We start from the raw sequence: 40,578 nt of genomic DNA, 5'->3' as shown, positions 1-40,578 counted from the left end.
CGCTCCACCTACTGTTTAGATTTTAAACATAAATTCGATTTTTGCCCGCTTTTAGGGGGCTTGGGTTTGTGCGCCCTTTTTCGGAATGGTACTTAGACTACAATGTTTCAACCTTATCCACTTTCTCAGATTGAGGAGGCCTATCAGCTGTTTGAGAATCGGCAGGACGGAGTCATCAAGGTTGCCATTGAGATGGCGTGAGCATTGCGGTTCCACCAAGGCGGGCGCATCCAGCGCCCGCCTCGATTTTGCTCTTGACATATATAGAGCGCCTATATATAATCTGGTATATAGATAACCTATATAGGAGGGGCTTATGGAACTGGACAAGAGCTTGGTCAGCGGCAGTATGGGACTGCTGGTGATGAAATTGCTGGAAGAAAAGGACATGTACGGCTATCAGATGATCGAAGAGCTGAAAAAACGCTCGGATGATACCTTTCATCTAAAAGCGGGCTCACTGTATCCGCTGCTCCACGGCCTGGAGGAGAAGGGCTGTGTCTGCGCCTATGAGCAGGACGCAGCGGCGGGGAAGCCCAGACGGTACTATCACTTGACGGAGCAGGGGCACCGAACCCTGCAAGAAAAAGAGGAGTCTTGGAATCAATACGCCCGTGCGGTGAATCAGGTGCTGAAAGGGGGAGCTTGTTGTGCGGCAGGGTAAGACTATAGACGGCTATTTGGAGGCTGTGGCGGAACAGATCAAGTGGAGGCGGGCCCGGCCTGTGGTGACTCAGGAGCTGCGACAGCACCTGGAGGACCAGCGGGATGCCTTTGCCGCGGAAGGGCAGGAAAACCCGGAGCAGCTGGCGGTGGAGGAGATGGGGGACCCCGTAGCCATTGGGGCCCAGCTGGATGGACTCCACCGCCCCAGACCCCAGTGGGGGCTGCTGATGGGTACCATCTTGCTGGCCTTGCTGGGTACGGTTCTCCAGCTGTGGCTCACGGCCACATGGGAGAATCCAAATCTGGACCTCAATCCGATGAGGACGGCGGCGGTGTTTATTTTGGGGTGTGGGGCTCTTTTGCTGGGCTACTTTTTGGACGATGCCCGGCTGGCTCGCCACGGTAGAATCATCTATGCAGGTGCCCTGGTGGCTGGTGTAGTGGCGGTGGCGCTGTCCCCACGAATCCATGGGGGTGCCATCTATGCCCGATATGTCACCTTGTGCTACCCGGTGGTGTATGCGTTGTGGGTGTATACCTGCCGTAAAAAGGGCTGGTGGGGGTTGGTGTTGGCCATAGGAGGCGGTGCCCCACTGGCGTGGATTTGCATGCGAGTCCCCCACATGCTTGGCTTGCTGCTCCTGTTGGTCAGTGGGTTTGCGCTTATGCTGGCGGCGGCTTGGAATGACTGGTTTGGCGTGGGTAAGCGGAAGGGCATGTTGCTGGTATTGACCTGTGGTGTGCTCTTTGCCGCCGTGGCGTGGATGGTTTTGTTTGGGTTCGGCTACGGTGTGCAGCGGCTGCAAGTGTTCCTCCACCCGGAGCAAGACCCCATGGGGATGGGATACCAGGCTTGCACCATCCGAGACGTGTTGGGTGCGTCCCGGTGGCTGGGAGAGGGCACATGGAACAGCTCTCTGCCCTTTGAGAGGATGGTACCGGGCTGTGAGGCGGATGCCTTTCTCACCACCATCATCTATCAACTGGGATGGGGACCGTTTCTGGCAGTCGTATTGCTGTTTGTGGGGCTGATGGCGTGGATTGGATGCCGCTGCCTCAAGCACAGAAGCCAGTTGGGGAAAGCCGTGATTTTGACGGTTCTGTTCGTCCTCTGTGGTCAGGCACTGTGCAGTGTTGCGTGGAATTTTGGGTATGCTTTGTTTGCCTCGACGTTTCCACTGGTGGCGGGGAACTGGAACACGGTGGTCAACATGGGGCTGATTGGTTTGGCTTTATCCGTCCTGCGAGGGGAGAGCATCGCCTGTGACTATGACAGGGAGGAGAAGACCTGGCTGCCCCGCTATCGCCTGAACATTCATCTGGAAAAATGCTAAATGAGGAGGGGCTCTGCTTTGTGTGCAGGCCCCCTCTCTTTTGATTGCCAGCGGGAAAGAAGCGTGGTATGATAAGCCCATCCAAGGAGGAGGTGGCCCTATGCCCCTACAGATGGTACGCAATGATATTACTACCATGAAGATGGATGCCATTGTCAACGCCGCCAAGAATAGCTTGCTGGGCGGGGGCGGCGTGGACGGAGCCATCCACCGCGCTGCCGGACCGGAGCTGTTGGAGGAGTGCCGCACCCTGGGCGGCTGTCCCACAGGCCAGGCCAAGATCACCAAGGGCTACCGTCTGCCTGCCCATTATGTGATCCACACCGTGGGGCCCATCTGGCGGGGTGGAGATTACGGGGAGCGGGAACTGCTGATTTCCGCCTACCGCTCCTCTCTGGAACTGGCAGTGGAGCATGGTTGCCAGACGGTGGCCTTCCCCCTCATCTCCTCCGGGGCATACGGCTACCCCAAAGACCAGGCCCTCAAAGTGGCGGTGGACACCATTGGGGACTTTTTGCTCTGCCATGACATGACTGTTTACCTGGTGATTTTTGACCGGGCGGCCTATACCATCGGCGGCAAGCTTTTTTCCAACATCGCCGCCTACATTGACGACCACTATGTGGATGAGCATACCCAGAGCCGCCGGGATATGTCCTTGGAAGAGGTGCCCATGGAGGCCCAGCTGTGGTGTGCCTCGGCGCCCCTCAGTCTGGACGAGGCACTGGGCCAGCTGGACGAGAGCTTTTCCCAGATGCTGCTGCGGAAAATCGACGAGCGGGGCATGACCGACGCCCAGTGCTATAAAAAGGCCAACATTGACCGCAAACTGTTCTCCAAGATTCGCTCGGATGTTCACTATAAGCCCTCCAAACCCACTGCCATGGCCTTTGCCATCGCCTTGGAGCTGCCTCTGGAGGAGGCCCGGGAACTGCTGCAAAAAGCGGGTTTTGCCTTTTCCCACGCCAGCAAGTTTGACATCATCGTGGAGTATTTCATCGCCCATCAAAACTACAACATCTTTGAAATCAATGAGGCGCTGTTCGCCTTCGATCAGAGTCTATTGGGAGGTTGATACCATGCCTCGTGCCGAAGTGACACAGATGCCTTGTTCCAGACTGTTCCACCGTTGAGAATATAATTGTCGCTTTCCAGGCGACCACATAGAACGAAAATTCCCCTATCCTGTGTTTGTAAAATCACAACACAGAATAGGGGGATTTTTTATGAAAAAGAATTTGACCGAGTTGGTATTCATTCTGGACCGCAGCGGCTCCATGCAGGGGCTGGAGGGGGACACCATCGGCGGCTTCAATGCCATGCTGGAAAAGCAGAAACAGGAGCCCGGCCAGGCGTTAGTGTCCACCATTCTCTTTGATGACCGCACCCAAGTGCTCCACGACCGGGTACAGGTGGGGGAGGTCCGGCCCATGACCCGCAAGGAATACTACGTCCGGGGGTGTACTGCCCTTCTGGACGCTGTGGGCGGGGCCATCCATCATATTGGAAACATCCACAAGTATGCCCGCCCAGAGGATGTGCCGGAACACACCCTCTTTGTCATCACCACCGATGGCATGGAGAACGCCAGCCGCCGCTATTCCGCCCAGCAAGTCAAGAAGATGATTGAGCGGCAAAAGGAACGGTACAGTTGGGAGTTTCTCTTTCTGGGGGCTAACATCGACGCCGTGGAGACAGCGGGGGAGCTGGGCATTGCCCCGGACCGAGCGGTGAACTACCACTGCGACAGCCAGGGCACCCAGCTCAACTATGAGGCTATCAGCCAGGTAGTGAGCGCCGTCCGGTGCAGTGCTCCCTTAGATGCCCACTGGAAGGACGCCATTGAGACGGACTTCCATCGGCGGCAGGGTGGACATCGCTGAGGGGTTACATCTGTCCCTTCCAGACCCGGGCCAGAATGTCTTTGAGGACTAGTAGAGCGTCGGTGTGGTTGTAGCCGTAGTCCACCCGCAGCTGGGTGAGCATCTCCCGCAGGGCAGGGGCGTAGTCGTTGATGCGTACTGTTTTGTGGTAGGTGGCCAACACCGGATATTTCTTGCTCCACACTTTGTTCCAGTCAATGCGGGCCTGGGCCTCGTCGCTGACGCTGTCAATCATCTGTTGGGCCTGCTGCTCGTCAAAGTCGTACTCAATGAGCTCGTCCAAGGTCATGTGGTAGAGCATGGCCAGTCCCTTGGACTGGCGAATATCAGGCAATGTCTCATTGGTCTCCCATTTGGAGATGGTCTGGCGGCTGACCCCCAGCTTTCCCGCCACATTTTCCTGAGTCAGCCCGCTCTTTTTCCGGGCGTGGTATAAACTGCTTCCAAAACTCATGGTGTATTCCTCCTGGTTTCCCGTGTCTTGTATGTCCAGTATACCGTTCTCACGAGAAAAAAGCTACCAAGGGAACCTGGAATGTTTGCCCGTTTTCCTGACAAAAAAGGAGCATGCCTTCCGACTTGTTTGGAAGGCATGCTCTGTTGGTGTTAGCTTTTTTACGCAAAGCGCTTCTTTTTCATCAAATATAGGTAGGCCAGCAGGGACACAACACCGTCAAAGGCCATGCCAAAGCCGAACAGCAGCGCAATCCCGGTGAGGGAAGGGGTCCAGACTCCGGTGCAATAGAGGAGAAAGGCACCGCCATAATATAGCGCATTGGTGGCGATGGACTCAAATAGCATGTAATTGGTTTTGCCCAACGCATAGAAGATGGCATCAAATACATTCTGAAAGGCATATACCACATAAAAGCCCAGCAACAGCAGCACCAAGCGGAACAGGGCGTCCGTGTCAGCATAGCCCAGGACATACTGCATAAATGGCTTCCAGAGAGGGATGGAACCCAGCCATATTACACAAATCACGCCTGTGAGAGCAAAGTAGGTACGTTGGCGCACCGGACACGATGCGGGATTGGAGGAAACTTCTTGTTTGATGACCTCTGCCAGCTGTGTCACCGGAAGCAGGAGCCAGCTCCAGATAAAGCTGTTTGCCACCCAATAGAGGCCCTGTTCCTGGACTACATTCACCATGCGCACAATCATCAGCATATAGGCCAGATTTCGTACAAAGGACTCCAGGCCGGAAAGGCCTCCTACTTTGAAAAACTCGTTCAGCCAGCCAAAAGAGATAGGTTCCCTGGCAAATAGTCGAACGCCTTCTCTGGACAGCATCAAAAGGGATACCATCAGCAGCAAGGTGTTGACGAGAAGATTGGAATATCCCACTCCATTGATACTCAAGTGGAGGGAGCAGGGCAGGGGAGAGATGAGCAAGGTATCCAGAACAACGCTCAAAACCAACCGGGATAGGGTCAGAAGATAGAGATATCTGGTTCGGCCCAGGGTGATCAGTGCCACCAGGGCAAAAGAACCCAGCATGCCCAGACCATTGGCCAAGCACTCCAGACGGATGTAGGATGCGGAGGCATCTACCATGCCGGGGTCCACCGCCATCCAGTGCAGCAAGGGGCGCACCAAGACGCACAGCGCCAGAGACATGACTGTATAGATGCAGGCGGTGACAAGCAGGCCACTTCGGACTCGGTTATGAAATTCAGTGGTCTCCTTTCCTGATTGGCCCAAAAAGTAGAACAGGGGGAGCAGAACGGCCTCTTGAATAACTTCATAGGCCAGATTTACCCATCCAAGCTGTCCCGCAATGGAATAGGCCCATGGGTCAGGCATTTGACCTAAGAAATGGATGCGAACAGTGGTGTAAATGGCAGGACATAGGCCCATAACCAGCAAAGAGAGATAGAGACGGAAATCAAATGTGTGGGAAGAAAGCTGTTTTCTCATGGCGTCTCATGGGGGATCTCGATCTTCTCTACCTGAATCGTTCCGTCTTCAATCTTCACCATCATCATGGTGATCTCCTGGTGGAAGCGCCGAGGACCGCAGGAGCCGGGGTTGAGCCAGAGAACGCTGCCCTTTTCCTCCTGCACATATTTATGGGAATGGCCGAATACCACCACATCCACCCCTAAGAGGTCCGCTGGGACCTCTTTTTTGTTGTGGACCATGAAGATGGTGACGCCCTCTAACGTGACGGTGAGGTCGTGGGGGATGTCTTCTGCCCACTCCTTGTCGTTGTTCCCCCGGACGATGTAGAGGGGGGCGTACTGTTGCAGCTGCTCCACAATGGCGGGCTTGTTGATGTCGCCGCCGTGGAGGATGGCATCTGCGGTTTTCAGGTGCTCCACCACTTGGGGCCGCAGCAGGCCGTGGGTGTCGGAGAGGATGGCGAGTTTCATACCGATTCACCTCGCTGATAGGTCTCTTGAATGGCTCGATAGAATTGGCGGGCGTGCTTTAAATCCTCGGTGTCCGGGTGTCCTTTGGCGATACCGCCCACCAGCTTGAAGGGGCCGAAGGTGTCATAGCCTTTACAGGAAAACTCGCCTAGAACTGGGCAGCCTTTCTCCTGGGCAATCTCCGCCACCGCTTTTGCGCCGGTGCCTTTCGCCCCGCCGTAGGTATAGACGAAGAAGACCGGCTTGCCCTGGGGCAGATACTGACGGGCAAACTCCACCACGGCCTTTTGAAATTCAAAACCGTAGATGCCGGAGGCGAAGCCCACACAGTCATACTCCTCCAGTCGGACGAGCTGGCGAGTAGTCACGTCGATGAGGTCTACCTCGCCTTCCTCTGCCATGGCCTCCAATACCTTCAAGGTGTTTCCGTGGTGCCGGGAATAGTAGCAAATTGCAGTTTTCATCCCTGGTTCGGTGGCCACGGTTCCTTCGTTTTCAAACATGGCGATCCCTCCTCACTCTGCGTCTTCGTCCAGGGCTTCCACCAGAAAACTCACCGGACGAAAGCCATCGTTGCAGGAGAGCATGGCGGACTTTGGATTCTTCATCCAGCCGTCATAGAAATTCTCTGCCCCATGGCTCAGGGCCAGGACGAAGGGGGAGAGAGTGTCCCAGGCGCTTTGGCAAAAGCCAACTGGTTTTTCCCAGCCGTTGGCGAGGAAGACCTGTCCCACTTCCATGTCACAGGCGTGGGAGATGGGATTCTCGTACTGGGCCATCAGGTCTGGATATTGGGTGATGCGCATGACGGTGATTTTACACTTTTTCATATGATAATACCCTCACAGTGGTCGATTTCGTGTTGGATGATTTGAGCGGTCCAGCCGGTGAAGGTTTTCAGCCGTTCCTGGAACTTCTCGTTTTGCCAGCGCACTTTGATGGAGTTCCACCGCTTGGCGGGGCGGGTCCCAGTGAGGGAGAGGCAGCCTTCCACGGCGTCATATGGGCCGGACTTCTTGACGATCTCCGGGTTGAACATGACCATGTAGGTGCCCTCGTTGTCAAAGGCAATGATGCGCTTGTTGACGCCGATCATATTGGCGGCCATGCCCACGCAGCCCTCTTTGTGGTGCTCCAGGGTCTCCAGCAGGTCGGCGGCCACGGACTGGTCTTCCGTTGTGGCGGGCTCAGCTTTTTGGGCCAGAAAGGTCTCATCTTTGCAGATATCTCGTATCATAATTGGTTTGCTCCCTTCATTTATCCCAGCTCAGGACTGCGTGGAGGGTGGCCTCTGTGGCCGCTGGGAAATTCCTCTGTACTTGCTGATAAACCAGTAGCCTGGACTGGGTGGGCTCCTGGTGGTAGGCGGAGGAGATATGCTCATAGCCCCAGAGAGCCTCCGGTGTGGTGTAGACCGAGACGGGCCATCCGTAGGGCTGGCCCTTTTTGTTCAGGCGACGACGGAAATCCCGAATCAGCAGATATCCGTACATCTGAAGATCGGTGACTGTGCCCTCGAAGTTCTTCTCGCCACCTTTGCCGAATCCAGCCAGGCGTTTGAGTTCAAAGGAGAACAGCTCCTCCTGGGTGGCAAACTGGTCCATGATGCGCTTCTGGCGCAGACTGGCCAGTTCCTCGTCCCACCGGCTGTCAAAGTCGTAGCCGTCCCGCCGCCAGTTGGCGAAGTGGGGGAACCAGGCCTTAGAGATGAACCCTGCTTTCTTACCGAAAAATTTGCCGTAGGCCACACGGCCACTGCGGGCGATGAACTTCCGCCACTCCCAGGGGTCTTGCTCCGGGTCACCGCTCCACCAGTAGAGGTTGGAGGTGTGCTCTTCCACCGAGAACCCGTCGATTTCATTTTTGAATAGGGGGAGAAAACCCACCTCGTCCACCCAGTCTATGAGCTCCTGCCAGCTGCGGATGCGGTAAGGGTTGTCCCACTCCAGTCCCCGCATGATCCATTCTCCATTCTCCAAGGCCATGGCAGATACCTCCTTTTGTCCTCATTCTCACGGCCATTATAGCATACAGAAGGCGGAAATGCTATGAAACTGCGTTCCGTTCTTGGGAAAAGAGAAACATGGTGCCCTCCGGGGTTCGGAGATCACCATGTTTCGCCTTTTAGAGAAATGTAAAATACTCATTTCCTATGTCCAGCTATTCCATGCAAGCATGTTTGCCTTGTGAGCTGGGTACGGACGTGGTAGGATGGAGAAAAAGGAGGGAGAATGATGGAACTTCGGGTTCTGAGATATTTTTTGGCGGTGGCCCGGGAGGAAAACATCACCAAGGCGGCCGCGCTGCTCCACCTGACCCAGCCCACCCTCTCCCGGCAGCTGATGCAGCTGGAGGAGGAACTGGGGGTACAGCTGTTTTATCGCAGTCGCTATCATATTGTCTTGACGGATGAGGGGATGTTGTTGCGCCGACGGGCCCAGGAACTGGTGGATTTGGCGGATAAAACGGTCCGCGAATTTTCTTCCCGGGAGACGGAACTGATGGGGGAGATTGCCATCGGAGCGGGAGAGACCCGGAACATGTCTTTTTTGTCCCAGGCCATTGTCACCTTTCGGGAGCGCTACCCAAAAGTGAGCTTTCGAATTTTCAGCGCTAACGCAGATGATGTGAAGGAACGGCTGGACATGGGACTATTGGACATGGGGCTGCTGACAGAGCCGGTGGATGTGGGAAAGTATGCCTTTTGCCGCATGGAGGAGAAAGACCGTTGGGGGGTATTGGTACGGGAGGATTCCCCATTGGCAGCGCTGGAGGCAGTCACCCCGGAAGATTTGGAGGCGGTTCCTCTGCTGATCAGCGGCCGGGAAACGGTGCAGCGGGAATTGGCCAGCTGGTTTGGGGAGTGCTGGGACAGATTGCAGATTGCAGCTACCTTTAACTTGGTCATCAATGCGGCCAATATGGTACGCTGTGGAGTTGGGACGGCACTTTGCTTTGACTTGAATATGGCCTTTGATGGTCTGCGGTTTCTCCCTCTGTCACCGGAAATAGAGACAGGGACAGTACTGGTCTGGAAAAAAGATCAGGCGCTGACCCCAGCGGCGGAGGCCTTTCATCAGCACATCAAAAATGTTTAAGAAGCAGCAACTCCAATGACCATCATTGGATGCGAAAACCATTGGAAGTCTTTCCAAAAACATATTCCATTTTTTTCTCATAGGTATGGAATTCCAGTCGCTCATATCCGGCCTCTTCGTGGAAGGATATGACGTGGTTTGACCAGTGAATCCAGAGTAGTTGCGTGTTTTTTGTGCCTATGCCGTCGTCCATACGGGTGTTCATCCTACTTTCTGTGTTTTGTGGGAGTTGCAAAAAGGGCCTCACAATTCTGTGAGGCCCTCAGGGTGAAAATATGAGAGAATGGTGCATGGGAGTCGGTGTAATAACCGGCTCCCATGCACGTATAGAGGGGGACATCTCAGAATGTGCGATCTCCGGTTACGGAGATATTCTACCATTCGGGTGAAGCGGATACCATGACAGATACCGCAAATTAAAGCGGTCTATTTCCCCTGTGATAGAAAATTTGCCCGGTTAATTCTTTGACTTGTCCAGCCGCTCCTTGCACATGTGGTATTGTTGGGCGTCAATGGCGCCAGTGGCCAGCATCTGCTCTGCCCAGAGTTGGAGGGTTTCAACCGTGATAGAAATGCGCTCCAGCTCCTGTTGAATGAAGATGAAATCCGTCAGCTCGTCGTCGCTGATCATACCGTCTGCGGTGATCTCAATCAGACGGTCCTTGCGCTTATTCATGGAGTTGAGAGAGGCCAGCATCTCCAAAACGATCTGGGATAGCTCCTTGACCTTTACTTCTGGCACATATTGCTGCCCGATGGGGCATTGATTGGCACAGTAATAGTTGCAGAGGTTGGGCTGCTTGTACTGTCTGGCCATAATCAGCACTTCATCCGGATGGGGGTAACAGCGCTCGTTTTCAATCCGCTCAATGCGTTCCGGTGCAATGGACTCCAGCAATTCGCTTGCCGCTTCTCGGGTGAGGTGTAACGCTTCCCGGGTCTTGTGGTAAATATTTTTATTCTCTTTTGTGGATACTCTCGCCATGATTGTAATCCCACCTTCATGATATATCTTTGTGGCCATTATACGGTGTTTTGAAGAGAAAGACAATTCCTTTTCAGAAAGGGAGCGTGGAAAGCACGTTCAAAAGTCCAGCGGCAAAGGCTCTGTGGCCTTCCTGGGTAAAATGAACGCCGTCATAAGAAAGGGGAATATTCCAGTCTCCGGCGTTGGCAAAGGGAATACCAAGTCGCTGGGCCAGTGCGGCACAGTGTTGGGCAAAGGTGTGGGAGTGGTCAATGAGTTGCTGGTTGGGCACCCATTCCCCCAGGGCCAAGGGCGGCGGGGCGATGAGCAATATTTGTTTGGGGGAAAGCGGTATTTTATGAAGAAAACGTTCCAGTTTTGCCGCTGCCATTTCTGGGCTGAGGCCTTGGAGCAGGTCGTTGGTGCCCAACATGAGAATCAGTAGATCGGTGTCAGACGGAAGGGCAGGGAGAGACGTGGGAATCTCTCGGCCATTTTGCCCCATGTTGTACACAGTCCAACCGGTTTCCGCAGCAAGAATATCCACCCAACGGTGATCTGGATCATACCGTCCACCCAGAAAGGAGCGGGGGTCATAGCCATAGGTATTGGAGTCGCCAAAGCAGGTGACGTTCATGGTCTTCCTCCTTGTATCCATACAGGATTGATTGTCCTTTATTATATAGGTACCTGGGAAGAGCGGCAAGAGAAGATAGCTGCTTTTCTTTCCTGTTGGTGTGTGCTATATTAAAAACGAGTTGCTTTCAAGGCATAAGCTCTGTGTATAGAGAGAAAAGGGGGAATTGTTGTGCATGCACTGAGCATTCAACATGTCAACTACACGTATCAGACACAGTATCAGAAGGTAGAGGCCCTGCGGGATATCTCGGCGGACTTCGATGCCGGGAAGGTGTACGCCATCGTGGGCAAGTCAGGCAGTGGTAAAACCACCCTGCTCTCCCTGATGGCCGGGTTGGATTTGCCCACCCAGGGAGAGGTGCTCTGTCACGATGTGGCCACCAGTCAGATGCAGTTGGAGACGTACCGCCGGGAGAAGGTGGCGGTGATCTACCAAAATTTCCGGCTGTTTCCGCTGCTCACCGTGGCGGAAAACGTGATGTACCCCATGGAGCTGCGGGGGATGAGCCCCAAAGAGGCGCTGGAAAAGGCAAAAGCCTTGATTGAGCGAGTGGGACTGCCGGCCACGGTATTGGACCGCTATCCCACCATGCTGTCCGGCGGCGAGCAGCAGCGGGTGGCCATTGCCCGTGCCCTGGGGATGGAGACGAAGATCATGCTGGCCGATGAGCCCACCGGAAACCTGGATACCGCAAACGGTGAGAACATTTTCTCGATTCTGCAATCGCTCGCCCATGAAGATGGATATTGTGTCATCATTGTCACCCATGATCGCACCTTGGCCCAGAAGGCTGACGACGTCCTGGAGTTGCGGGACGGTCAGGTGGTTGGCTGAAGGAGGATGCCAGATGATTATTCGAAACGGAATCCTCAGCACGGTGCGTTCCAAAGGGAAAACAGTGCTGTTTACCCTCCTGATTTTTGTTCTGACCCTGTCGTTGGGGCTGGGATTGGGCCTGTGGAGCTACTGTTCCCTGACCTTGCAGAGCATGGAGGAGACGTACACCTCCATTGCTGTGGTGGAGTACATGGGAGACCAGTACCCGGAGGAGTATGTAGCAGACGAGGCCGCCCGAGAGGCATTGAACCAGCTGGGAGATATTGCTCAGGTTCCCGGTGTGGAGTTGTGGGAGACCACCAGCTGGGGTATGGCACTTACGGATGGATACCAGCGGCGGGGTAGTACCGTGCCCTATGAGAACCAACTGGTAGTGGCGGTGTTCAATCTGGTGGCCAAGCAAGAACAGGTGTGGGGGGTGCTGCCCTCCAATGACTTGCCGGACAACTACCTGCTTTTCCTGAATGCCAATAACAGTGCGGCCACCGTAAAGCTGGGTAGTGAGATTTGGGAGAACATTCCCTTCGTGGACCTGTCTACGGAAACGGTGGACACAGAAAACCTGCCCGATGTCTATTGTACGATGGGTACTCGAATCACCCTGGTGGACGAGACCCAAGGTGTGAACAAAGACATCTCGTTTCTCTTTGAGCAAGGAAACTATTTCAGTTATAACGCTGAGACAGAGGAACTCTCCGGCCTGTACATGGCAGATATGGGCTACATTGGGATTATTGGCGAGAACCTCTACTCCTATGAGGGAAAGAGCGGTGTAGCCATCCAGATTGATCCCGGAGACAGTGGATTTGTTCCGGAGAAGGATGGACGGTATCTGCTGCACGGTGAAATCTTTGACAGCGGAAGCTCCAACCGTGCCATGGTGGTGACGGACTTCTATGAGGGCTGTGAAGCGTCTCCGTGGGTGGCGTTTGACAGCTATGATGACCCGGTGCTCCATGAGGGAATTTTTGCTGAGTACGCGGAAAAGTATGAGTTGGGCAACAACTATATCCGTGTGGACGCCAGCGATGACATTGGGGCGTTGGAGCCCTTCCAGCAGGGAATGCTCTATCTTCTGGACGGACGATTTCCCGCTGCGGGGGAGCAAGGCGTGTGTGTGATCAGCAACGACATTGCCGAGGAGCTGGATTTGAAGGTGGGAGACAGCCTCCCGCTGTCCATGATGCAGTCCACCCCGCAGGACCCCTTCGCCTTGGAGGAGACGGGCGAGGCCCAAACGTGGACGGTAGTGGGCATTGCCAACCAGGCGGAGGCCTATGAGGGACGTGTTTGGGTGTCCCGAGGGCAAGAGTTTCCTCGGACGTCGTTCTTTGGCTATCAGCTGGGCCGTGCTGTGCTGGATAACGATCTGGCGGTAGAGGCTGTGGAACAGATGGAGGCTCTGGTCCCCGATGGGGTGCGCATCACCCTGTTTGACCAGGGGTATTCTGCTGCAGCCCAGCCCTTACAGGCCATGGAGTCCACGGCTCAGGGCGTCACCTTTGCCTCTCTGATAGGTGTGGTGGCCGTGCTGTTTCTCTTCGCGTTCCTCTTTGTGGGGCGTCAACAGCAGGCAGTGGATGTGATGACCTCTCTGGGCACCCCCAAGGGAAAAATTCGCCTGTGGCTGCTGTCCGGCGCCACCTTGGTGTGCGGCGTGGCTGTGCTGGCAGGGATGGTGATCTCTGCGACCTCGATGCAATTGTTGGTGCAGCTGGTGTTGAAAGCGGCTGCGGCCTTCTATGCCGCAGATCAGCGGTATAGCAATGGTGCCTTGGGCATCACGAAGGATGTAGAGATGGTCCACCAACTGCCCCTGTGGCCCAGCCTGGTGGCAGGTGTGGTGGTCTTTGGTGTGGCCCTGGTGCTGTGTGTGGCTTTTGTGGGACAGGCGCAGCGTAAGAACACCCTGCGCCGTGGTAAAACCCGGGTGCGGGTGCCTAAGAGCACCACCAGTGTGGCAGGGAAGGGTGCCCTGCGGTTTGCCTATCTCTCTGCTCGCCGGGGCGGTTGGCGCTCCCTGGTGGTGCCGGTGGTTTCTCTGGTGTTGTCTGCGTTCCTGGGCTTTTTGATGGCCACTGCCCAGGGATGGGCAGACCAGCGAGCCACCCTCTATGAGAATACCACCATAACAGGTCAGTTTACCTCTACCAACGGGAGACAGTACACGGGCCTGGTCTTGGCTAATCCGTGGAAGATTTGGAACTCCGGGATGCTCTCTTCCATCGAAGTCAACGTCACCTATCACTACTGGCTGGAGGGCGAGATGCCCCAATTTGCCAACAATGACTATGGGGCAGACCGCAAAGAGGCCTGGATCAAGGATCAGTCCTCCATGGTGTTCCTCAACGGACTGCAAGTTGCGCCGGAGTTTATCTACGGAGAGATACCAAGCGTCACCTGGCTGGAGGGATGGGACGAGAGCTTCTTGGCCAATCCCAGCTATCATGAAAACTGGTCTCAGACGCCATGGCCCTGTGTGGCCAGTGAGCGCTGGATGAAGGAGCAAAACTTGAGTTTGGGAGATGAGATTCCGGTCAACTGTGAGATGCTGAATGGGGCAGTCCCGGTGAAAATTGTGGGCAGTTTCAATCCGGCGGGCGGAGAGGATAATCTCTATTTACCCCTGAGCTATTGGTGTCTGCCGCCTTGGGATACCGAGGACCAGCGGGAGAGCATTCCGCCCTCTGGTAGCTTCCCCAGCGCTTGCTTTACCTTGGACTCGGCCTATCATCTGGAGGCGTTCCGGGAATATCTGGCCCAGGAGGGATATAACCAGCCGGGGAGCAATGGAAGCAACCGAGTTACGGTTGTGCTCAATGACCACATCTTTAACCAGACGGTGCAGGCCTTGAACCGCTACATCACCTTGGGACAAATCCTGTTCCCAGTGCTCTTTATCCTGATGGGAGTGTTGGGCTTTGTGGTGTCCTGGCTGATGGTCAACGGCAGACGCATGGAGTTTGCCATCATGCGGGGTATGGGAGCTCCTAAGAAATTGGTGTTTGGCTCCTTCTTCCTGGAACAGGTGGGGCTGTGCCTGATGGGCAGCCTGATCAGCGGCCTGGTTGTCTCCGTGTGGAGTGGACAGCCCATGGTTTGGTTGGCGATTGCTGTGTTTGTGCTGTGTTATCTGGCTGGCTGTGCGCTGGCCGTGCGGACTGTGGGGAAAACCAATATCTTCGCGCTGCTGACACAGGGGGACTAAATAGAGCATTTATTACCCATAGAACCATTGCTTTGAATGCTGAATTTTTCCAGATAAAATGGCGAATAGAAAAACGCTGTCTGCTCAAACTATGCTCGGATTCCAAATCCAACACAAGTTTGAAGGAGGACAACAATATGTCTAGCAACAATAGTTCTAACAAGCTGGTGGTTCCCGGTGCCCGCGAGGCCATGGATAAGTTCAAGATGGAGGCTGCCAACGAGGTGGGCGTGAACCTGAAGGCCGGCTATAACGGCGACCTCACCAGCCGTCAGGCCGGTTCTGTGGGCGGCCAGATGGTCAAGAAGATGATCGAGGCCTATGAGAACGGCCTGAAGTAAGCAATAAACCGCACAACAAAAGAAAAGGGCCTGGTGGATGCGTTGCATTCTGCCGGGCCCTTTTGGCGGTTGGAAGGAGCTTCGTTGTACTACTGGAATCATACGTTCGGGTGATTTACAGGAGATAGAAACAAGTGGTAAAATATAATAAAATCCTATGCAAAGAAAGGGAGTGCAGCGCATGGAGCATACTGTTGTCGTACCTCGGGCGTTGAAACAGAAGATTACCCGTGCGCTGACCCGTGGACGGGTTGTGCTTTTTAGCGCTCCCTGCGGCTTTGGGAAAATAACCGCGGCGGGATAACGACTGTAATGAAAGTCTGGAAGATGATGAGAAAAGTGAAATTATTTGTTAGATATCATAAGAATAGCGGCTGAAAACGTTTGCTTTTCTCTTAAAGGCACAAAAACTGAGTTGAAGAAAAGTGTGCGCAGGTACGAATACAAATTCTCGCGGAGAAAGGAAGGCCTCATGGAGTATATCACTGTAACTGAAGCTGCAAAAAAGTGGGGAGTTTCCAATCGTATGGTACAAAAGTACTGTGCAGAAGGACGGATTGAAGGGGTTAAAAAGTTTGGTGTGTCTTGGGAAATTCCGTCCCATGCCGTCAAACCCAGAGATCCGCGGAAGGAGAGACACATAGATTCCAGAGCATATTCCTGTGAGGAAGAGGCGCTCCAGGGGCTTATGCCACTGATGAACCATCCGTTTCAACCTGGAAGGTGTTTGGAATTTATTGATATGATGGAAGATGGGCCAAAGAAAAAGATTGCTTTGGCTGAATATCACTACTTTAGTGGACGACCAGAGGAGGCCGCCCAGGCGGCAGAACTGTTTTTGACAAGTCCAGACTTAGCGGTTCGGTTGTCTGCTTGCCTGATTTATGGATATGCCAACCTGTCACAGGGGCAGATTCAGCAAGCCAGGATGGCCCTGCGGGAGATCCGGGCGGCTATGGAGTCAGAAAAAATCGTTTCGACTCAGGCCAAGACCATCGAATCCTTTGTAGCTGCTGCGGCAACGGTCCTCCTCCATCTACCACTGCCCAAGGAATTGCCTCCTTTGCAGCAGTTGCTTCCTGCCCTGCCTCTGGGGTTGCGGGCCTTTGCTATGTATGTACTGTGCCACTATCTCTATTTGCGAGAGGACTATCAGACCAGTTTGGGCATTGTAGAGGCCACCTTAGCTATGGGGGGGCAGAACTATCCTATCCCCGCTATCTATCTACATCTGGTGGCAGTTATGGACTGCATGAGCCTGCGAAAGGTAGCCCGAGCAGAACAACATTTAATGGCTGCGTGGGCCCTGGCCCGCCCAGACGATTTAATCGAGGCATTCGGGGAGCATCATGGCTTGTTGGGTGGAATGCTGGAGGCGGTCCTAAAGCCCCAATGGCCGGAGGATTTCAAGCGCATTATCAACATTACTTGTCGCTTTGCTGACGGTTGGCGTAAAATTCACAACCCAGTGACGGGAAATAATGTAGCGGATAATCTAACCACTACAGAGTTTACCATTGCCATGCTGGCGGCCCGGGGATGGACCAATCAGGAGATTGGCCAGCATATGAACATATCGCCGAATACGGTGAAGCGTTATTTGTCAACCTCAATGGAAAAACTCGGAATTACACGTCGAAAAGATTTCAAAAAACATATGCTTCGGTAAATGTTGGAAACAACATTGCCCGTTTTAAAGGGGGAAATGGGTGATGGCAGAATCTCCGACTAGTGGTATAATCTAGATTAAGGCGGATAGCCACTGCATTTGGGCTTTTGCGCTGTAAAGTGATGGAAAAGCTGGCAAGCGCAATAAGACGAATGGGCCGTTTGGTGATAGGGCTGGAAATAAGGTTGAAATTGTGATAAAATGGGAAATAGGAGGTGCCATGATGAAATTAAAGGATCAGCTGATTCTGCGTGAAGTGGCTGGGGAATATGTCATTGTACCTACGGGGCAGCGTGTGCGAGAGGTGACAAATGTAGTTTGTATTTCCTCTTCGGCTGCCTACCTGTGGGATTATATGAAGGACCATGAATTTACCAAGGAGGAGTTGATTCAACGCATTCTAGAACATTACCAGGGTGTAACAAGGGAGCAGGCAGAGCAAGACATTGAACGATTTCTCACGATCTTGTCGGATAACGGCATTTTAGATAATGGCGTGATTTTAGGGAATAGCCTGGTGAAAGTGCCTCGGGAAGTTCTGGACAGGCTATGGCCCAAGGGCACAAAACTGAAGCGGGCGGAGGAGAAAGGGGAAGCGCAGTGAGCTATCAAGTTGAGCCAGCCTGTAGACGGATGGAGCAGCTAGACCCCTTTTATAAACGGGTGTGGGAGCGGGCGTTTGCGGACTGCATTCCCATCTCCGGGACCTTTGAACTTACCCCACGCTGTAACTTCAATTGCAAAATGTGCTACGTTCACCTGGCACCCAAGCAGATACCTCGCTATGGCCGAGAGCTTACCGCCAAAGAGTGGTTGGACCTTGCGCGTCAGGCCCGGGAGGCGGGTACCACCTGGCTGTGTATCACAGGAGGGGAACCCCTTCTTCACCCGGAGTTTGAAACCATTTGGAGGGAACTGGCCCAGATGGGCTTTTTTCTGACGTTGCAGACCAATGCTTCCCTTCTCACCCAATCTGTGCTCCAGCTCTTAGAGGAGTACCCGCCTCGACAGGTGAAAATCACCCTCTATGGAGCGACCAACGAGACCTATCAGGCGGTGTGTGGGGTGGAAGATGGTTTTGACCGGGTCAATGATGGGATACATGGCCTGATGAGTGCCGGAATCCCCGTGGAATTAGTGACGACCTTCATCCGGGAAAACTATGAGGAGCGGAGTGAAATTGCCTTCTATGCATACCGTCATGGCCTTCCCTGGATATCTACCATTGGAATCAAGCCATCTTATCGGGGTGCAGAGACAGATGTGGAACAGGTCAAGCTGTTGGAGCAGTTGGAAGAGCAGCAACGGACAAACATCCAAAGACGGATAGAGAATCGGCGCTTTTTAGACACGTCTCGAAAGCCCTGTACCTATTGTCGAGATTATCGACTGGGCTACTGGGTGCTCTGGGACGGCACTATGAGCTTTTGCAGCTTTCTCCCCCATACAGATATTTCGGTTCTAAATCAGTCCTTTTCGGAGGCGTGGAGCCGACTTCTTACCTATGAAGAAGAGCTGGACTGGCCGGAGAAGTGCAAAAGCTGTTCCGCCGCTGAGGTGTGTGAGCGGTGTGCGGCCACAGTTGCTCCCCTGTATGGGGAACTGAAGGCTTCGGATCAGGTGGATTGTAATCAGATCCAAGAATGTTATGCACAGATGAAAAGGAGAGATACCTAATGTATATAAGCGGTGAAAATATTGTTATGAAACCTTACACTCCTGTGGATGCTTACGCCGTGATGCCAACGGCGGGAGTCGTCATCTCTGGTGGAAACGGAGGAGATAATACGATTACAAAAGGCGTACGATTTCTTTGGGTGTATAATTCCACTAAACCAGAAGCATCCCCTTCTGGCTTTATTGGCCGAGGCTGGTTTGAAGAGACTGAGGGCTCTCCTATTTGGTATTGTATCACGTTTTGTTCGATGACTCTGGAAGGTATTTTAGCGGGGTTTGGAAGGGATAGAGTTAGTCTGAACGATGTATTTCAAAATTGGCAGAATTATGTAGATGCACAAGGATCTCAAGGGAAGGACGTTGTCCAGCTATTCCAGGCGAATTTTGGGTTTGACTCAGGTTGTTGGACTAATTTAACTTAAATTCTGGTGCTTGATGAGATACACAGTTGCAGGAATACATATCCAGACGGAAGGACTGAGCCTTCCCAAACCGTGGCACCTATTTCAGAGTTCGACTTTTGGACAGACACCGGCTTTCTCTGTTGCTCAAGAAACCTTTGCCCCCGTGAATCGAGATCTCTCTCTTTTGCATCTGCCACAGGTGTCCCACATGTTGCAGTGCGATGGCGTGATGGTGGCTGCTGACGAGGAGTATCGAAAATTTCATGTTCTCCAGAATCACCAACCGTTGAATCCTGTGGCGTTGGCCTATTTCTTTTACATTCATGCCTTGAGACGGCAAATCATCCAAATCCATGCGGCCACCATCCAATACCAGGGGAGAGGGATTCTCTTTCTCGGTCCTTCTGGGGTTGGAAAAACCACCCAGGCGGAGCGATGGGCTCAATTCCGAGGCGCCTCCATCATCAATGGGGATGTGGGCTTTGTCCAGCGCACACAGGATGGATTTTTGGCCTGGGGCACCCCGTGGCACGGCTCTTCTCCCTACTGTCTGAATACCTCGGTTCCCCTCAAGGCCTTGGTGGTGTTGAAACAGGCTCCATACAATGCGCTGCGGGAATTGACCGGATTTGAAAAACTGAAAGAGGTTTCCAACAATGTCTTTTACCCCACTTGGCTGGAGGACGGCATGGAGCTTGGGGTGGAGACCCTCAATCACCTACTCACGGAGCTTCCTGTATATAGGCTGGATAACCGGGCAGATTTGGAGGCAGTAGAGCTGTTGGAACGGGAACTGAACCGGATATCCTGAGGGAGGAACGGAACACTTTGTTTTCTCATATTCGTCGTATTATTCGACGTATTCGGGAGGGCAGACTCAAAGAGCTGCTCTCCCAATGGTTTTGGATGGGGGGCTATGTCCGAAAGTACTGGCTACTCATCGGGCTCTACACCCTCATCGGGGCCTCCGGTTCCCTTATGGGGTTGGGCACCTCTCTGCTATCCCGAAACCTAGTGGACTCGGTGACCGGAGATAGCACCGTGAAAATTTTGGCCTCTGCTCTGGGCTATGCTGGGGTGGGTCTGTTTCAGTTGGTGATTTCTGCACTGCGAACACGGTTGTCCATGCGCATCACCATGAAGGTGGGCAACAAAATTCGCAGTGATATTTTTGCCCAAATTCTGAGGACGGAGTGGGAACACCTGTCTCAATTCTCTTCGGGAGACCTGTTATACCGCATCAACGGAGACACTTCTGTGGTGGTCAACAATATCTTGACCTATCTGCCCAATGTGGCCTCCATCCTCATCTCCTTTGGCGGCGCTTTCTGGGTGATGATGCAAAATGACCCATGGATGGCCCTCATTGCCTTAGCTGGAGCACCCATCTCCTTCCTCAGCACCCGCTTTTCCATGCGGAAAATGCGAGAGTTCCAGAAAAAGCAGATGGAACTACAGAGCCACAAAACGGTATTCAACCAGGAGGCACTGCAAAATATGCAGATGATCAAGGCCTTTGGACTGGTGGACTACTTCATCCAGCAGTATGCAGAGGTACAGGACCAGTCTCTGGAATATGCCATGGTACAGAATACCTTCCAGTCCAAAATGACCATTCTCACGGGACTGATTGGGCAGCTCATTGGCTACGCCTGTTATGGGTTTGCAGTCTTCCGCCTGTGGCAGGGACAGATCACCTATGGTACCATGACCCTCTTTGTGTCCATGGCAACTTCCCTGCGGGGCTCCTTCTCTGGAGTCCTGAATTTGCTACCCGCCGCCATGCGGGCAGGTATCAGCGCCGGGCGTATCATGGAGGTGGTCCAACTTCCTCGAGAGTCGGAAGAAGATCTGGAAAAGGGACGTATCATGTTGGAGCGGGCCAGAAGAACTGGTGTTCAAGTAGAAATGAGAGATGTGAGTGTTGCATACGGAGACAATGGCCCGGTGTATACACATGCCAACTTGTTGGCTCGGCCTGGTGAGATTATTGGCCTCATTGGCCCTTCTGGCCAGGGTAAGACTACAACTCTTCGCGTGTTGCTGGGGTTGTATCACACCCAGGAAGGACAGGTCATGGTAGCCAATCCCGGGAGCGAAATGGAGCCTGTGAGCGCAGGGACTCGCTGCCTGTTTAGCTACATCCCTCAGGGGAATACCCTGTTTTCTGGGACCATTGCAGATAATATGCGTATGTTGAGGCCGGATGCCAGCGACCAGGAGATTATTGAAGCGCTACAAACAGCAGATGCGTGGGAGTTTGTGGAAAAGCTGGAGGAGGGGATCGATACCCAAGTTCGCGAGGGAGGAAACCGCTTCTCTGAGGGACAGAAGCAACGGCTTTCCATTGCTCGGGCGTTACTCCTTCACACTCCGGTACTTTTGTTGGATGAGGCCACCAGTGCGCTGGATATGGCGACAGAGCGGCGGGTGCTGCACAATATTCTCCGCCGCGACCCGCTGCAGACCATCCTTGTCACCGCCCACCGGCCCAGTGTGCTGTCCATGTGCAATCGGGTGTACAAAATCCAGGATGGGAGGTTTGAAGAGGTGAACGACGCCGAAATTCAGGCGTTTTTACAGGGAGATAAGACAACATGAGAATCATTCGTATCATATTGCTGATCTGTGCAGTGCTGGCCTTTGGGGTGTTTGGAGTCTCCGAGGCACTCAAACTCAGCGGGCAAGATCGGCTTCCACCCAAAATCACAGCGGAGACCGACCTGGTGGAGGTGCCCTGTGCCTATACCAGAGAGGAGCTGATGGAGGGCATTCAGGCCTGGGATGAGGAGGATGGAGATCTCACCGACCAGGTGGTGTTCAGTACCTTCTCCCGCTTTTTGGAGCCTGGGGTGTGCAATCTCACCTATGTGGTCTTTGACAGTGGCGACCAGGCGGCATCCCTCACCCGCAAGGTGCGCTTTTCCGATTACCATTCCCCTCGTTTTACCCTATCCAAGCCTCTGGTTTATCAGGAGGGGAACGGAACCTACAACGACATTGTCGCAGCGCTGGGAGCCTGGGATATGCTGGACGGAGACCGGACGGAGTGGATCGTCCGCACGGCCACCAACCTGAACTTCCAGAAGGCTGGGGAGTATTCGGTGTCCTACGAGGTGAGCAACAGCTTTGGGGACAGCTCCTCGGTGCAGCTGCCCGTCCATGTCATTCCTGTACAGGCGGGGGTGGGGGGCATTGTGTTGAACACAGGACTGATCTATCTGAACGTGGGGCAGGATATGGACCCAGCCCAGTACATTCAGGCGGTGACTGCAGCCGATGGCACGCAGATCGACCCCTCTGAGGTGTCCATCTCCTCGCAGGTGAATCCACAGTCTGCCGGGTGCTATGAAGTGCACTATGAGGTGACAGACGGCCAGGGAAATCAGTATGAGACCTGGCTGACGGTGATTGTGGAAGGGGGCGCCGCATGAAGCGCACAGAGAATTGGCTGGAAGAAGTGAGTATGCGGGGGCTGTGTGTGGATCTGCTACGCAATCTATGGATGATTGTGTTGGCCGCAATCACCATGTGGTGTGCCTCTACGGGACTACACAACCTTACCTACCAGCCCACCTATACTTCCTCGGCCACCCTGGTCATTGGAGTGAAAGGAGATAGCAGTATCTATTCCTCTCTGTCTTTGGCCTCACAGATGGCAGAGGTGTTTGGCCAGGTTTTTCAAAGTGATGCCCTTCGTGAGAGAATTGCCACTGATGTGGGAGCTGATGTGCAGGGTGAAATCAGCTGCTCTCTGGTGACTCAAACAAACTTGCTGGTGGTTAAGGCCACCAGCGCACGGCCAAGACAGGCGTACGTCTACCTTAATTCAGCCCTGGAACACTATGAAGGGGTGTCTGATCAGATATTTTCTAATGCGGAACTTCAAATCGTTCAGGAGCCAGATGTTCCGCTCGCCCCATCTAACACCTCGTGGTTCCTAAAATATCAGGGAATACTTATGGTTGTAGGGGCAGTGGGAATGGCGTTCCTTATTGCGTTGTGCTACATTGCTCGATTTACTGTGAAAACGGCGGAGGCTGCTCGCATCCAGTTGGATGGACCGATTCAGGGAACGATACCCTTTGAACGAAGAAATATGGCCCTAGGGAAAAAGCGAAATAAGAAGGCTTTTTTGCTCAATTCCCCTGAGGTGAGTATGAATTTTGCTGAGGCCATGAGAAATATCGGAACCCGGCTGGAGCGTCACCTGCGACACCATGGATACCAGGTTCTTCTGGTGACTAGTGTAGCGGAAAACGAAGGAAAATCGACCACTGCAGCTAACCTAGCTTTGGCACTGGCGGAAAAACAAAAACGGGTGTTGCTGGTGGATGCTGATCTGCGAAAACCTTCCCAGTACAAGGTGTTTGAGGTCCGAAGAGATGACACGGTATCTTTTTCCCGGGTGTTGGAGGGAGAAAAAGACTGGAAAGATATCGTCGGATATAGCCGTAAGAGTGGCCTTTGGATGCTCTTCCAGTTTTTGCAGGCGAAAGATCCCGGAGGTGCACTCAGGGAAGGACGTATGCGGGAACTCCTGACGGAGTGGAAGAAACAAATGGACTATATCATTGTGGACTGTGCCCCCATTTCGGCAGCTGCAGATGCGGAAATCTGGATGGCGGCTGTGGATTCGGTGCTTCTGGTGGTAAGAGAGGACTGGGCGGATGTGCGGTATATCAATGATGGAGTGGATGTTGTTCGACAAAATCACACGGATTTCTCTGGTTTTATACTCAATGCATTCCATAAAGAGTGGTCCTCCAAGCACTACGGTTATCAATACGAAAAATATGGAACATATTCCAATGAAGACGGGGCTGAGGACGGTGGAGAGGGTCTGAAATATGGAAGAAATAAAACGTGAGATCCAGGGACGATATAATGACGAAGAAATCGACCTGTTACAACTATTGTTGGACATGGGAAAACATTTTCGACACTTATGGTGGCTGTGTGTGCTTTTGGTTTTAGGAAGTGCGGCGCTAGTGACGGGGGCGCTCTTCGTTTTGCGAAGCCCGATGTACCAAAGTAGTGCTAGTTTTACCGTGGCAACGGGGGAGGAAAGTGGAAGTTATAGCTTTTACTATGACAGCGGAACAGCTGACCAGTTGTCTATGACATTCCCTTATATTTTGGAGAGTGGGTACTTCCGCAGCGTATTGTTGGAACATCTGGGGACAAATAACTTGAATGGAACCATTACAGCGGAGACGATTTCGGGCTCCAATGTGGTGACCATGAAGGTGCAAAGTTCTAGTCCACAAGATGCGTACGCGATCTTGACGACTGCGATTGAAATCTATCCAGAAGCGGCCCACTTTGTGTTAGGAGATATTAGTTTTTCCATGCTGACACAGCCTCAGATTCCCAGTGAGCCGTATAATCGGCCCAGCATAGGGAAAAGCTGTTTGCTTGGAGCTGGCCTGGGAATGTTGCTTTCAATGGCGATTTTGTTATTGTTGGCAATCTTTCGCAAAAATGTGTGCGCGAAGGAAGAGATGAGGAAGATCACCAGTATGCGGTGTCTGGCCATGCTCCCTCGGGTCCATGTAAAAGCGCGGACAAAAAAACGTACGATGCAGCTCTCTTTTCTTAATCCATCTCTGCCCCACGGTTATACGGAAAGTATCCGTGTGCTGAAAAATCGAGTTGTGAAGGCAATGGAGTCCAAAAATCAAAAGGTGCTATTGGTTACCAGTACGGTTTCTGGGGAAGGAAAATCCGTAACAGCGGTAAATCTGGCTGGACAATTGGCCATAGACGGTGCCCGAGTTCTCTTGGTAGATGGCGATTTGAGAAAACAGCAGGACGGGCAACTTCTAAACCTCACGGCTGAGTACGGATTGATGGAGGCTTGTAAAGAGTCGGATATGGCAGCTGTATGGAAGGGAATTGAGCGAAATAGCGCTACATTGCAAGAGAGTGGTCTGCTGTTTTTGGGAGGAGGAAAAGTGTTGAATCAGCCGGCGTCACTACTCAATAGCTCAGAACTGAAACGCTGTATGCAGTCCTTGCGAGCAGAGGTGGATTATATTATAATTGATAGCCCACCCTGTGGAATGTTTCAAGATACAGCCATTCTGGCTGAATACGTGGATAGCGTCTTGTATCTTGTGGGCTATGATCGCCTGCCTGCCAGTGCGATTCGGGAAGGTATTCACGCATTGGGCGGACAACTGGCTACTTTTCTAGGATATGCATTTAACTCATGCCCTGAGAATCGAGGGGGGGACGGCTATGGATATGGGAAATATGGATATGGCCGTTATGGAATGTATGGATATAGTGGCAGGAAAGAAAGATGATTCAGGTGAACATGCGAGGGAAGGGTATTTTGGTGATTGAGGGGCCGACATTATGAGAAAAAGTGCCATGGAAATAAATCGGGAAACTCGGGATTTATTTCTTCGGATGGTAGGAGATTTTGCACTAGACAGAAAAAGCGTTTATCCAGACTGCTCCGGCGAATTGGAGGACCTGCTTTATCTAGCGCATATCCATAGTCTTGAACCTGTTGTGTACTACATGCTTCGGGAACAACGGAAGCAATTGTCGATCCAAAACTTAGAACAGGTCCAATACATGCAAAGGGTATATCATTCTGCTGTGTACATATCGGTGACTCAGGAGGCTAGCAGAGCGGAAATCGAAGAAGCCTTCGAGAAAGCGGGCATCAAGATAGTTTTCTTTAAGGGGGCGCAGCTGCGAGAGTTGTACCCTGTGCCAGAACTACGTACCATGGGCGATATGGACTGCCTGATTCGACGGGAAGACCGGGCCAAGGCCCACAAGTTGATGATCCAGTTGGGCTATGAGTGTCAGGTGGACGCAGAGCCGGTGTGGATGTATAATAGAAATGGCATTGTGATTGAGATGCATACGCTGCTGGCTGCTAAGGACATCGGTAATGGAGTCGATTACGAATTCTTCTTCTCGGATGCTATGGAACACGTGATGAAAAAGAATGGAAAGTTGTGTCTGGGAAAGGAGTATCATCTCTGTTATCTGATTTATCACATTGCTAAACACCTGTGTTCTACGGGAGCAGGGGTGAGGATGATTGCAGATATTGCAGCAACTTTGCGCTTCTACAGCGATACGATGGATTGGGAAGGGCTTAAATGTTTGCTGGAAGCGTCTTATCTGCATGAAACGGCGTTGGCAATCTATGGGCTGTGCTACAAGTGGTTTGGAGTGGAACCTCCTGAGCGATACAGTGGCTCAGAGTTAGTGCTGAAAGACTTAGAGGCATATATTGTAGGGGGAGGCGTCTTTGGCTTTGAAACGCACGACCTTGGAGATGTTTACCGGAGGAATGCGTTTCGAGGAAAAGCTGGAAATAGTGGTGATAGGTACTGCCTCAAAATGATGAAGGACTATTTTTTCCCTCCAGGCGCCTATCTTGTGAAGTATTTTCCTTTGGCGGAAAAGCGTAGATGGCTGTTGCCTGTGGCCTGGATGTGCCGCTGTTGGGCAGGCCTGTTTCGTCGAAAAGATCATTCTGTGGCGACTATACGCTCTATGACACGAGGAGATGCGGAACTCAGCTATCGGGAAGTACTCATGCTTAAGGAAATAGGATTATGAAGAGGAATGCTCTATAATACGAAATCTGGAGTATCGACAGTTTTTGCCTCCATCATAAAACAAAAATCCTCTGTCGCTATCTGGGAGTATAAGCAAAAAACTCTGTGGTATTACTGCAGAGTTTTTTGCTCTTTCTGAGCTAAAAACGAATGGCAAAATGTATATTCAGTGCAATTGCTGTGAAATTGTGCAGTTTGTCGAATCGCTCTTTTGAAACAGACGAAGTGTTGTGGGAGTGTACAATAAATGGAACGGGGATGGCAAGAATTTCTACAGACCGGGGAGTGAGGGGTGTATTGTAAAAAGAGAAGGGATAAGGTAGAATAAACTGTGTATACCCTGTGATATGCTAATAAAAAATATAATGCTATCGCACAGGGATCATGGTAGAAAATGAGAGAGTGCATTTTGCGCTTAGATCAAAAGGAGCGTTGAAGATCGTGGAGCCTTTTAAGAAAAAAGTGTGGCTTTCTACCCCTACTATGCATGGAGAAGAGTTGCGCTACATAACAGAAGCATATGAGAGCAATTGGATGTCTACGGTGGGTGAGAATATCAATGAAGTGGAGCGCATGACCTGTGAAAAGGTGGGATGCAAATACGCAGTGGCATTGTCTGCGGGGACCGCTGCCCTGCACCTGTCCGTGAAGCTGGCGGGTGTGAAGCCCGGTGATAAGGTGTTTTGCTCTGATATGACTTTTGGCGCTACGGTCAACCCAGTGGTGTACGAGGGTGGCGAGCCGGTGTTTATTGACACTGAGCGTGATACTTGGAACATGGACCCGGTGGCCCTGGAGAAAGCCTTTGAGCTATATCCTGAGGTCAAAGTAGTGGTGCTGGTACATCTGTATGGTACACCCGCTAAAGTGGATCAGATTCGTGCCATTTGTGACAAACATGGCGCGGTGCTCATTGAAGATGCTGCTGAGTCGCTGGGAGCTACATACAAAGGGCATCAAACAGGTACCTTTGGTTCCTATCGAGCCATTTCCTTCAACGGGAATAAAATCATAACTGGTTCCTCCGGTGGCATGCTACTTACCGACGATGAGCATGCCGCCAATAAGGCTCGAAAGTGGTCCACTCAGAGCCGTGAGAATGCCCCGTGGTACCAGCATGAGGAGCTTGGGTATAACTACCGCATGAGCAACGTAATTGCCGGTGTAGTACGTGGACAGTACCCTCATCTGGAAGAACACATTGCTCAGAAGAAGGCCATCTACATGCGGTACAAAGAGGGGTTCAAAGATTTGCCTGTGACCATGAACCCCTACGATGAAGCCAATAGCGAGCCCAACTTCTGGTTGTCCTGTCTGCTCATCAACCAGGAGGCTATGTGTCGTCAGGTACGCGGTGAGCAGGAGGCCCTGTACATCAGCGAACCGGGGAAGAGCTGCCCCACTGAGATTCTGGAGAAACTTGCCGCATACAACGCAGAGGGACGTCCTATTTGGAAACCGATGCATATGCAGCCCATTTACCGGATGCATGCTTTTGTCACCCGTGAGGGCAATGGTCGAGCCAATACCAACGCTTATATTGCTGGTTCTGGCGTTGACGTAGGCATGGATATTTTCCAGCGTGGCCTGTGTTTGCCCAGTGATAATAAGATGACCGAAGAGGAACAGGCCCAGGTCATTGAGATCGTGAAGAGCTGTTTTGCATAATGGAGGAGAGACGAGAGAGTATGGTGCAGACAAAGCACACACCCTATGGTTTGTATGAGCGCTTTTTTAAACGAGCTCTGGATATTTTCTGTTCTTTGATGGCGCTTCTGGTGTTTTGGTGGCTATATGTGATCGTGGCCATTTTGGTTCGGGTGAAGCTGGGCAGTCCGGTGCTGTTTACCCAGGATCGGCCAGGGAAGGACGAGAAGATTTTTAAGCTCTATAAGTTCCGCACCATGACAGATGCCCGAGATGAGAATGGTAGGCTACTGCCTGATGATGTGCGTTTGACCAAGTTTGGTAAGTTGCTGCGTTCCACCAGCTTGGATGAGTTGCCTGAGGTGTTCAATATTCTCAAGGGAGACATGTCTATCATTGGTCCTCGGCCGCTGCTGGTGAAGTATTTGCCCCTTTACAATGAGGAGCAAAAGCGTAGACACGAGGTGCGTCCAGGTCTGTCTGGGTATGCACAGGTCAACGGCCGCAATAGCGTGTCCTGGGAAGAGAAGTTCCGCATGGACGTGGAATATGTGGATTGTGTGACCTTCGTGGGGGACGTGAAAATCATTCTGGGTACGGTACTGAAGGCGTTTGTCAAACGAGAAGGAATCAATTCGGAGACGGCGGCTACGATGGAAGAGTTCAAAGGGACAGTGAAGAGCAAATGAAGACACTTGGAATTATTGGCGCCAGTGGCCACGGAAAAGTGGTTGCGGATATTGCCAAGAAATTGGGATATGAAGAGATCGTGTTTTTTGATGACAATCCAGAGGTAGACTACTGTGGTACTTATCCTGTTGTCGGAGTAACACAGAACATTTTCGAGTGCAACTGCCATGCATTTGTCGCTATTGGAAATCCAATGGTGCGCAGCCGTCTGCTGGAACAGCTGGAGCGAGAGGAGAAGGACGTTCCGGTATTGGTCCACCCCAGTGCAGTGGTGGCGGAGGATATTCAGCTTGGAACGGGAACTGTGGTGGCGGCAGGTGCGGTGATAAATCCCGGTGCTAGGATTGGAAAAGGTTGTATTATCAATACCTGTTCTTCGGTCGACCATGATTGCATCGTTGAGGACTATGTACATGTTTCCGTGGGAGCCCATGTGGCAGGAACAGTCCAGATTGGACACCATACTTGGATAGGAGCTGGTGCCACGGTCAGCAATAACTTAAACATCTGCGCTAACTGCATGATTGGTGCTGGTGCTGTGGTGTGCAAAGATATTGTGGAGGGGGGGAACTATATTGGAGTCCCGGCAAAGAAGAAATAAAATATGCTATGTAGTTACGATTCCTACTACGATTAGAGCCTTTTTCATCCCACAGCTGAAGTATTTGGCGGAACATGGGTATGACATCACGGTTGTGTGTGGACAGGACGATAAGCTACAACAGGACCTGGGGGATAATATTTGTTATACTCCTGTGGATATGCCGAGAGGATTATCTCTGTTTGGCTCGATGAAGGCGATCAAGTTACTGTATAATGTCATGAAAAGCAACAGATTTGACCTTGTTCAATACTCCACACCGAATGCTGCACTGTATGCATCAATTGCTTCAAAGCTAGCTGGAGTTAAGGTGCGCAACTATCACCTTATGGGGTTTCGATATTTGGGAGCATCAGGTATCGGGAAAAAAATTCTCAAGGGAATTGAACAGATTTCTTGTAAGCTATCCACATCGATTGAATGTGTCAGCGAGTCCAATCTAAGATTGGGGATTCAGGAAGGGATTTTTGAGGAGAAAAAGGCGACAGTTGTATGGCACGGCAGTACAGGCGGAGTTGATTTGAGACGCTTTGACTACGCCAAAAGATACATCTGGCGGAATGAAGTCCGATCCCAATTGGGCCTTGCAGATGATGACTTCGTGTTCGGGTTTGTGGGACGAATCACAAAAGATAAGGGCGTCAACGAAATCCTGGAAGCATTTCTGGGCAGTCAAGTGGGAACAAAGTTGCTGCTTGTCGGAGCGGAGGAAGGTTTGGACACCTTGGATCAATGGTTGCTTCAAAAAGCAAAGTCTCATCCAGATGTTATATTTCAAGGACCGGTAAGAGATGTAGAACGGTATTTATCTGCTATCGATGTACTGCTGTTACCCAGTTATCGGGAGGGATTTGGTAACGTGGTTATTGAAGCGGCCGCCGTAGGAACTCCAGCTATTATCAGCAACATTCCAGGGCCCATTGATGCAGTTGAGCCGGGTAAGACAGCACTTGTGGTTTCGGCCAAAAGTGTAAGTGAGTTGGAAATGGCAATGGAGTGTACTCGAGGAGACAAAGTTCATGGGATGAAAGAGAATTGTGTGGAGTTTGTACGGACACATTTTGACAGCGAAAAATTGTGCAAAAAAATATTGGAGAGAAAGAGTAAGCTGATAAACTAAATGAGATTGGTTGAGGGAGAAAAAATGGTAAGGGTGTTACATATTTTAAATAATTTGGGCAGTGGTGGTGCAGAGTCTTTTGTAATGAATGTCTATCGTAATATTGATCGTTCCAAGGTCCAGTTTGACTTTTTGGTTCGGAGTAAAGAGAATGGTGTGATGCTGAAGGAAATTGAGGGCATGGGAGGAAAGGTGACAATACTGCCAGGTTTTCCGAAACAGGTTTTTGCCAATTACAAGGCATTAAAACGTTATCTGAAAGAGCATGCAAAAGAGTACAAGGCGATTCATGTCCATGCAAATTCTCTGGTTTATGTAAAGCCGTTGGCGTTGGGGAAAAAATACGGGATAGAAAAAAGAATTATTCATTCCCATAATACCCGGAGTGCAGCAGGTTTTTTGCATAGAATGAACATTAATAGAATCGATAAATGGGTTACGGATCGATTTGCATGTTCAAATATGGCCGGAGATTTTATGTTTCCTAAGAAAAAATTCACATTTATTCCGAATGGAATTGAATTGGACAAATTTCGTTTTTCTCAGGAGGATAGGGAAAAAATTAGAGCGAAATTGGAGATTGGCGATACAACAACACTGATAGGGCATGTGGGGAGATTTACCCACCAAAAAAATCACGAAAAACTGCTCGATATTTTTGTGGAATATCACAAATTAAATCCATCATCTAAGTTAATGCTGGTTGGTGATGGGGAGGAAAAAGCAAAAATACACAATTTGGTTTCGCAAAATGGAATTAAAGATCATGTAATTTTTGCTGGGGCAGTTAACAATGTGAATGAATATCTTTCTGCAATGGATGTCTTTTGTTTACCTAGTTATTACGAAGGTTTAGCAATTGTGTTGATTGAGGCACAGGCAGCATCACTCCCTTGCATTGCTTCTTCATCCACTCCACCAGAGTCTAATTGTGGTAATGTTGTATATAAAAACCTAGAGGAATCTCCTTCGAGTTGGGCCTCTTCCATTTACAAAATGATTGAAAATGGAAGACATGAGAGTGACAAAGAAAAGCTAGGGAGATTTGATATTCGATCGGTTGCTAGGTACTTGGAAGCGTTCTATTTGGGGGGGATGAAATGAGCCTGGTTAAAAAAAACTTGAAATATATTCAGGAATTTGGGTTGGTGTTATTTATCTTATCTGGATTAGTGAGTATATTTGGTATATTCAAGATGTGGAATGTTCAGTATTTTGTGGAGCTTTGGAAACGGAAAAAAGTGAAAAAGTATCTGGAAAACGATATTTGCACACACGATATTATGCAGGAGGTTATTGCAACCGAACATTCAAAAGATATTGTGCACAAATCAAATGCGATTTGGGTTTTTTGGTATCAGGGAATAGAGTGCGCTCCTGACATTGTGAAAGCATGCATTGCATCCATCAAAGAGAATTGTAAGGATTATGATGTTGTTATTCTGGATAAGGACAATATTAGTAACTACTACGTTCCCACACGATCAATCCAGCAGAAGTTAAATGATGGACGCATGTCATTGACTCATTTTTCAGATATACTAAGGATGAATTTATTGAACTCCTACGGTGGAAGATGGATTGATGCAACTATTTTCCTTACTGGGGATGTCTTTAAAGACAGACGATTTTTTACATTAAAAGGTGATTTTGATACAAAAAGAATATCAGAAGGCAAGTGGACAGGCTTTTTTATGGGAGGGGAGAATCCGTATCTATACCACTTTTTAACGATTGCCTTTAATCAGTATTGGGAAAAGCATGATATGCTAATCGGGTATTTCCTGATTGATTACTTGATTGACTTAGCATATTGCAGTAACGAATCTATTAAAGCGTGCATTGATTCTGTTGAAAAGATTAATGGAGATATCTATTTTTTGCAAAACAATTTGAATAATATATTAGATGATGCGAAATATCAGAAATTTACTACAGAAACTATGGTTCACAAATTAACCTACAAAACAGAGTTAATTGAGAACACGGATAGCATTTATAATAAATACATTAAAATACATATCAAGAAATGAAAAGTGGTGAGGAATTTGAGAGAAAAAAAGGTTTCTATTATTATGGGCATTTACAACTGCGCCAAAACATTGGATACGGCAATTGAATCTGTCTTGACACAAACGTATACCAATTGGGAACTGATTATATGTGATGATGGGTCGACAGATAATTCCTACGAAGTTGCAAGGAACTACCAGCGGAAATATCCTGAAAAAATAATCTTGCTGAAAAACAAGGAAAACCAAAAGTTGGCTGCCACTTTGAATCATTGCCTTTCGGCGGCAACCGGTGAATATGTTGCCAGGATGGATGCGGATGATGAAAATCTGCCCGAAAGATTAGAACGAGAAGTTGCGTTTTTGAATGAGCATCCTGGAATTACCTGTGTTGGTTCCAGTGTAGTGGTATTTGACGATCACGGTTCTGAGTATGTGCGTGTGTTCAGCGATAACCCCCAGCATACATGCCTAATACATGGTGCACCGTGTGCCCATCCGACGATTATGATGCGAAAAGAAGCTTATGATCAATTAAATGGCTATCGGTCTGCACCAGAAACGCAGCGGGCAGAAGACATCGACATGTGGTTTCGTTTTTTTCGAGAAGGTTTTACTGTTTGGAATATTCAAGAACCACTGTATCGATACAGAGAAAATGCTGCTGACTTTAAAAAGCGAACAATGGAAGCGGCGATCGGCACAACAAAAGTCTGCCTGACGGGATATAAAACGCTGCACTATCCATTGCACTACTATCTGTATGCATTTAAGCCGATTGTAGTTACGCTGATTCCAAAGAGGCTGATGCACATGTATCATACTCATTTAGATAATAGGAAGAAAAGATGAATCAAGATTTAAAAGAAATTATTACTGAAGATAAAGAATACTACTATGGTGGAGGAGCTAAAAGGGTATATAGAGCGATAACCCACAATCCACTATATCAGAGAGGAAAATACATAATAGCTGCACGTAAAGCAGGTTACTATTTTTTGCATAGAAACTCTTTGATAAATAAAATACGGTTCCTATATTACTCCAGAAAGAAAAATGTTCTTGGTGAAAAACTAGGAATTGAGTTGGGACCACATGAATTTGGAAGAAGAATAAGAATATATCATAATAATATTGTAATTAACGCAGGTGCGATTATAGGAAACGACTGCGAACTCTATGGGAATAACTGTATAGGAAATAAAGGAAGCGCCTCAGATGCATTGGGGGCCCCGATAATCGGAGATAAGGTGTCTTTTGGAGTGGGAGCAAATGCGATTGGTAGAATTTCAGTTTGTGACCATGTACAGGTTAGTAGCATGTCTTTGGTAAATAAGGATATTACAGAATCTGGATTATATGGAGGCGTTCCTGTACGATTGATTAGGTCTAAAACGTAAATGCCCACTTGGAATGAGGAGGAGAACATTGGTTGTATCATTGTCTTATTTAGGAAGTGTTGCACTTTATGTATTTGTATTTATAGTATCTGCATGTGTGTTAAGAGCTAAGATAAGAAATCGTACGCTTCAAATTGTTTTAGCCTCCGTACTTCCGTTTCTGATTTCAGGATTCCGCTATAATGTTGGATGGGATTATGGAAGCTATGCGTGGGGATATGAATTGTTTGATCCAAGCTTATCCTTATTTGAGATGCTCAGTGAATATCAGTTCGGTGACTCAATAGGATTAAATCTTGTGTTGATTATTACTAAGAATCTAAATTCCCAATTTCTGTTCTTTGGGATTACTAGTGCTCTTTGTTTTGTGCCTGCTTTTCTTTATTTAAAGAAAGAATGGGACACACGAGAATATTTCATTCCACTAGCGATTTTCGTAACGGGATTCTCATTGTTTTTCACAGGACTTAGCGCAATAAAGCAAGGAATTGCCATTAGTTTTTGCTTATACTCATTAAGTTATGTGTTCCATCGAAAGCCCGTTAAATTTCTGCTGTTTGTAGTGATTGCTTTCTTGTTTCACTCCAGCGCCCTCCTATTCTTACCCGTATACTTTTGCTGGGATCATAGAGGAAAATCAGCAGGGTGGAAGCAATTTTGTGCAATAGGTGGAGCGTTTTTATTTCTTACCTTTTTTGCAGAGATTATTTCCACCTTTGGTGGGGAGAGATTTGAGGAGTATGCTACCTCCGTTGTTAGAACCAATAACTACATGTTTTATTTGACTTTATTTTGGTTGCTTATCTTTCTGGTATTTCGACGCAAACTTGTTAAATTAGACGCTAGAAATGAGATGCTGATCGTTCTCTATGCTATTGCGGTTATTTTTATGTTGCTAGGCTTTCAGAATGCATTTGTAAAACGAATTGCCTATTATTTTGATGTAGTTCAGATTATGTTATTGCCTCAGCTGGTTTTTATTTTTACTAAGCGCAGCAGGAAGTTAGTTGTGATGCTAGTGGGAGTTTACATTGTTTTATATTGTATGATGCAGAATAGTGGAGCGGTGGATAGCATGGCTCCTATTCCATATGCTTTTGTATTCGGAGAATTAGCATGAACATGAAGAAAGTATGTATTTTGCAAAATAGTATGACCTATGGTGGAACAGATACATTTGTGATTAACCTTTGCAGAGGTCTGGTCGAGGACGGATACCATGTGACAGTTATATTGTCCGTTGATGAAGACGAACACTTGCCAAGAGAAGGAGAGTTATCGGGGACAGGTGTTCGAATCTTGAAAACCTGTCATTTGCGTGGGGTTGTGTCAAAGCTTAAACATTTAAAGCTTCTATACGCAGAATTAAAGAGAGGAAAGTACGATGCCTTTCAGAGTAATGTTGATCTCTTTAACGGGCCACAGATGCTGGTGTCATGGCTGGCCAGAGTTCCTGTGCGGGAGTGCCATTCCCATAACTCTCAACAGGATAGAGAATTGAGTCAAGGAAGGACCTTGGCAATCAGATTATATCAAGGCGTAATGCGTTGGCTATGTTGGACGTTTTCAAATCGCAGGTGTGGCTGCTCTCAGCGGGCAATGGATTTTCTGTTTTTAAATAAGTGGAGAAAAGATCAACGTGCAAAAATTATTCATAATGGGATTGATGTAGGGCTTTATCGAGAGAAAGACGATAAAGAACAAAGAAAGAAAATGATGGGACTAAATAATTCCTATCATATTTGTACGGTTGGTCGCATTTCATTTCAGAAAAATCCAGAATTTCTCCTGGATGTTTTTTTTGAACTGTCAAAGATGAGAAGCGATGTGGATTTGGTGTGGTGTGGCAAAGGTGAAGATGAAGCTGCCATACGTGAACAGATTTCTGAATATGATTTGGAAAAGCGAGTAAAAATGCTTGGCGCAAGGAACGATATTCCTGAAGTGTTATCTAGTTCAGACGTTTTTTTGTTCCCAAGCAGGTTCGAAGGACTGGGTATTGTGCTAGTTGAGGCACAAGCGGCCGGGCTGCCGTGTATTATATCTGATGTAATTCCCGACGAAGTGAATTGTGGGCTTTGCATGCCACTTTCACTTGATACAGGTGCGGAACACTGGGCGATGCAAATAAACAATATACTGGATAAGAAAATTTCGCTCAGCTTAGATGAAAAAAAGTTAAAAGCCTATGAAATCGAGACAATGATCAAAGAGATGGAAGAGGTACTAAACTAATGGACAAAAGAAAACGGATTGTTTTTGTTAATCTTCATTCCGACTGGATGCTTGTGAAAAGTGCAGCTGTATATTTGTTTAAATATTCTGCAGCAATCAAGCATGGGTACTTGTTGAAATATCTGTTGGACCACCCGGAGTATGAGGTGTGCAATTATATTAATGATCGTGGTTTTTCGTGGCTACGAAACGACAGCATAGGATTGATGAAATTTCTGAACATGTTTCGTTTTGCTGAAAATAGAAAGACAATGAAGGTCAACGGCATTGATTCGAAGAAAATCACTGTATTAAAAAGTGCTTCAGAGATAAAACCGGATGATATGGTAGTTCTATATAACGTTTGTTCGGATAATTATAGGGGTATGGATGGTGTTCATGCCTTCAAAGCTTTGAGTATGCTCCATTTTCATGGCATAGAAGGCGAAAGTGACGTAATTAGAAGAGCTGATGTAAGTTGCCTATTTGGTGAGGTAAATTTGGAAACCAACTGTGAACTGTATCGCCGCTATTACCATGTGGATAAACCCTGGATAACCCATCCATTTGTGTTCGCTGAACGCTTTCAGAATAGAGTGCCGTTTGGCCAAAGAAAGAATATGGCGTTTGCAACAGGTACTATCACTTATAAGCATCACAAAGAATTTGTGGAAACCTATATTGATCCTTGTGACCAGCCGACCCGGAAACAGATTAAGGACAATCCAGAGTTTTTCAAAGATACAGTGTATTGTACAAGTAGTGACTACCTGGAAGATGACGCTGGGAAAAAAGTTAACGAAACAGATATTCTACCTATTAAATTATATAAGAAAATATATAATAGAACTCATGTCGGAAAGCAGAAAAAGTATTACTCCTTTGACATGGTAGAAGCATTTAACAACTACAAGATGTGTATTGTCGGGGAAGAAATTCTGGGAATACCCGGAATTGGCTTTGTAGAGGGAATGGCATGCGGCTGTGCATATATTGGACAGGATATGCCAGCTTATCGAGATTGGGGACTCATTCCTGGTATCCACTACATAACATATGATGGAACTAAGGAGGACTTGAAGCGGGTAATCGAATATTACCAAATGGATGACCATCAGACTGAACTTGAAAAAATAGCTCGTACAGGTTGTGAGTACGTTAGAACGCATTTTAATGGAGATGCAGTAGCGCAACAGCTAATAGAAAAATTGGAAGAGCAACAAAAACTTTGGCTTGAGCAGAGAGGAAAGTAATATGGGAGAGAAAAAACTTCATTTAATTATGCCGATGGGAGGGGCAGGTTCTCGTTTTTTTAAGAATGGCTTCGTAATGCCGAAGCCATTAATTGAAATCAACGGGAAGCCTTTTTTGTACTGGGCAACGCGTTCTATTGAAAAATACGTAGAGTTGGAAGACATTACTTTTGTTGTATTAAAACAGCACATTGCAGATTTTGATATTGATAAAGTGATTTTACGTTATTTTCCTGATGCAAAAATTGAGGCAGTGGATTTTGAAGAGGTTAAATCTGGACCGGTGATGACTTGCCTTAGTGGGCTAAAAAACGTATCAGATGATAAACCAATCCTATTTAATGATTGCGATCATATGTTCTCTTGTAGTTCTTTTGCTCGTGATATGAATTCTGGTACGTGGGACTACGATGGAGCATTGTTATCGTTTGATTCTGATCAGCCGCAATTTAGCTACATTCAATATGAGAATGATCGAATCATAGGTACAGTAGAAAAAAAGGTTGTCAGCAATCATGCAATTTGTGGTGCGTATATGATTCGTAACGCTCAATTGTTCCGTGATATGGCGGAAATGTATCTGAAAAACTGCAATTATAGTGAATATTTTGTGAGTGGTATCTATAATGTGATGTGCCAAAAAGGACTTGACGTGCAAAATCATACAGTGGATTTTCATGTTCCGTTTGGTACCCCGGCGGAATATGAGAAGGCTCAGGATTCAGAGTATTTTACAGTATTAGAGTGAGCAAGGGGCGCGTATACAGGATGCCGCAAAATCGGGAGTGAGAGATAAGGTGAACAGCTATAATTTAGGTGGTCATTCTGGATGTCAAATTTATTTGATGGAAGATGATGATGGAAAGTCCTTTGTTCGTAAGATTTCAAAGGATGAGAATTATAACGAGAGGTTAAAAGCTCAAAGTGAAAAGCAAGCCTCTTTCCATGGAGAGCCGGTTAAAGTCCCGGCCGTTTTGAATCAGGGGTATACGGAAGAAGGCTTGTACTTTTTTGATATGGAATATGTCCAGGGGATTACACTTGCCGAATACATCAAAACGATGGAAATAGGGAAAGTGAAAGGACTTGTCGAGTCATTGGTTAGTAGCATAATACCCACCAAAGCCATTGCATCTACTCCGGAGTGCAAATATGATGTGTCACAAATATTTGCAAAAAAGCTGTCGGGTCTGAAAAAGACTTTATCTGTCCACCATAATCCTGTAATTGATCAGTCCTTGGCTTTACTGGAAGCACATGATTGGAGTAAACTGAATTATTCTCAGTGTCATGGCGATATGACTTTGGAGAACATCATTGTCAAAAATGACAAGCTCTATTTCATTGATTTTCTGGATTCATTTTATGACTCATGGGTTCTAGATATTGGGACATTGCTGCAAGATGTTCAGGTAATGTGGTCTTATCGTTTTCAAGAAACCGTTAGCATGAATACGGTGCTCCGCTTGATTGTTTTCCGGGATTTGTTAATTGATGAAATAAAAAAGGTAAATCCTGCATATGTAGTTGATGTATATTATTCGTTGTTACAAAAACTGATAAGGATTTATCCTTATACAAAGGACGAATTTACATATAATTTTTTGAATGAGAATACAAGGCGTGTGATTGATAAGATAATTCAGTTAGAAAAAGGGGCAGGGGAGGAATCATTATGAGTACACTGATCGTACCCTGCATGGGACGGAAGTTGGCCAATGGAATTCCACAGTATTTAAACCGTCACCCGAACGGGAAATTGTTGATTGAACGCAGTATTGAGGGTGTATATACCGACCAGTATAAAAAGGTTTTGGTTGTTTTGCTGGCTGAGGATGAAAAAAAGTTTCATTCAAAGTCAATCATCTGTCGTGAAGTAGTAAAATACCCCATTGAAGTAGTTATTCTTGATGAGATGACATGTGGACCAGCGGAAACAGTGTATGAAGCATTAAGAAGAACCAATATCACAGGGGCGGTTGTTGTGAAAGATGCCGACAATTATCTAAGGACAGAGCAGGTTCCACAAGGAAATTTTGTTGCCGGACTTGATTTGAATAAATGGGAACGAGATATCCACAATTTAAGGAACAAGAGTTTCTTGATTGTAAATGAGCAAGGAAATCTATTGGATATTATTGAAAAACAGGTAAGGTCTGATATAATTTGCTTGGGTTTATATGGATTTAATAAGGCTGAGGATTTTATAAAGGCGTATGAACATTTGAATGATGCAAGCTATCCGATTACTAAGTTGTATGTTAGTCATGTGATTTCTTATCTGATTGGTTACTCAGGGCGAGTATTCCATTACGTACCTTCCTTGGCGTACGAGAATTGGGGAGACGAACGTCTTTGGAAAGATATGCAGCGAGATTATACGCTGTACTTTATAGATCTAGATCACATACTAGGTACGGAAGGCGTTCTAACTGAGAAAAATAAGATGAAGCTTACGACCTTGCAAAACAGAGGGGCTTCTTTCGTAGGATATACCGTAAAAAATGAGTATTATAAAATTGAAGCCTTGAAGGTATTGGGGGAAGCCGGACTACATTTTATCAAGATTGTGTATGGCTGTCCGTATTCAGAAAATAAGGAAATTATCGCTTCGGAAGAAGGACTTGAAAACAAAGTGATTGAATTATAGGAAGGTCGGCACAATGGACCAATAAAGAAATTACACGATTTGTTTTATGCGTTTAATAAATAGCGTTCGTTGTTATACCCCACAGCAATTATTTTGTTAAGTAAAGTGCATTCATAAGCTATTTCTCCCTCGCAGGCTTTGCTTTGGCTGGGAGAGGTATTATAAATAAGCTGATCTGAAAGGATAAGGTTGAAACATTGTAGTCTAAGTACCATTCCGAAAAAGGGCGCACAAACCCAAGCCCCCTAAAAGCGGGCAAAAATCGAATTTATGTTTAAAATCTAAACAGTAGGTGGAGCG

Annotated in this window: 42 protein-coding genes; 32 read left to right on the top strand and 10 right to left on the bottom strand. The window is 48.8% G+C overall.

What is annotated here, in order from left to right; translation table 11 throughout:
• The first annotated feature begins 316 nt into the window (after positions 1 to 316).
• The 4 genes from B5F98_RS10715 to B5F98_RS10700 all read left to right on the top strand — a co-directional run bounded on the left by B5F98_RS10715 (position 317) and on the right by B5F98_RS10700 (position 3,883).
• Entirely contained in the window at positions 317 to 664 is a 348-nt protein-coding gene (locus B5F98_RS10715) for a PadR family transcriptional regulator (RefSeq protein WP_087372432.1), read from the top strand.
• Positions 651 to 2,000 (top strand): permease prefix domain 1-containing protein, encoded by a 1,350-nt coding sequence (locus B5F98_RS10710; RefSeq protein WP_087372429.1) that lies wholly within the window; start codon positions 651 to 653, stop codon positions 1,998 to 2,000. The genes B5F98_RS10715 and B5F98_RS10710 overlap by 14 nt, the downstream gene beginning before the upstream one ends.
• A 100-nt stretch (positions 2,001 to 2,100) precedes the next feature.
• The gene (locus tag B5F98_RS10705) at positions 2,101 to 3,075 is read left to right on the top strand and encodes an O-acetyl-ADP-ribose deacetylase (protein WP_087372426.1); all 975 of its coding nucleotides are present in this window, start codon (positions 2,101 to 2,103) and stop codon (positions 3,073 to 3,075) included.
• 151 nt (positions 3,076 to 3,226) lie between these two features.
• Complete coding sequence (locus tag B5F98_RS10700; protein WP_087372423.1) at positions 3,227 to 3,883, top strand: VWA domain-containing protein; 657 nt, start codon at positions 3,227 to 3,229, stop codon at positions 3,881 to 3,883.
• Positions 3,884 to 3,887: 4 nt separating this feature from the next.
• Here B5F98_RS10700 and B5F98_RS10695 read toward each other — a convergent pair whose 3' ends face one another.
• The 7 genes from B5F98_RS10695 to B5F98_RS10665 form a co-directional block, all read right to left on the bottom strand.
• The gene (locus B5F98_RS10695) at positions 3,888 to 4,337 is read right to left on the bottom strand and encodes a helix-turn-helix transcriptional regulator (RefSeq protein ID WP_087372421.1); all 450 of its coding nucleotides are present in this window, start codon (positions 4,335 to 4,337) and stop codon (positions 3,888 to 3,890) included.
• A gap of 161 nt (positions 4,338 to 4,498) precedes the next feature.
• Entirely contained in the window at positions 4,499 to 5,803 is a 1,305-nt protein-coding gene (locus B5F98_RS10690) for an MATE family Na+-driven efflux transporter (protein WP_206418141.1), read from the bottom strand.
• On the bottom strand, positions 5,800 to 6,258 hold the full coding sequence (locus tag B5F98_RS10685; protein WP_087372417.1) for a metallophosphoesterase family protein: 459 nt from the start codon (positions 6,256 to 6,258) through the stop codon (positions 5,800 to 5,802). The genes B5F98_RS10690 and B5F98_RS10685 overlap by 4 nt, the downstream gene beginning before the upstream one ends.
• Positions 6,255 to 6,761: a flavodoxin family protein gene (locus tag B5F98_RS10680; protein WP_242961658.1), complete on the bottom strand. Its 507-nt coding sequence runs from the start codon at positions 6,759 to 6,761 to the stop codon at positions 6,255 to 6,257. Before B5F98_RS10680 ends, B5F98_RS10685 begins: the two co-directional genes overlap by 4 nt.
• A gap of 12 nt (positions 6,762 to 6,773) precedes the next feature.
• Positions 6,774 to 7,088 carry a TIGR04076 family protein gene (locus B5F98_RS10675; RefSeq protein ID WP_087372414.1) on the bottom strand — a complete coding sequence of 105 codons (315 nt, stop codon included), beginning with the start codon at positions 7,086 to 7,088 and terminating at the stop codon, positions 6,774 to 6,776.
• Complete coding sequence (locus tag B5F98_RS10670; protein ID WP_087372411.1) at positions 7,085 to 7,495, bottom strand: peptide deformylase; 411 nt, start codon at positions 7,493 to 7,495, stop codon at positions 7,085 to 7,087. Before B5F98_RS10670 ends, B5F98_RS10675 begins: the two co-directional genes overlap by 4 nt.
• A gap of 16 nt (positions 7,496 to 7,511) precedes the next feature.
• Positions 7,512 to 8,243: a hypothetical protein gene (locus B5F98_RS10665; protein ID WP_087372408.1), complete on the bottom strand. Its 732-nt coding sequence runs from the start codon at positions 8,241 to 8,243 to the stop codon at positions 7,512 to 7,514.
• Positions 8,244 to 8,492: 249 nt separating this feature from the next.
• On the opposite strand from B5F98_RS10665, the gene B5F98_RS10660 reads away from it, so the two are divergent.
• The gene (locus B5F98_RS10660; protein WP_087372405.1) at positions 8,493 to 9,356 is read left to right on the top strand and encodes a LysR family transcriptional regulator; all 864 of its coding nucleotides are present in this window, start codon (positions 8,493 to 8,495) and stop codon (positions 9,354 to 9,356) included.
• Between the two features lie 22 nt (positions 9,357 to 9,378).
• Here the strand turns inward: B5F98_RS10660 and B5F98_RS13015 are convergent, their stop codons facing one another.
• From B5F98_RS13015 to B5F98_RS10650, 3 genes are all read right to left on the bottom strand, one after another.
• Positions 9,379 to 9,549, bottom strand: coding sequence for a hypothetical protein (locus tag B5F98_RS13015; protein ID WP_158099843.1), 171 nt, complete (start codon positions 9,547 to 9,549; stop codon positions 9,379 to 9,381).
• Positions 9,550 to 9,813: 264 nt separating this feature from the next.
• Complete coding sequence (locus B5F98_RS10655; protein WP_087228696.1) at positions 9,814 to 10,341, bottom strand: XRE family transcriptional regulator; 528 nt, start codon at positions 10,339 to 10,341, stop codon at positions 9,814 to 9,816.
• A gap of 73 nt (positions 10,342 to 10,414) precedes the next feature.
• Entirely contained in the window at positions 10,415 to 10,960 is a 546-nt protein-coding gene (locus B5F98_RS10650; protein ID WP_087372402.1) for a GDSL-type esterase/lipase family protein, read from the bottom strand.
• A gap of 171 nt (positions 10,961 to 11,131) precedes the next feature.
• On the opposite strand from B5F98_RS10650, the gene B5F98_RS10645 reads away from it, so the two are divergent.
• The 27 genes from B5F98_RS10645 (at position 11,132) to B5F98_RS10520 (ending at position 40,278) form a co-directional block, all read left to right on the top strand.
• Positions 11,132 to 11,797 carry an ABC transporter ATP-binding protein gene (locus tag B5F98_RS10645; protein WP_087372399.1) on the top strand — a complete coding sequence of 222 codons (666 nt, stop codon included), beginning with the start codon at positions 11,132 to 11,134 and terminating at the stop codon, positions 11,795 to 11,797.
• Between the two features lie 13 nt (positions 11,798 to 11,810).
• The gene (locus B5F98_RS10640; RefSeq protein WP_087372396.1) at positions 11,811 to 15,008 is read left to right on the top strand and encodes an ABC transporter permease; all 3,198 of its coding nucleotides are present in this window, start codon (positions 11,811 to 11,813) and stop codon (positions 15,006 to 15,008) included.
• Between the two features lie 137 nt (positions 15,009 to 15,145).
• A complete protein-coding gene (locus B5F98_RS10635) occupies positions 15,146 to 15,349 on the top strand; it encodes an alpha/beta-type small acid-soluble spore protein (protein WP_087228682.1) in 204 nt (67 codons plus the stop codon).
• 349 nt (positions 15,350 to 15,698) lie between these two features.
• Entirely contained in the window at positions 15,699 to 17,018 is a 1,320-nt protein-coding gene (locus B5F98_RS10630; RefSeq protein ID WP_143482785.1) for a LuxR C-terminal-related transcriptional regulator, read from the top strand.
• 223 nt (positions 17,019 to 17,241) lie between these two features.
• Positions 17,242 to 17,622 (top strand): PqqD family protein, encoded by a 381-nt coding sequence (locus B5F98_RS10625; protein WP_087372390.1) that lies wholly within the window; start codon positions 17,242 to 17,244, stop codon positions 17,620 to 17,622.
• Complete coding sequence (locus tag B5F98_RS10620; RefSeq protein ID WP_158099842.1) at positions 17,619 to 18,695, top strand: radical SAM protein; 1,077 nt, start codon at positions 17,619 to 17,621, stop codon at positions 18,693 to 18,695. The genes B5F98_RS10625 and B5F98_RS10620 overlap by 4 nt, the downstream gene beginning before the upstream one ends.
• A gap of 26 nt (positions 18,696 to 18,721) precedes the next feature.
• Positions 18,722 to 19,117 carry a hypothetical protein gene (locus B5F98_RS10615; RefSeq protein ID WP_143482784.1) on the top strand — a complete coding sequence of 132 codons (396 nt, stop codon included), beginning with the start codon at positions 18,722 to 18,724 and terminating at the stop codon, positions 19,115 to 19,117.
• A gap of 190 nt (positions 19,118 to 19,307) precedes the next feature.
• On the top strand, positions 19,308 to 19,910 hold the full coding sequence (locus tag B5F98_RS10610) for a hypothetical protein (protein WP_087372380.1): 603 nt from the start codon (positions 19,308 to 19,310) through the stop codon (positions 19,908 to 19,910).
• Positions 19,911 to 20,005: 95 nt separating this feature from the next.
• Entirely contained in the window at positions 20,006 to 21,700 is a 1,695-nt protein-coding gene (locus B5F98_RS10605; protein ID WP_087372435.1) for an ABC transporter ATP-binding protein, read from the top strand.
• A complete protein-coding gene (locus tag B5F98_RS10600; protein ID WP_087372377.1) occupies positions 21,697 to 22,533 on the top strand; it encodes an immunoglobulin-like domain-containing protein in 837 nt (278 codons plus the stop codon). The genes B5F98_RS10605 and B5F98_RS10600 overlap by 4 nt, the downstream gene beginning before the upstream one ends.
• The gene (locus B5F98_RS10595; RefSeq protein WP_087372374.1) at positions 22,530 to 23,969 is read left to right on the top strand and encodes a polysaccharide biosynthesis tyrosine autokinase; all 1,440 of its coding nucleotides are present in this window, start codon (positions 22,530 to 22,532) and stop codon (positions 23,967 to 23,969) included. The genes B5F98_RS10600 and B5F98_RS10595 overlap by 4 nt, the downstream gene beginning before the upstream one ends.
• The gene (locus B5F98_RS10590; RefSeq protein WP_087372371.1) at positions 23,950 to 25,410 is read left to right on the top strand and encodes a polysaccharide biosynthesis tyrosine autokinase; all 1,461 of its coding nucleotides are present in this window, start codon (positions 23,950 to 23,952) and stop codon (positions 25,408 to 25,410) included. Before B5F98_RS10595 ends, B5F98_RS10590 begins: the two co-directional genes overlap by 20 nt.
• Before the next feature lie 52 nt (positions 25,411 to 25,462).
• Positions 25,463 to 26,692: a nucleotidyltransferase family protein gene (locus B5F98_RS10585; protein ID WP_087372368.1), complete on the top strand. Its 1,230-nt coding sequence runs from the start codon at positions 25,463 to 25,465 to the stop codon at positions 26,690 to 26,692.
• 482 nt (positions 26,693 to 27,174) lie between these two features.
• Entirely contained in the window at positions 27,175 to 28,359 is a 1,185-nt protein-coding gene (locus B5F98_RS10580; protein WP_242961660.1) for an aminotransferase class I/II-fold pyridoxal phosphate-dependent enzyme, read from the top strand.
• A gap of 20 nt (positions 28,360 to 28,379) precedes the next feature.
• Positions 28,380 to 29,027, top strand: coding sequence for a sugar transferase (locus B5F98_RS10575; protein ID WP_087372362.1), 648 nt, complete (start codon positions 28,380 to 28,382; stop codon positions 29,025 to 29,027).
• Entirely contained in the window at positions 29,024 to 29,629 is a 606-nt protein-coding gene (locus B5F98_RS10570; RefSeq protein WP_087372359.1) for an acetyltransferase, read from the top strand. Before B5F98_RS10575 ends, B5F98_RS10570 begins: the two co-directional genes overlap by 4 nt.
• The gene (locus tag B5F98_RS10565; RefSeq protein ID WP_343219404.1) at positions 29,556 to 30,749 is read left to right on the top strand and encodes a glycosyltransferase family 4 protein; all 1,194 of its coding nucleotides are present in this window, start codon (positions 29,556 to 29,558) and stop codon (positions 30,747 to 30,749) included. The genes B5F98_RS10570 and B5F98_RS10565 overlap by 74 nt, the downstream gene beginning before the upstream one ends.
• Entirely contained in the window at positions 30,750 to 31,853 is a 1,104-nt protein-coding gene (locus tag B5F98_RS10560; RefSeq protein WP_087372353.1) for a glycosyltransferase family 1 protein, read from the top strand.
• The gene (locus B5F98_RS10555; protein ID WP_087372350.1) at positions 31,850 to 32,782 is read left to right on the top strand and encodes a capsular polysaccharide synthesis protein; all 933 of its coding nucleotides are present in this window, start codon (positions 31,850 to 31,852) and stop codon (positions 32,780 to 32,782) included. The genes B5F98_RS10560 and B5F98_RS10555 overlap by 4 nt, the downstream gene beginning before the upstream one ends.
• Before the next feature lie 42 nt (positions 32,783 to 32,824).
• Positions 32,825 to 33,613, top strand: a complete 789-nt coding sequence (locus B5F98_RS10550; protein ID WP_087372348.1) for a glycosyltransferase — start codon at positions 32,825 to 32,827, stop codon at positions 33,611 to 33,613.
• Positions 33,610 to 34,161 (top strand): hypothetical protein, encoded by a 552-nt coding sequence (locus tag B5F98_RS12805; RefSeq protein WP_143482783.1) that lies wholly within the window; start codon positions 33,610 to 33,612, stop codon positions 34,159 to 34,161. Before B5F98_RS10550 ends, B5F98_RS12805 begins: the two co-directional genes overlap by 4 nt.
• Before the next feature lie 28 nt (positions 34,162 to 34,189).
• Entirely contained in the window at positions 34,190 to 35,281 is a 1,092-nt protein-coding gene (locus tag B5F98_RS10545) for an EpsG family protein (protein WP_158099839.1), read from the top strand.
• Complete coding sequence (locus B5F98_RS10540; protein WP_087372342.1) at positions 35,278 to 36,396, top strand: glycosyltransferase; 1,119 nt, start codon at positions 35,278 to 35,280, stop codon at positions 36,394 to 36,396. The genes B5F98_RS10545 and B5F98_RS10540 overlap by 4 nt, the downstream gene beginning before the upstream one ends.
• Positions 36,396 to 37,628 (top strand): glycosyltransferase, encoded by a 1,233-nt coding sequence (locus B5F98_RS10535; protein ID WP_087372339.1) that lies wholly within the window; start codon positions 36,396 to 36,398, stop codon positions 37,626 to 37,628. Before B5F98_RS10540 ends, B5F98_RS10535 begins: the two co-directional genes overlap by 1 nt.
• A complete protein-coding gene (locus B5F98_RS10530) occupies positions 37,609 to 38,376 on the top strand; it encodes an NTP transferase domain-containing protein (RefSeq protein ID WP_242961657.1) in 768 nt (255 codons plus the stop codon). Before B5F98_RS10535 ends, B5F98_RS10530 begins: the two co-directional genes overlap by 20 nt.
• Positions 38,377 to 38,413: 37 nt before the next feature.
• On the top strand, positions 38,414 to 39,307 hold the full coding sequence (locus B5F98_RS10525; RefSeq protein ID WP_242961656.1) for a phosphotransferase: 894 nt from the start codon (positions 38,414 to 38,416) through the stop codon (positions 39,305 to 39,307).
• On the top strand, positions 39,304 to 40,278 hold the full coding sequence (locus B5F98_RS10520) for a hypothetical protein (protein WP_087372330.1): 975 nt from the start codon (positions 39,304 to 39,306) through the stop codon (positions 40,276 to 40,278). Before B5F98_RS10525 ends, B5F98_RS10520 begins: the two co-directional genes overlap by 4 nt.
• The last annotated feature ends 300 nt before the right edge of the window (positions 40,279 to 40,578 follow it).

Source organism: Pseudoflavonifractor sp. An44 (assembly GCF_002161675.1).
Lineage (GTDB): Bacteria > Bacillota > Clostridia > Oscillospirales > Oscillospiraceae > Enterenecus > Enterenecus faecium.
The sequence above is the reverse complement of the archived record's forward strand: the minus strand, read 5'-3'. Positions and strand labels throughout refer to the sequence as shown.

Excerpts from the sequence above, each read along its gene's own strand:
- B5F98_RS10640 (WP_087372396.1), top strand. The coding sequence starts at position 11,811 with ATGATTATTCGAAACGGAATCCTCAGCACGGTGCGTTCCAAAGGGAAA.
- B5F98_RS10680 (WP_242961658.1), bottom strand. The coding sequence starts at position 6,761 with ATGTTTGAAAACGAAGGAACCGTGGCCACCGAACCAGGGATGAAAACT.
- B5F98_RS10585 (WP_087372368.1), top strand. The coding sequence starts at position 25,463 with ATGAGAAAAAGTGCCATGGAAATAAATCGGGAAACTCGGGATTTATTT.
- B5F98_RS10550 (WP_087372348.1), top strand. The coding sequence starts at position 32,825 with ATGGGCATTTACAACTGCGCCAAAACATTGGATACGGCAATTGAATCT.
- B5F98_RS10595 (WP_087372374.1), top strand. The coding sequence starts at position 22,530 with ATGAAGCGCACAGAGAATTGGCTGGAAGAAGTGAGTATGCGGGGGCTG.
- B5F98_RS10690 (WP_206418141.1), bottom strand. The coding sequence starts at position 5,803 with ATGAGAAAACAGCTTTCTTCCCACACATTTGATTTCCGTCTCTATCTC.
- B5F98_RS10555 (WP_087372350.1), top strand. The coding sequence starts at position 31,850 with ATGAGCCTGGTTAAAAAAAACTTGAAATATATTCAGGAATTTGGGTTG.
- B5F98_RS10520 (WP_087372330.1), top strand. The coding sequence starts at position 39,304 with ATGAGTACACTGATCGTACCCTGCATGGGACGGAAGTTGGCCAATGGA.
- B5F98_RS10625 (WP_087372390.1), top strand. The coding sequence starts at position 17,242 with ATGAAATTAAAGGATCAGCTGATTCTGCGTGAAGTGGCTGGGGAATAT.
- B5F98_RS10535 (WP_087372339.1), top strand. The coding sequence starts at position 36,396 with ATGGACAAAAGAAAACGGATTGTTTTTGTTAATCTTCATTCCGACTGG.
- B5F98_RS10695 (WP_087372421.1), bottom strand. The coding sequence starts at position 4,337 with ATGAGTTTTGGAAGCAGTTTATACCACGCCCGGAAAAAGAGCGGGCTG.
- B5F98_RS10540 (WP_087372342.1), top strand. The coding sequence starts at position 35,278 with ATGAACATGAAGAAAGTATGTATTTTGCAAAATAGTATGACCTATGGT.
- B5F98_RS10675 (WP_087372414.1), bottom strand. The coding sequence starts at position 7,088 with ATGAAAAAGTGTAAAATCACCGTCATGCGCATCACCCAATATCCAGAC.
- B5F98_RS10650 (WP_087372402.1), bottom strand. The coding sequence starts at position 10,960 with ATGAACGTCACCTGCTTTGGCGACTCCAATACCTATGGCTATGACCCC.
- B5F98_RS10705 (WP_087372426.1), top strand. The coding sequence starts at position 2,101 with ATGCCCCTACAGATGGTACGCAATGATATTACTACCATGAAGATGGAT.
- B5F98_RS10715 (WP_087372432.1), top strand. The coding sequence starts at position 317 with ATGGAACTGGACAAGAGCTTGGTCAGCGGCAGTATGGGACTGCTGGTG.
- B5F98_RS10560 (WP_087372353.1), top strand. The coding sequence starts at position 30,750 with ATGAGATTGGTTGAGGGAGAAAAAATGGTAAGGGTGTTACATATTTTA.
- B5F98_RS10700 (WP_087372423.1), top strand. The coding sequence starts at position 3,227 with ATGAAAAAGAATTTGACCGAGTTGGTATTCATTCTGGACCGCAGCGGC.
- B5F98_RS10580 (WP_242961660.1), top strand. The coding sequence starts at position 27,175 with ATGCATGGAGAAGAGTTGCGCTACATAACAGAAGCATATGAGAGCAAT.
- B5F98_RS10660 (WP_087372405.1), top strand. The coding sequence starts at position 8,493 with ATGGAACTTCGGGTTCTGAGATATTTTTTGGCGGTGGCCCGGGAGGAA.
- B5F98_RS10685 (WP_087372417.1), bottom strand. The coding sequence starts at position 6,258 with ATGAAACTCGCCATCCTCTCCGACACCCACGGCCTGCTGCGGCCCCAA.
- B5F98_RS13015 (WP_158099843.1), bottom strand. The coding sequence starts at position 9,549 with ATGGACGACGGCATAGGCACAAAAAACACGCAACTACTCTGGATTCAC.
- B5F98_RS10570 (WP_087372359.1), top strand. The coding sequence starts at position 29,024 with ATGAAGACACTTGGAATTATTGGCGCCAGTGGCCACGGAAAAGTGGTT.
- B5F98_RS10670 (WP_087372411.1), bottom strand. The coding sequence starts at position 7,495 with ATGATACGAGATATCTGCAAAGATGAGACCTTTCTGGCCCAAAAAGCT.
- B5F98_RS10665 (WP_087372408.1), bottom strand. The coding sequence starts at position 8,243 with ATGGCCTTGGAGAATGGAGAATGGATCATGCGGGGACTGGAGTGGGAC.
- B5F98_RS10605 (WP_087372435.1), top strand. The coding sequence starts at position 20,006 with ATGGGGGGCTATGTCCGAAAGTACTGGCTACTCATCGGGCTCTACACC.
- B5F98_RS10575 (WP_087372362.1), top strand. The coding sequence starts at position 28,380 with ATGGTGCAGACAAAGCACACACCCTATGGTTTGTATGAGCGCTTTTTT.
- B5F98_RS10635 (WP_087228682.1), top strand. The coding sequence starts at position 15,146 with ATGTCTAGCAACAATAGTTCTAACAAGCTGGTGGTTCCCGGTGCCCGC.
- B5F98_RS12805 (WP_143482783.1), top strand. The coding sequence starts at position 33,610 with ATGAATCAAGATTTAAAAGAAATTATTACTGAAGATAAAGAATACTAC.
- B5F98_RS10615 (WP_143482784.1), top strand. The coding sequence starts at position 18,722 with ATGAAACCTTACACTCCTGTGGATGCTTACGCCGTGATGCCAACGGCG.
- B5F98_RS10610 (WP_087372380.1), top strand. The coding sequence starts at position 19,308 with ATGTTGCAGTGCGATGGCGTGATGGTGGCTGCTGACGAGGAGTATCGA.
- B5F98_RS10590 (WP_087372371.1), top strand. The coding sequence starts at position 23,950 with ATGGAAGAAATAAAACGTGAGATCCAGGGACGATATAATGACGAAGAA.
- B5F98_RS10655 (WP_087228696.1), bottom strand. The coding sequence starts at position 10,341 with ATGGCGAGAGTATCCACAAAAGAGAATAAAAATATTTACCACAAGACC.
- B5F98_RS10600 (WP_087372377.1), top strand. The coding sequence starts at position 21,697 with ATGAGAATCATTCGTATCATATTGCTGATCTGTGCAGTGCTGGCCTTT.